General features: G+C 73.9%; 36 protein-coding genes (1 of these 36 cut by a window edge). 14 read left to right on the forward strand and 22 right to left on the reverse strand.

The annotated features are described in order from the left end of the window. The 7 genes from ABZ565_RS13255 to ABZ565_RS13285 form a co-directional block, all read left to right on the forward strand. Window positions 1-501, forward strand: the final stretch of a protein-coding gene (locus ABZ565_RS13255) for a YfjP family GTPase (RefSeq protein WP_361024642.1). Its footprint begins 1,398 nt before the window's first position; 501 of the gene's 1,899 nt are visible here — the last part of the coding sequence; its start codon lies off the left edge, out of view; it ends in the stop codon at window positions 499-501. A gap of 100 nt (window positions 502-601) precedes the next feature. Continuing rightward, on the forward strand, window positions 602-1,207 hold the full coding sequence (locus tag ABZ565_RS13260) for a single-stranded DNA-binding protein (RefSeq protein ID WP_361024645.1): 606 nt from the start codon (window positions 602-604) through the stop codon (window positions 1,205-1,207). 214 nt (window positions 1,208-1,421) lie between these two features. Continuing rightward, a complete protein-coding gene (locus ABZ565_RS13265; protein ID WP_361024648.1) occupies window positions 1,422-2,891 on the forward strand; it encodes a Cys-Gln thioester bond-forming surface protein in 1,470 nt (489 codons plus the stop codon). Window positions 2,892-3,207: 316 nt separating this feature from the next. Next, the gene (locus ABZ565_RS13270) at window positions 3,208-3,729 is read left to right on the forward strand and encodes a hypothetical protein (RefSeq protein ID WP_361024651.1); all 522 of its coding nucleotides are present in this window, start codon (window positions 3,208-3,210) and stop codon (window positions 3,727-3,729) included. Window positions 3,730-3,945: 216 nt separating this feature from the next. Beyond that, on the forward strand, window positions 3,946-5,610 hold the full coding sequence (gene ettA, locus ABZ565_RS13275; RefSeq protein ID WP_361024654.1) for an energy-dependent translational throttle protein EttA: 1,665 nt from the start codon (window positions 3,946-3,948) through the stop codon (window positions 5,608-5,610). Window positions 5,611-5,615: 5 nt separating this feature from the next. Further along, window positions 5,616-6,038 (forward strand): thioesterase family protein, encoded by a 423-nt coding sequence (locus ABZ565_RS13280; protein ID WP_361024657.1) that lies wholly within the window; start codon window positions 5,616-5,618, stop codon window positions 6,036-6,038. After that, window positions 6,035-6,721, forward strand: coding sequence for a hypothetical protein (locus tag ABZ565_RS13285; protein WP_361024660.1), 687 nt, complete (start codon window positions 6,035-6,037; stop codon window positions 6,719-6,721). Before ABZ565_RS13280 ends, ABZ565_RS13285 begins: the two co-directional genes overlap by 4 nt. Window positions 6,722-6,729: 8 nt before the next feature. Here ABZ565_RS13285 and ABZ565_RS13290 read toward each other — a convergent pair whose 3' ends face one another. The 5 genes from ABZ565_RS13290 to ABZ565_RS13310 all read right to left on the reverse strand — a co-directional run bounded on the left by ABZ565_RS13290 (window position 6,730) and on the right by ABZ565_RS13310 (window position 15,481). Further along, window positions 6,730-7,779, reverse strand: a complete 1,050-nt coding sequence (locus ABZ565_RS13290) for a DUF2804 domain-containing protein (RefSeq protein ID WP_361024662.1) — start codon at window positions 7,777-7,779, stop codon at window positions 6,730-6,732. Window positions 7,780-7,821: 42 nt separating this feature from the next. Further along, window positions 7,822-8,784, reverse strand: coding sequence for an ABC transporter ATP-binding protein (locus ABZ565_RS13295; RefSeq protein ID WP_361024665.1), 963 nt, complete (start codon window positions 8,782-8,784; stop codon window positions 7,822-7,824). Then, window positions 8,781-11,579: an FtsX-like permease family protein gene (locus tag ABZ565_RS13300; RefSeq protein WP_361024668.1), complete on the reverse strand. Its 2,799-nt coding sequence runs from the start codon at window positions 11,577-11,579 to the stop codon at window positions 8,781-8,783. Before ABZ565_RS13300 ends, ABZ565_RS13295 begins: the two co-directional genes overlap by 4 nt. A 1-nt stretch (window position 11,580) precedes the next feature. Beyond that, window positions 11,581-14,904 carry an FtsX-like permease family protein gene (locus tag ABZ565_RS13305; protein WP_361024671.1) on the reverse strand — a complete coding sequence of 1,108 codons (3,324 nt, stop codon included), beginning with the start codon at window positions 14,902-14,904 and terminating at the stop codon, window positions 11,581-11,583. A 172-nt stretch (window positions 14,905-15,076) separates the two neighbouring features. Beyond that, a complete protein-coding gene (locus ABZ565_RS13310; RefSeq protein WP_361024674.1) occupies window positions 15,077-15,481 on the reverse strand; it encodes a globin in 405 nt (134 codons plus the stop codon). A 150-nt stretch (window positions 15,482-15,631) separates the two neighbouring features. Here ABZ565_RS13310 and ABZ565_RS13315 point away from each other — a divergent pair, with 150 nt between their 5' ends. Then, window positions 15,632-16,741: an FAD-dependent oxidoreductase gene (locus ABZ565_RS13315; RefSeq protein WP_361024677.1), complete on the forward strand. Its 1,110-nt coding sequence runs from the start codon at window positions 15,632-15,634 to the stop codon at window positions 16,739-16,741. 9 nt (window positions 16,742-16,750) lie between these two features. On the opposite strand, the gene ABZ565_RS13320 is transcribed toward ABZ565_RS13315, so the two are convergent. The 15 genes from ABZ565_RS13320 to ABZ565_RS13390 all read right to left on the reverse strand — a co-directional run bounded on the left by ABZ565_RS13320 (window position 16,751) and on the right by ABZ565_RS13390 (window position 36,432). Continuing rightward, complete coding sequence (locus tag ABZ565_RS13320) at window positions 16,751-17,200, reverse strand: MarR family transcriptional regulator (RefSeq protein WP_361024775.1); 450 nt, start codon at window positions 17,198-17,200, stop codon at window positions 16,751-16,753. 156 nt (window positions 17,201-17,356) lie between these two features. Further along, window positions 17,357-18,733: an FHA domain-containing protein gene (locus ABZ565_RS13325; RefSeq protein WP_361024680.1), complete on the reverse strand. Its 1,377-nt coding sequence runs from the start codon at window positions 18,731-18,733 to the stop codon at window positions 17,357-17,359. A gap of 106 nt (window positions 18,734-18,839) precedes the next feature. Then, entirely contained in the window at window positions 18,840-20,168 is a 1,329-nt protein-coding gene (locus ABZ565_RS13330; protein WP_361024683.1) for a VWA domain-containing protein, read from the reverse strand. A gap of 84 nt (window positions 20,169-20,252) precedes the next feature. Then, entirely contained in the window at window positions 20,253-21,497 is a 1,245-nt protein-coding gene (locus tag ABZ565_RS13335) for a PP2C family serine/threonine-protein phosphatase (RefSeq protein WP_361024686.1), read from the reverse strand. 2 nt (window positions 21,498-21,499) lie between these two features. Next, on the reverse strand, window positions 21,500-24,247 hold the full coding sequence (locus ABZ565_RS13340) for a tetratricopeptide repeat protein (protein ID WP_361024689.1): 2,748 nt from the start codon (window positions 24,245-24,247) through the stop codon (window positions 21,500-21,502). 67 nt (window positions 24,248-24,314) lie between these two features. Continuing rightward, the gene (locus ABZ565_RS13345) at window positions 24,315-25,649 is read right to left on the reverse strand and encodes a hypothetical protein (RefSeq protein ID WP_361024692.1); all 1,335 of its coding nucleotides are present in this window, start codon (window positions 25,647-25,649) and stop codon (window positions 24,315-24,317) included. 74 nt (window positions 25,650-25,723) lie between these two features. Continuing rightward, the gene (locus ABZ565_RS13350) at window positions 25,724-26,758 is read right to left on the reverse strand and encodes a glutamate ABC transporter substrate-binding protein (RefSeq protein ID WP_361024695.1); all 1,035 of its coding nucleotides are present in this window, start codon (window positions 26,756-26,758) and stop codon (window positions 25,724-25,726) included. An 11-nt stretch (window positions 26,759-26,769) separates the two neighbouring features. Beyond that, on the reverse strand, window positions 26,770-28,113 hold the full coding sequence (locus ABZ565_RS13355) for a hypothetical protein (protein ID WP_361024778.1): 1,344 nt from the start codon (window positions 28,111-28,113) through the stop codon (window positions 26,770-26,772). A gap of 402 nt (window positions 28,114-28,515) precedes the next feature. Then, complete coding sequence (locus ABZ565_RS13360; protein WP_361024698.1) at window positions 28,516-29,490, reverse strand: BadF/BadG/BcrA/BcrD ATPase family protein; 975 nt, start codon at window positions 29,488-29,490, stop codon at window positions 28,516-28,518. Beyond that, complete coding sequence (locus tag ABZ565_RS13365) at window positions 29,481-30,746, reverse strand: 6-phospho-beta-glucosidase (RefSeq protein ID WP_361024701.1); 1,266 nt, start codon at window positions 30,744-30,746, stop codon at window positions 29,481-29,483. Before ABZ565_RS13365 ends, ABZ565_RS13360 begins: the two co-directional genes overlap by 10 nt. A gap of 3 nt (window positions 30,747-30,749) precedes the next feature. Next, window positions 30,750-31,652 carry a carbohydrate ABC transporter permease gene (locus tag ABZ565_RS13370; RefSeq protein WP_361024704.1) on the reverse strand — a complete coding sequence of 301 codons (903 nt, stop codon included), beginning with the start codon at window positions 31,650-31,652 and terminating at the stop codon, window positions 30,750-30,752. 1 nt (window position 31,653) lies between these two features. Further along, on the reverse strand, window positions 31,654-32,595 hold the full coding sequence (locus tag ABZ565_RS13375; protein ID WP_361024707.1) for a sugar ABC transporter permease: 942 nt from the start codon (window positions 32,593-32,595) through the stop codon (window positions 31,654-31,656). Between the two features lie 10 nt (window positions 32,596-32,605). Beyond that, entirely contained in the window at window positions 32,606-33,943 is a 1,338-nt protein-coding gene (locus ABZ565_RS13380) for an ABC transporter substrate-binding protein (RefSeq protein ID WP_361024709.1), read from the reverse strand. A gap of 51 nt (window positions 33,944-33,994) precedes the next feature. Beyond that, the gene (locus tag ABZ565_RS13385) at window positions 33,995-35,212 is read right to left on the reverse strand and encodes an ROK family transcriptional regulator (protein ID WP_361024712.1); all 1,218 of its coding nucleotides are present in this window, start codon (window positions 35,210-35,212) and stop codon (window positions 33,995-33,997) included. Between the two features lie 164 nt (window positions 35,213-35,376). Further along, window positions 35,377-36,432: a mechanosensitive ion channel family protein gene (locus ABZ565_RS13390; protein WP_361024715.1), complete on the reverse strand. Its 1,056-nt coding sequence runs from the start codon at window positions 36,430-36,432 to the stop codon at window positions 35,377-35,379. 282 nt (window positions 36,433-36,714) lie between these two features. On the opposite strand from ABZ565_RS13390, the gene ABZ565_RS13395 reads away from it, so the two are divergent. Beyond that, a complete protein-coding gene (locus tag ABZ565_RS13395; RefSeq protein ID WP_073965171.1) occupies window positions 36,715-37,251 on the forward strand; it encodes an HNH endonuclease in 537 nt (178 codons plus the stop codon). 82 nt (window positions 37,252-37,333) lie between these two features. Here the strand turns inward: ABZ565_RS13395 and ABZ565_RS13400 are convergent, their stop codons facing one another. After that, window positions 37,334-40,336 carry a beta-N-acetylglucosaminidase domain-containing protein gene (locus ABZ565_RS13400; protein ID WP_361024720.1) on the reverse strand — a complete coding sequence of 1,001 codons (3,003 nt, stop codon included), beginning with the start codon at window positions 40,334-40,336 and terminating at the stop codon, window positions 37,334-37,336. 313 nt (window positions 40,337-40,649) lie between these two features. Between ABZ565_RS13400 and ABZ565_RS13405 the strand changes: the two genes are divergently transcribed. The 5 genes from ABZ565_RS13405 (at window position 40,650) to alc (ending at window position 45,837) form a co-directional block, all read left to right on the forward strand. Next, the gene (locus ABZ565_RS13405; protein ID WP_361024723.1) at window positions 40,650-40,916 is read left to right on the forward strand and encodes a hypothetical protein; all 267 of its coding nucleotides are present in this window, start codon (window positions 40,650-40,652) and stop codon (window positions 40,914-40,916) included. Next, the gene (malQ, locus tag ABZ565_RS13410) at window positions 40,917-43,280 is read left to right on the forward strand and encodes a 4-alpha-glucanotransferase (RefSeq protein WP_361024726.1); all 2,364 of its coding nucleotides are present in this window, start codon (window positions 40,917-40,919) and stop codon (window positions 43,278-43,280) included. Between the two features lie 60 nt (window positions 43,281-43,340). Further along, complete coding sequence (locus tag ABZ565_RS13415; RefSeq protein ID WP_361024729.1) at window positions 43,341-43,571, forward strand: hypothetical protein; 231 nt, start codon at window positions 43,341-43,343, stop codon at window positions 43,569-43,571. Between the two features lie 128 nt (window positions 43,572-43,699). Beyond that, window positions 43,700-44,632 carry a LysR substrate-binding domain-containing protein gene (locus ABZ565_RS13420; RefSeq protein ID WP_361024732.1) on the forward strand — a complete coding sequence of 311 codons (933 nt, stop codon included), beginning with the start codon at window positions 43,700-43,702 and terminating at the stop codon, window positions 44,630-44,632. A gap of 65 nt (window positions 44,633-44,697) precedes the next feature. Further along, window positions 44,698-45,837 (forward strand): allantoicase, encoded by a 1,140-nt coding sequence (gene alc, locus ABZ565_RS13425; RefSeq protein ID WP_361024735.1) that lies wholly within the window; start codon window positions 44,698-44,700, stop codon window positions 45,835-45,837. Between the two features lie 60 nt (window positions 45,838-45,897). Here the strand turns inward: alc and ABZ565_RS13430 are convergent. Beyond that, on the reverse strand, window positions 45,898-46,662 hold a 765-nt coding region (locus tag ABZ565_RS13430), incomplete at its 5' end, for an ERAP1-like C-terminal domain-containing protein (protein ID WP_361024738.1).

The following is a 46,662-nucleotide window of genomic DNA, read 5'->3' on the forward strand; positions in this document are numbered from 1 at the left end:
GGGCGCGTGGCGGGCGGGGGTGCGGAGGCGGTGGCGCGGGGCGCGGGCGGCGATGCGGTGTGCGCGTCGGCTTCGAAGGCCGCGGGCGGTCCGTTGAGCGGGGGTGAGGGCCGGGGCGGGCGTGCGGCCGGGAGACCGCCGCGTCCCGCGTGGTGGCCGGCGGCGGTGCTGGCGCAGGTCGCGATGACGCTGTTGCAGATCTTCGGCGGCCTGTGGCTGGCCGGCCAGATCATCGGGGTGCTGGAGCCGGGGCTGCTGACGCCCGCCCTGGTGATGCTCGCGGGCATCGTGGGCGGCCCGCTCGTCGAGTGGTCGTGCGCGGTGGCGGCCCGGGGGCCCGCCCGGAGGTACGGGCAGGAGGCCGAACGGCGGCTGCGCGAGGCGGCGGCGGCCTGCGGGCGGGCGCGGGTGCTCGACCCGGTCGCGGCCGAGCTGATGCGCTACCGCGAAGTGCGGGAACGGTACGTGGCGGTGACGGAGTTTTCCACAACGGGCCGTTAGTCCACAGCCCTCGGCAGGATTTCCGCCTCCCCTCCAGCATGGGACCGGTGACCGCGTGCACGGCGCGGCCACGGGATCCGGGTGAAGGGGAGGCGGAGTCATGAACGAGACCCTGGTGACGCTGGTGGGCAACGCGGCGACGGCGGTGGAGTTCCGGGAGACGGCGAACGGCGGGATGGCCCGCTTCAGGTTCGCGGTGACGCCCCGGCGGTGGGACCGGGTGAAGGAGGCCTGGGCCGACGGGCACACGAGCTTCTACACCGTGTGGGCGTGGCGCACGCTGGCCGCGAATCTGACGGGTTCGGTCGCGGTGGGGGAGCCACTGGTGGTGCACGGCAGGCTGAAGGTGCGCGAGGAGGAGTTGGAGGGGCAGCGACGGACCTTCGTGGACATCGAGGCGGTGGCGGTGGGGCACGACCTGACCCGGGGCACGGCAGCGTTCCGCCGGGTGGTCAGGGGCGAGCCGGGGCTGACGTCGAGGTACGGCCCTGCGCCGGTGGCGGCGGGGCCCGATCCGTGGGCGGTGCCGGAGGCGCCGGAGGAGCGCGCCGGAGGCGGCGGGGGCGAGGAGGTGGGCGAGGGCGGCGCGGAGCCGGGCGGGGCCGGGGGGTCTGCGGTGGAGCGGCCGGCGGGGCGGCGGCGGACGGGGCGTCAGAAGAGCGGCGGCGCACCGGAGAAGACCGGATCCGATCTGGTGACCGCGTGACGACGAAACGTGCCGGTCGGCCGTCGGCCGCACGAGGGGCGGAAGTTACCCGTGATAACGATTGCGATTCGGAATGGTTGTCGGATGGTATGACGGGGGACTGTCCTTGGCTCGCTCCATAGGATCTCCCCGTACTCACAAGGCACTTGAGTAGCAGGCGGGACAATCCCCACACGCGTACCGGGCGCGAGGGTCTCGCCCGGAGGGGAAATAAGTGTTTTCTGCTTCTTCAGCGACCGCTTCGTCATCCAGGGCAACGGCCCCGACCGCACGGCGCGGGCGCATAGCCCGGCTGACCGCTTCCGCGATGGCGTCCGGCCTGGTCGTGGCCGGAGCCCTCGTCGGCGCCGGCACCGCGACGGCCGACGAGGTGCCCGCGCACCAGGGCGGGGCCACCGCTGTACTGGACGGACTGAAGACCTACGACACCGCCTACGTCCACGACGGCGGCAAGCAGGACAAGGTGTCCGCGGGCCTGTTCGAGATGAACGTCGACGGCGGCGGCAAGCTCAAGACGTACTGCATCGACATCCACAACCACACCCAGGACCGGGCGAAGTACCTGGAGACCCCCTGGGACCAGACCTCGCTCGGCGGCAACAAGGACGCCGGCAAGATCCTCTGGGTCCTGCAGCACTCGTACCCCCAGGTCGACAACCTCTCGGAGCTCGCCAAGGCGGCCGGCACCGGCACGCTCACCGAGAAGACCGCGGCGGCCGGCACCCAGGTCGCGATCTGGCGGTTCTCCGACCACGTCGACGTCACCGCCGCCGACGAGCAGGCGGAGAAGCTCGCGGACTGGCTGGAGAAGTCGGCCACCGTCACCGCCGAGCCCAAGGCGTCCCTGGCGCTCGACCCGGTCGCGGTCTCCGGCCGCTCCGGTGAGCGCGTCGGCCCGGTCACGGTCCGCACCAACGCCGGCCAGGCCACGGTGACCCCGCCGGCGGACCTCGCCAGCGGTGTGAAGGTCACCGACAAGGCGGGCAAGCCCGTCACCACGGCGTCCGACGGCGACCAGCTCTACTTCGACGTGCCCGCCGGCTCCGAGGAGGGCACCGCCTCGCTGACCGTCCAGGCCGCCACCTCCGTCCCGGTCGGCCGCGCCTTCGCCGGGGTCACCAAGAGCCAGACCCAGATCCTGGCCGGCTCCAGCGAGTCGACGGTCTCCGCGACCGCCACCGGCACCTGGGCCAAGCAGGGCCCGATCCCGACGGCCACCGCCGAGAAGAACTGCGACAAGGGCGGCGTCGACATCACCGTCGGCAACAAGGGTGACGAGGCGTTCACCTTCGAGCTCGACGGCAAGGAGAACACCGTCGAGGCCGGCAAGACCGTGACCGTCACCGTGCCCGTCGCCGAGGACCAGGCGTACGACATCACGGTCACCGGCCCCGGCGGCTTCTCCAAGACCTTCAAGGGCGTCCTGGACTGCAAGACCACCAGCAGCGGCACCGGTGGCAGCAGCACCGGTGGCACGGACACCCAGACCGGCGGTGACGAGCCCACCCCGACCACCGCCACGGCCGGCGGCAGCACCTCGGGCGGCGACGACACCAACCTCGCCGAGACCGGCAGCTCCAGCGCCACCCCGATGATCGCGGGCGTCGCCATCGCCCTGGTCGTCCTCGGCGGCGGCGCGGTCTTCTTCCTCCGCAGCCGCAGGGGACAGACCGCGGGCAAGTAACGAAGGACGGGTGCACGACCGCCTCGCCCTGATCACGGCCCCGGTACGGCTTCGGCCGGCCGGGGCCGTGACGTGTCCGGAGCGCCGCGGGCCGGGAGCCCGAAGGACGCGTCCGCACCCGAGAGGCCGTGCCATGGTCCGCGACGCCACCGGGTGATACGGCTCAGCCAGGCGGGTGACAGCCGGCATCGCGGGGGGCCGCCGGGCCGGCCGGTGCTCCAGGATCGGTGCCGCCGCCGGCTCCGGCGGAGTGTGCGTCGACCTGGTCCGTGCCGTGCGAACGGCGCGGCCGAGGCTGTTCGAGGAGTCCGATCCCATGCGTTCACGCGTCATCGCTGTCATGGCCGCCGCGGCCGCGTCCACCGCGGTACTCGCGCAACCCGCCCACGCGGCCCCGCTCGTCGACGGGGTCTACCGGTTCGCGGCCCTCCAGGACGGCACGTGTCTGACCTACCCCAAGCCGGGCGGGAACAGGGGCGCGGTGTCCCTGGGTGACTGCGCGGACAACGCGAACACCTCGGCGAAATGGCAGGTACGGCTGCGCCCCAACGGGACGATGGAGGTCTCCACGGTGGGCTCGGGCCCCCGCACCTGTCTGAGCCTGAACGACAATTACCGAGTGGTGGCCAACGAGTGTGCCGGCAGGTACGCCGAGTGGACCGTCTCCGTCGGCTCCGCCGGACCCGGCAGCGTCGTGTGGGCCGACATCGAGCACACCCCCAGCGACGGATCCGGCTCCTGGGGGAAGCTGGTCGACGATCCCGGCGTCACCGGCCGGATCGTGGTGCGGCGGGCCCCCATCGAGCCGCACTACTGGACACCGCAGCAGGTCGGCTGAGGGGCGGCCGGCGCACGGCCCGGCAGTCGTTCCCGGGCCCCGGGCCGTGCGCGCACGGCCCGGGAACGGCCGGGCATGACAGCCGGTGGCAGCTCGGCCACCCGGCACGCGCGGGCCCAGGTCAGGGCCACCGATCGATACGGGTTTCCGTCAAGAGGCGGCCGTCAGGCAAGATGGGGTGTATCTGCCCACACATCGATTGCCGGACGGTTTCTCTTGGCTGAGTACATCTACACCATGCGCAAGACGCGCAAAGCGCACGGCGACAAGGTGATTCTCGATGACGTCAACCTGAACTTCCTGCCCGGCGCGAAGATCGGTGTCGTGGGGCCCAACGGCGCCGGTAAGTCCACGGTGCTGAAGATCATGGCGGGCCTGGAGCAGCCGTCCAACGGTGACGCGTTCCTGTCGCCCGGCTTCAGCGTCGGCATCCTCATGCAGGAGCCGGAGCTGGACGAGAACAAGACGGTCCTGGAGAACGTCCAGGACGGCGCCGCCGAGATCATGGGCAAGCTCAAGCGCTTCAACGAGGTCGCCGAGCTGATGGCGACCGACTACTCCGACGCGCTCATGGACGAGATGGGCAAGCTCCAGGAGGACCTGGACCACGCCAACGCGTGGGACCTGGACGCCCAGCTGGAGCAGGCCATGGACGCCCTGGGCTGCCCGCCCGGCGACTGGCCCGTCGTGAACCTCTCCGGTGGCGAGAAGCGCCGCGTCGCGCTCTGCAAGCTCCTCATCGAGGCGCCCGACCTGCTGCTCCTCGACGAGCCCACCAACCACCTCGACGCCGAGTCGGTGAACTGGCTGGAGCAGCACCTCTCCAAGTACGCGGGCGCCGTCGTGGCCGTCACCCACGACCGCTACTTCCTCAACAACGTCGCCGAGTGGATCCTCGAACTGGACCGCGGCCGCGCGCTCCCGTACGAGGGCAACTACTCCACGTACCTCGACAAGAAGGCCGCCCGCCTCAAGGTCGAGGGCCGCAAGGACGAGAAGCGCCAGAAGCGGCTCAAGGAAGAGCTGGAGTGGGTGCGGTCCAACGCCAAGGGGCGCCAGACCAAGTCCAAGGCCCGTCTCGCCCGGTACGAGGAGATGGCCGCCGAGGCGGACAAGATGCGGAAGCTGGACTTCGAGGAGATCCAGATCCCGCCGGGGCCGCGCCTCGGTTCCATCGTGGTCGAGGTCGAGAACCTGTCGAAGGCGTTCGGCGACAAGGTCCTCATCGACGACCTGTCGTTCACGCTGCCGCGCAACGGCATCGTCGGCGTCATCGGTCCGAACGGCGCCGGCAAGACCACGCTGTTCAAGATGATCCAGGGTCTGGAGACGCCGGACAGCGGCTCCATCAAGGTCGGCGACACGGTCAAGATCAGCTACGTCGACCAGTCCCGCGCCAACATCGACCCGAAGAAGACCCTCTGGGCCGTCGTCTCGGACGAGCTGGACTACATCAACGTCGGCCAGGTCGAGATGCCCTCGCGGGCTTACGTCTCCGCGTTCGGCTTCAAGGGCCCGGACCAGCAGAAGCCGGCCGGTGTGCTCTCCGGTGGTGAGCGCAACCGCCTCAACCTGGCGCTGACGCTCAAGGAGGGCGGCAACCTGCTGCTCCTCGACGAGCCCACCAACGACCTCGACGTCGAGACCCTGTCCTCGCTGGAGAACGCCCTGCTCGAATTCCCGGGCGCGGCCGTGGTCATCTCCCACGACCGCTGGTTCCTGGACCGCGTCGCCACGCACATCCTGGCGTACGAGGGCGACTCCAAGTGGTACTGGTTCGAGGGCAACTTCGAGTCGTACGAGAAGAACAAGATCGACCGCCTCGGCGCGGACGCGGCCCGCCCGCACCGTGCCACGTACAAGAAGCTCACGCGAGGCTGATCGTCTTGGCTCGTCACATCTACAGCTGCCCGCTGCGCTGGTCGGACATGGACGCCTTCGGCCACGTCAACAACGTGGTCTTCCTCCGCTATCTGGAGGAGGCGCGGATCGACTTCATGTTCCGGCTGGCGCCGGGGGACGGCTCGCCGTCCTTCGCGGGCGGCTCCGTCGTGGCGCGGCACGAGATCGACTACGTGCGGCCCCTGGTCCACCGGCACCGGCCGGTGACCGTCGAGTCGTGGGTCACGAAGATAGGCGCCGCGTCCCTGACGATCGCCTACGAGATCAAGGACCCGGACCAGGTGTACGTACGCGCCTCGACCGTCGTCGTGCCGTACAACCTGGCCGAGGAGCGCCCCCGGCGCATCTCCCCGGAGGAGAAGCGGTTCCTCCAGGAGTACCTGGCCGAGGAGCCCGCCGCGGTATGACCGTGTCCGTACAGCCGCTGCGGTTCGCCGACGCGAGGGAGGCCGCCGATCTCGGCGCCTTCCTCGGGCGGCTGCTCCACTACGACCGCGCCGCCGCCGTACGCCTCCAGGCGGGCGGCGGCGCGCTCGCCGTGTTCGGCCGGCCCCCGTCCTTCGACGTGCTGGCGATCCGCACCGCCCGGCTCGCCGACGCGCGCGACTTCGACGTCACCGTGTCGGCCGGCGACCTCCTGGAAGCCCTGCCGGACGAAGGGCCGGACGCCGCCGCCCTGCCCGCCCCGGTCACCGGCCCGCCCTGGGCCGGTGTCCTCCCGCCGCGCGGCGGCTGGCGGGAGCGGCCCGGGCTGCCCGGGCCCGCCGCCCTGCGCACCGCGCTCACCGCCGCCGTCACCGAATTCCGGGCCCGCGACGAGGCCCTGCCCGAGGACCGGCGCACCCGCGCCGAGCGGGACCGCATCGGCCACGACATCTGGTCGCGCACCCTCGAGGACACCGGACTCCCGCTCCGCGCGGTGCACGCCGCGCAGTCCCTCGGCTTCCTGCGCGCCGACCCCGCCTTCCCGGTCGCCCTCCTGACGGCCGGCAGCTGGCTGCGCCTGCGCACCCCGTACGGTTCCGTCGCCCTGCGCCGGGCCGGCGCGACGGGCGGCCTGGGGAACCTCGCGGTGTCCGTAACCGGCTGAAAGCCCGCTCACCACCGCATCCGCACGTCCTCCGCCCACCCCAGCAGGCGCTCCACCGCGATCCGCGTTCCGTCGTCCGCGCGGACCGTGCCGTCGTAGTGTCCGAACAACTGGTCGGTGCGATTGGCCAGCACCCCCGCCTCGGTGCGGACGCGCCGGTTGTGGAACGGGGTGAACGTCAGGTCGACCTGGCCGGTCAGCGGGGTGCGGACCGTCCACGGGCGGAGCGGTTCCGTGGCGGACCAGCGCCAGTCCAGCTCCTCGCCGATCTTGCTGAGCCGGCCGTCCACGCAGAGCGCGTTCTCCGTGGAGCCGGTGCCCAGGGTCCACTGCCCGCCGAGCTGGACGCCCAGGGTGTGCCCGTCGGTGCGGCCGGACGCGGCGCCCCAGTTCCAGTGGACCGTACGCGGCCAGCGGCCCCGGCCGTGGTCCAGGACGGCCCAGGTGTCGTCCCCGTCGAAGTCCAGGAACTCGCCCCCGACCCTGACCCGGCCGGAGGCGGGCAGGGCGGTCTGCTTGGAGGTGTACTGGAAGCGCCGGCTGTCCCACGGCACGACCACGGAGAGCGATTCGTGGCCCTCCGGACGGGCCACCAGGAGGTCCACCTCCACCGGCACCCGCTCCGGGGTCAGGCAGCGCGCCCGCAGCCGGGTGCCGCCGGGCTCGTCGCGGATCTCCACGCGCACCTTGCCGCCGGTCGGGCGCGCCGGGCCCGTCACCACGTCCGGGGCGCCGGGGGAGCCCGCCACCGTGTCGGGGAGGCCGACGCCGAGACCGCCCGGGACGATCGCCGTGCGCTCCAGCTCAAGGCCGCCGGGCGCGTACTCGAGGAGGTAGACGCTGTTCAGGGCGAGGAAGTCCAGGTCGCTGACGGTCAGCGCCACCAGGTGGGTGGGCGTCGTCACACACCAGTACTCCCACCGCTTCGTCCGCCCCCAGCCGCGCAGATTGGCGCGGTGCAGCGGGGTCCGCGACCAGCCGACCGCCGCCGGGTCGAGGCGGCCGTCGGGCAGGCACAGGTCGACCGGCTCGGTGATCTCGCGTTCGAACGTCGTCATGGCCGGATCCTAACGGCCGGTCACACGGCGTTCCGGCGCCGGTCACCCGCCCTTCGGGCCGTCCGGCCACACCCCGATGTGGTCCTGCTCCAGCTCCAGCATCACCCGGTGCTCCATGCCCAGCGCTTCGGTGTAATCGGCGGGCAGCTGGAGCCGGCCGGCGCGGTCGAGCATCGCGTACTCGCGGGCGACCTGGGACTCCTGGCCGGTCGCCGCGTCGACCTCGGTGCGGCGCAGCACCTCGAAGGACGTCCGGCCGTCGCGGATCGCGACCGTACGGCGTACCTCGTCGGCGACCGCCTGGTCGTGGGTGACGATCACGATGGTCGTGCCCAGCTCCTCGTTGGCGCGGCGGAACGCGGCGAAGACCTGCTCACCGGTGGCCGAGTCGAGTTCGCCGGTCGGCTCGTCGGCGAGCAGCACCGAGGGGGAGTTGGCGAGCGAGACGGCGATGGCCACCCGCTGCTGCTGGCCGCCCGACATCTGCTGCGGGCGGCGGTCGCGGCAGTCCTCGACCTCCAGCATCTTCAGCAGCGCCTCGGCGCGCGCGGCCCGTTCGCGGTTGCGGCCCCGGCCGCGCAGCTGCATGGGCAGGGTGATGTTCTGGATCGCCGTCAGATACGGCAGCAGGTTGCGGGCGGTCTGCTGCCAGACGAAGCCGACGACGTCCCGGCGGTAGCGGAGACGCTCCTTCTGCCCCATGGACAGCAGGTCGCAGCCCGCCACCTTCGCGGCCCCGGCCGTCGGCTCGTCCAGGCCCGCCAGGATGTTCATCAGTGTGGACTTGCCGCTGCCGGACGCGCCGACCAGCGCCAGCAACTCGCCTTCCTCCACCAGCAGATCGAGCCCCTGGAGGGCCTGCACCTCCACCCCGTCCGTGGTGAAGATGCGTACCAGCCGGTCGCAGGCGATCAGCGCGTCGTGCCCGTAGGAGGGCCGGTCGCGCCGGGCGGTGGCCCGCTGTTCGAGCTCCGCCAGCGTGGAATCGGTCGACGGCGTCGTCATCGGGAGTCTCCTGCCCTGAGTTCGGTGATCGATCCGCGGCGGCCGGCCCACCACGCCTGCACACCGGCCACCGCCCCGGTCAGCACGATGACACCGAGCGCCGGGAGGACCAGCGACCACGGATCGGTGCGCAGCGGTGCGGTGTCCAGCAGGCCGGTACCGGGGCCGGACGAGAGTGCCAGGCGTACGAGGTCGACCCCCGGGGCCAGCAGGGCGATCGTCGCCCAGCCGACCAGGAGCCCGCCGCCGGCCGCCAGCAGCGCCTGCGGCAGGGCCTCGAAGCCCAGGAGCCGGCCGCCCTGGCGGGAGGTCAGGCCCATGGTGCGCAGCCGGGCCAGCAGCGTGGTGCGCTCCGGCGCGGTCTGGAGCAGCGACAGCAGGACGGCGAGCAGGGCGTATCCGGCACCGGCGATGATCGCCGCCAGATAGATCCGCTCCGCCCCCGACTGCATCGGGGTGTCGACGTACGTGGCCCGCTCCTCGGAGCGCAGCTGTACGGCGACCTTCTCGTCCGAGTGCCGCGCCGCCGCGCGCAGTTCCTTCGCGTCCAGGCCGGAGCCGGTCAGCAGCAGCGCCGTGGTCTGCCGGTGGGTGAACGCGGCGGCGTCCACGACGATGAAGGAGCTGCCGTCCACAGCGGGCGTACGCGTGACCGTGGCGGCGGCCTTCACCCTGAAGTTCCCGGCCAGCGACCGGAGGCCCAGCGGCCGGTCGCCGAGGCGTTCGGCGACGGACGGCGAGACGAGGGCCGGCACGACCCGGTCCTCGTCCGGCCGCGTCCCCTCGCGGACCGCCGCACCCTGCGCCCGCAGCCGGTCGGCGGAGAACGCGCCGAGCCCGGTGGAGCGGGCCAGCGCGGCGTACGCGGCGGGGTCGACGCCGATCAGGGTCGTGCCCTTGGCGTCCTGGGCGCCGTTGCCCGCGGCCGGCAGGGCCACCCCGTACTCGACCTGGACCCGGACCGAACCCCGTACCCCCTCGGCCTTCTCCACCGCGCGGACCAGACCGGCCGACAGCGGTACGGAGTCGGCCTCGCCGGTCACCCGGGCGTCCGCGCCGGTGGCCCGGACGGCGGCGTCGTCGCGGGCGTCCGCGACCCCCGCCAGCACCGAACCACCGAACGCGGCCGTGGTCAGCGCGACCAGCAGGGCGAGCAGCGGCAGGGTGCCGGCGGCCGAGGTGCGGCCGGCCCGGGCCAGCGACAGGAAGCCGACCGCGCCGCGCAGCCGGGACACGGACCGCAGGGCCAGGCGCAGCGGCAGCGGGTAGAGCCGGACCAGCACCACCGCGGCGATCAGCCCGACCAGCACCGGCGCGGCGCTGACCAGCAGGTCGGTGCCGCCCTCGGCGTCCGTGCCGCGCCGGCGCAGCGCGGCGACCGCGCCGACGGCCAGGACGAGCAGGGTGAGTTCGGCGACGGTGCGCCGCCGGGACGGGCGGGCGGTCGCCAGGTCGTCCCGGCCGATGTGAGTCTGCGGGGTGCGGTGCCGCAGGGCCGTGCGCAGCGGGAGCGCGACGCAGACCAGCGCGACGACCGCGCCCGCGCCGGCCGCCGCGGGCCACAGCCGGGCCTCGCCCACGGCGAGCACGGCGAGCAGCAGCCCCAGCACCCCGGCGGGCACGGCGGTGACCGCGGTCTCGGCGAGGAGCCGGCCTCCGATGCCCCGCAGGGAGCCGCCCCGGGCCCGCAGCAGGGCGATCTCGGCGTGTCTGCGGCCGGCCAGGAGCCCGCCCGTCATCAGGAGGACGACGACGGCGACCGCGCCGATGCCGACGGCGGCGACGGTGACGACCGGCTGGATCGCGGACCGCATCCCGTCGTACCCCGTCAGGATCTCGTCCAGGTCCGTCGCCATGGTCACCGTGGCACCGGCCGCATCGCGCATGGCCAGCAGCCCCGGACCGCCCTCCAGCGACGCCACCGAGGTCCGCAGCTCCGGCACGTCCAGCGCGGTGAGGCGCGAGACGTCCGGGGCGATCCGCCAGTACAGCTCGGGCTGCCCGGCGGTGGAGAGCAGCGCGGGCGCGGCGTCCGGCGGCAGCAGCAGCGCGGCGATCCAGTAGTAGCGCGGGGTCTCCTTGGTGGGCCGGGCCACCAAGGAGGGCGTCCGCAGCAGCGGCTCGGCCGACCAGTAGGAACCCTCCGGGTCCTTGGGGGCGACGATGCCGGTGATCCGTACGGTCAGGGTGTCACCGGCCCGGGTGGGGACGGCGATCGTCGCACCCGCCTCGATGCGCAGCGCCTTCGCGGTCTCCTCGGTGACGGCGGCCTCGACCTCCCTGGTGGTCAGGGACACCTGGCCGTGCGTGGCCGGCCAGCTGCCGGTGCGCAGGGTGGCGTGGCCGGACAGACCGGACTGGGTGACGTACGTCAGCGTCGGATCCAGGCCGTACGGGCGCGGGAACCACGGCTCCCGGGCCGCGATCGGCGTCGAGGTGCGCACCCCGTAGGCCGACTCGGCGGTGTCGGCGCGCAGCGGAGCGGGAAGCCGCTTCAGGATCTGGCCCTGGATGGAGGCCATCGACTCCTGGCGCACCGCGCGCTCGCGCGCCGCCGGGCGCAGTTCGAGGCCGGGCTGGGGACCGCTCAGCTGAAGCACGCTGCGCGCCGGGGTCGCCGCGCCGAGATCGTGGCGCAGCCCCTTCGTCTCGTACGAGTCGACGGAACGGGGGAAGGCGGCGGCGAGGAACGCGGTCACCAGCACCAGCAGCGCGAACGCGCAGGCGGTGCCGGGTGCGGTGCGCAGCCTGGTGCGCACCCAGGGGGCGCAGGGGGTCGCGGGGCGGGCACTCATGTCAGTTGTCCCCCTGGGTGCGCAGCGAGGTCGCGGGGTCGGCGCGGCGGAGGGCCAGAACGGCGACGATGAGCAGGGGCAGCGCGGCGACTCCGGCCAGCAGCGCGGCGACCTGTCCGGGCGGCAGCCGCACCAGGACCGGCGGCACCGGCTGGGCCGCCTGCCCGGTCAGCACGATCAACGGCACGACCGCCCGGGTCAGCAGGGCCCCGAGCAGGGCCCCGACCAGCAGCGCGATCGCGATCAGGACGCCCTGTTCGGCGGCGGTCATCCGGGCGAGCTGACGGCGCGGGGTGCCCAGCGCCCGCAGCACGGCGAACTCGGCGGACCGTTCCCGCTGCGAGCCGACCGCGGCCACCGCGAAGCCGACCGCGGCCAGCGCGGCGGCGATCACCGCGACGGCGAGCAGCGCGGACTGCGGGCCCGCGCCCAGCGGGTCGGTGACCAGCTCGTCGGCGATCTCGTCGCGCACCTGGACCTGGGCGGGGTCGGTGTCCGGCTGCGCACGCAGCGCCGCGGCCACCTCCGCCGTCCGGCCGGGCTCGGTGCTCAGCCACCACTCCGTGGCGGTCAGCCGGGCGGCCGGGCGGGCGGCGAAGACCTCGCCGAGGGAGCGCAGGTCCAGCAGGAGCGCTCCGCCGTCCCTGGCCCGCTGGGACTCGCCCGACGCCGAGGAGGAACCCGAGCCGGGTCCGGTGGTGGGCAGCCGGTGCACGGTCCGGGTGATCGTCACCTGCACCGTCTCGCCGGCCAGGGTCACGTCGGTCTTCTGGCCGGTCCTCGCGCCCGTCGCCTTGAGGTACGCGTCCGTGGCCACGACGTTCAGGGCCGGCGCAGCGGGGCGGGCCGCGGTGACTCGGACCCCGACCGCCGGAACCGCGTACGCCGCGTCCTCGGCGGTGACCGATCCGGTGGAGTAGCCGACGGAGAGGGGGGTCGCGGCCGACGCGGCGGGGGTGAGCGGCACGCCCGGCTTCGGTTCGTCGACGAGGGAGTCCTCGGTCTTCTCGCCCTGCCAGCGGAAGCCTTCGGGGACCGGGACGGTGCGCTCGGTGCCGTCGGCGGCGGTGGTCCGCAGCGCGCTCACGGCCAGCCGGTGCGACTCCGCGCGGTCCACGGGCTCCTTGCCGCTCAGCTCGATCCCGGTGAGGGCGAACCCGGCGGCGGCCGACACGGCGACGGAGACCGGGTGTGCCTTCCCGTCGACCGGGACGGACCCGGCGACGGCCTGGTAGGGGAGGCCGTAGCGGTCCTCCAGGAGGACGGAGACCCGGGGGGCCATGCCGGACGGCGAGACCTTGCCGGGGGCGCCGTCGGCGGATATCCGCACGTCGAAGAGGAGACGGGTGCTCTGCTCCGGCAGCGGCAACCCGACGCGGGCGGCCTTCGGCGGGGTCAGGGTGTCGAAGAGCCCCGACACCGGGCCGTTCCCGAGGTCGTCGCGCATCAGCATCCGCTCGTCGGCGTGCGCGGTGTCCAGGGCCAGGATCTCGGCCGTGCGCTCCCCGGAGAGGCCCACCGTCGTACGGAAGGCGGGCGCCGCCTCGCGTACGCCCGGCAGCTGCCCGTACGCCGCCGCCTTCGCCGGGTCCGCGTTGACGCCGGCGGTCATGCGCACCGAGGCACCGGACCGGAAGTCGGCCTGGTCGCTCTGCGAGCGGTTCCACGACGCGCTCTGCCCGATCGCCAGCATGCCCATCGCCACGGAGAGGACCAGCAGCAGCACGGGCCCGGCGCCCCGCAGCGGCCGGCGGCTGAACTGCCAGCCGGCCAGCGCGGTCGCCAGCCCCCGCCCGCCGGACGCGCGCCGCTCCGCGAGCCTGGCGGCGGGCGGCAGCAGACGCAGCGTCAGTACGGTGCCGGCGAGCAGGCCCAGCGCGGGCGCGGCCACGAGCAGCGGGTCGATCCCGAGCCCGCCCGAGCGGTCCCCGCTGAGGGCGCCGCTTCCCGAGCCCTTCGTCTGCCGGTCCAGCTGCCAGTACGCCACCGCCGCGACGAGCAGCAGCGCGAGGTCGGCGCCCGCGCGCACCGGACCCGGCAGCGCGGCGGAACGCGTGGTGCGCCGGCCCCCGCCGCCGGCCGCCAGGGCGGGCGCCACGACGGCGAGCGCGCAGGCCAGCGCGGTGACGGCGGCGACCAGCCAGACCTGTCCTGTGACTCCGGTGTCCAGGCGGAGCCCGATCCGGGAGAGCTCGCTGCGGTCCGCCAGGAGCCGGGTCAGCGGGCCGGAGAGCAGGGGCGCGACGACGGCCGCGGGCAGCGCGAGGAGCAGCGCCTCGACGGAGGCGAGCCAGGTGATCCGGGCCCGCGAACCCCCGCGCGCCCGCAGCAGTTCTGTCTCGCCGGCGCGCTCGCTGCTGAGCAGCCGGGCCACCAGGAGCAGGGCGTATCCGGCGAGCAGGACCAGCTGCACGGCCACGATCGTCAGCGTCGAGCGGGAGACCAGCAGGGCGCGGTCGATCTGCTCCAGGACGGTGGGCAGCGAGGTCCGCGCGGTGCCGCCGTCCTTGAACCCGGGGGCGGCCAGCAGCTTCTTCGGGCCGGTGACCGCCGCGTCGCGCAGCGCCTCCATCCGGTCCGTGGTGACCGAGCGGAAGTCGGCGGACGCCAGCCAGGACGCCTCGCCCGAGGCCGTCCGGCCCGAGCCGAGCACGGCCGGGTCGGTGAGCAGGGGGCCGTACGTGGTGAAGACGACCTTGCGGACGCCGCGTCCGCCGAGCGCGTCCAGCTGCCAGTACGGATCGGCCTGGTCGGCGGCCTTGTAGAGCCCGGTGATCACGACGTCCACCGGCTTGCCGCCCAGCCGGTCGGTGAGCTTCAGCCGGGCGCCGGGCTCCAGCGACAGCGCCTCGGCGGCGGTCGCGGGCAGGGCCACCTCGACGGGGGCGCCGCTCTTCCCCGCCCCGGCGGCGGGCATGCGTCCGGCGGTGAGGCGGACGCGGCTGCGGTCCAGCGAGGCGAAGTGCGTGAGGTCGGGGTCACCGCGCCGGGCGGCCGGGTCCTGGAGGCTGCGCGGCAGCGCGTACGGGCCGGACGCCTCCAGCTTCCGTACGGTCACCGGCAGGCCGTCGAAGGTCTCCCGGGCGGCCTTGCGCGCCGCCGCGTCGGCCGCTTCCCGCTCGTCCGGTTCGAGCTGCGCGGAGACCACCAGCGAGGCGGGGACGGCGGAGCGGTGGGTGAGCGTGTGGCGCAGCGCGGCGTCGCCGACGGAACCGGAGAACGCGGTGAGCGCGGCCAGGACCGAGGTGGTCAGGAGCACGGCCAGTACGGCCGCCGCGAGGAGGAGCCGGTGCGCCCTCACCCGCAGAAAGACGAACCCCGTCACCTGGCCCCCTAGTCACCACTCGCCGCACACCCGCCCCTGGTGTCGCTCCGGATGCTTTCAGACGGCTGTGTCCGTGGAAACCGCTTACGGGTACAACTTGATGCATTCGTGACCGGTATCCGGCCATGGAGCACCGGATTCCGCACGGATGTGGGCGATGTGTGACCGGGTGTCAGCCGTCGGTGTTCACCATCGAGGCAGCCGCGTAGGTGAGGTAGTCCCACAGCTGCCGCTCGTGCTCCGGGGTGAGACCCAGCTCGTCCAGCGCGACCCGCATATGGCTCAGCCAGGCGTCGTGCGCGGCGCGGTCCACCCGGAACGGCGCGTGCCGCATCCGCAGCCGGGGGTGCCCGCGCCGGTCGCTGTAGGTGCGCGGTCCGCCCCAGTACTGCATGAGGAACAGCGCGAACCGCTCCTCGGCCGGCCCGAGGTCCTCCTCCGGGTACATCGGCCGCAGCAGCGGGTCCTCGGCGACGCCCTCGTAGAAGCGGTGGACCAGGCGCCTGAAGGTCTCCTCGCCGCCGACCTGCTCGTAGAAGGTCAGCTCCTGCACCGTGTCGCGCGGAATCTCAGTCACCCGTCCATGGTCGCAGACGCGCCGGGCGCCGGGCCGGGCTCGGGGGATCTTCTTCGTTTCCGGCCTTTGCCGTCTTGTCAGTTCGCTGTGCGAACTACTATGGTTCGCACAACGAATGAAGTTCGTACTCATTCAAGGGTTGGGGTCGGCATGGCAAACGGAAATGCGAAGCGCACCGTCGTCGTCATCGGCGGGGGATACGGCGGCTCGGCCGTCGCGAAGGCGCTCGACGAGGAAACCGATGTGGTGCTGGTCGACCCGAAGGACGCATTCGTCCACGCGGCGGGCTCCCTGCGGGCGCTGGTGCAGCCCGACTGGGCGGAGAACATCTTCTTCCCGTACGACACGCTGCTGAAGCGCGGCACCGTCCGCCGCGAGCGGGCCGTCGCCGTGGACCCCGGCGGGGTCACCCTGGCAGGCGGCGAGCGCGTCGCCGCCGACTACCTGGTGCTCGCCTCCGGGTCCGACTACCCCTTCCCGGCCAAGACCGACACCGACCTGGCCGGTGACGCGCTGGCCCGGATCAGGGAGGCGCACCGGGAGCTGGCCGGCGCCGAGCGGGTCCTGATCACCGGCGCCGGACCGGTAGGCCTCGAACTGTCCGGCGAGATCAAGGCCGTCTGGCCCGAGAAGCACGTGATCATCACCGACCCGGCCGACGAGCTGCTGCCGGGCTTCCTGCCCGAGGTCCGCGAGGAGCTGCTGCGCCAGCTGGACGCGCTCGGCGTGGAGCTGCGGCTCTCCACCGCGCTCACCGGCGAGCCGCCGGCCGCCCCGGGGCGGCTCGGCCCGTTCACGGTCACGACCGACGGCGGCGAGCACATCGCGGCCGACCTCTGGTTCCGCTGCTACGGCGTGCGCTCCAACGGCGACTACCTCGCCGACGGCCGGGTCGCCGTCCGCGACGCGCAGGGCCGGGTGCCGGTGGACGAACGGCTCAACGTCACGGGGCACCGGCACATCTACGCCCTCGGTGACCTCACCGACCTGGCCGAGGCCAAGATGGCCGCGTACGCCATGAAGCACGCCGAGGTGGTCGCGGCCAACATCCTCGCCCAGGTGCGCGGGGAGGAGCCGGCGGCCGTCTACCTGCCGTCCCCCGTCCCGTCCGCGCTGCTCCCGCTCGGGCCCGGCGGAGGGGTGGGCCAGGTGCCCTCGCCGGGCGGGCCGGTGCTGCTGCCGGCGGAGGAGGTCAGCGCGTACAAGGGCAAGGACCTGTTCACCGGGCGCTTCGCGGACCTCTTCGGCATCGTGCGCTGAGCGGCGGTCTCAGCGGCCGGAGGCGTTCTCGCAGGACTCGCGGAAGACCACGGGCACCTTGTTCTCCTGCACCAGACGGCCCAGGAGCGCGGTCAGCAGCTCGCGGTCGGCCTCGTCGAGCCCTTCCGCCAAGGCCTCGACGCGCCGGCAGGTCTCCGCGTAGAACACCTCGGCGAGCGCGCTCCCGGCCTCGGTCGGGGCGACCCGCACCGCCCGCCCGTCCTCCGGATCGGCCTCCCGGCGCACCAGGCCGCGCTGCACGCTCCGGTCCACGAGTCCGGTGAGGCTGGACTTCGCCAGACCCAGTACGGCGCCCAGCTCGCGCATGCCGTACGGCTTCACCATCAGCACGCAGAGCAGCTGGCCCTGCTGGGCGGTGATCCCGTGTTCGCGGCCGGAATCGGCGTAGACGGCATTCACCAGGAATGCGGAGCGCACCAATGCGGTGGCGGTCCCCATCTGCCCTTCGTCGGCCTTTCGCATGGGAACAGAATATGGCAGGCGCGAGCGGTGCGGCCCCGCCCGGACCGGACATTCGTGGTACGAACTACCGCACGCCGAAGCGGCCGGTGAGGGGCGCGATCCCCTCACCGGCCGCTTCGCCGTGCGCGGTGGTCAGTCCCGGCGGACCGTGATCGTCGTCCACGCGCCGACGTGTACCTGGTCGCCGTCCTGGAGCGGGACGGGAACGTAGGGCTGGATCGGCTCCTCGGAGCCGTTCACCGTCGTGCCGTTGGTGGAGTTCTGGTCGACCACGGCCCAGCTGCCGTCCGGCTGCTGCACCAGCACGGCGTGCTGGTGGGAGACGCCCGGGTCCTCCGGCGGCACCGACAGGTCGATGTCCGGGGACTCGCCCGTGCTGTGCCGGCGGCGGCCGATCGTGATCTGCCCGCCGGTGAGCGCGAGCTGCTGCTCCGGGGAGTACGCGGGCAGGTTGAGCCCGGTCGCCTCGGGGCCGCTGCGCTGCATCATCGCCAGGAAGTACTCACGGTCGGGCGCGATGAACGCGGTCCAGTTGTTGGACAGCGGGGGCCGGCCGGGCCCGGGCCCGTGCTGCTGGCCGTGGTCGCCGTGCGGACCGGGGCCGTGCGGACCGGGGCCGCCGTGCTGCGGACCGGGGCCGTGCTGTCCGGGGCCGCCGTGCTGCGGGCCCGGGCCGTGCGGACCAGGTCCCTGCTGCCCCGGGAAGGGCGGCTGCGGGCCCGGGCCCGGCGGGGGCGCGGGCTGCGAGGGCGGGGGCAGCAGCCAGTCGTCGCCGTCGGTGCGCGGCGGGGCCGGCGCCGTCTGCTGCTGGAAGGCGGGCGGCGCGCCCTGCTGCTGGAACGGGGGCGGCGAGCTCTGCGGGCCGCCCTGCGGACCCTGCTGGTACGGGGGCGGCGGCGGCCCCTGCCGGCCCTGCGGACCGGGGCCGGGGCCCTGCGGACCCGGACCCTGAGGGCCAGGACCCTGCGGACCGGGGCCGCCCTGGCCGAACGGCGGCGGGCCGCCCTGCGGGCCCTGGCCGAACGGAGACTGCCCCGGTCCGCCCTGGTGGCCGGAGTGGCCCGGACCCGTGGACAGGGGTTCGGCGGACCGGTTCACCTGCGAGGGGCGGGAACCCTGGTAGTCGAAGGGGTCGCGCGACTGCGGCGGCCCCGGCTGCTGCGCCGGGAAGCCCGGCGGCCGGCTGCCGGCGGGGCCGGGGTCGCCCGGGACGTTGTGCCGGGGCGCCAGCGGGGTGTAGGAGGTCGCCGTGTTCGTGAGGAAGTTCCAGCGGCACTCCTCGCAGAACGGCGCCATCGCCTCACGCGGCGTGCGGCACTGCGGGCACAGCTCGGCCTGGGCGGTCGCGTCCGGGTCGTGCGGCCGGGGGTAGCCGTAACCGTGTGCGGGCGGCGGGGGAGGCGGCGGGGGGACCGCACCCGCAGGCGCGCCCGCCCCGGTCATGCGGTGGCCGCAGACCTCGCACCAGTCCTCGGAACCCGACTGGTGTCCGTTCGGGCAGGTCGGCATGTCGGCGCTTCCCCCTCTCCTTCTCCGGCCCGCAGGCCGTCATGTGGCGTGCTCCGCCGCCCGGCGGACCTGAACCGGCGGGCGGCTGATCGTTGCGGATATGTGGTTATTTCTTGACGCGAACCGTCTTCGTGGAGCGCGTTTCGAGAGTCATCTCGTCCGCTTCCGCGACCTTCGCCTTCAGTCGCACAGTACCCGTCGCCGCATCGACCACGTCTACCACCTTCGAAAGCAGTTTCGCAGTGTCCTCGTTCCCGGACGCCGACGCCAACTGCACCGCACGGCCGAGTTTGGCCGTCGCGCCGTCGAAGTCTCCCGACTTGCGGGCATCGAGCCCCTGCTGGATGACTTGCGCCAGTTCGGCCTGCCCCGTGTAGTGCGCGACCTGCGGATTGATCGAGGTCGACGCCACCATGTCGTCCGTCCACACCGCCCGTACCAGCCCCTGCGAGAGCGTCTGCGGCGCTCCGCCCGACGGGTCGGGAAGGACCAGCGAGACCCGGGCGGCGAGCATCTCCTGCCCGATGCCGGCCTCCGGCACCCGGACGCACACGTGGTAGTCGCGGGACTCGTCGCCCCAGGAGCCCGTCGGGTAGTCCCCGGCCCGGGGGCCCGCCTCGGTGCGGCGTCCGGTCAGGTCGGCGACCGTCGGCGCCACCTGCTTCACGAACTGGATCTCCACGCCGACCGGGGTCCACAGCCGCAGTGCCACGTCCGCGACCTCCTTGCCCATGGCGTTCTCCATCATCCGCGTGAAGTCCGCCGCGAGCCCGGCCGGGTCGGCGACGATGTCGGCGGTGCCGAGCAGCGCCGAGGAGATGGCTGTGACTTCTTTCACCTCCCAGTCGGTGCCCACCCCGCGGGCGTCACAGGTGAACCGCCCCGCGCAGGCGTCGAGCGCCGCGCGCAGGTCCTCGGGCGCCTCGTGCTCGTTGCGCCCGTCGGTGAGCAGGATGCCGTGCCGGATGTCCACGTCCGCCGCGCCGAGCAGCCGGTCCGCCAGCCGCAGCCAGGTCCCGATCGCCGTACCGCCGCCCGCGCTCAGCCGGCGCAGCGCCCCCTTGGCCTCGGCCCTGGTCCGCGCGTCGGCGACCGCCAGCCGGCCGTTGCCCGGGTAGACCTCCTTGGCCACGTGCGTCCCGGCGACCACGGCGAACGAGGTGCCGTCGCGCAGGGTGTCCACGGCCGCCGCCGTCGCGTCGCGGGCGTTGCGCATCTTGGTCGGCGGGTAGTCCATCGAACCCGAGCAGTCCACCATGATCACCACCGCGGCCCCGGCGGCCCGCCCCGGCAGCGGGACACCCCCGGTGGTGCCGCCCCCGGTGGAGGTGACCGTGATGATGCCGTTGACCTCGCGGCCGCCCTCGGGCAGGAACTCGTTCTGGTACACCTCGACGGAGAACTGCGGCACGTTCGACTTGGAGAAGTTGGCCATCTGATCGGCTCCTTGAGGCTCCACGTCTCGGATGAAGCCAGAGGTACGGACAAAGGCGTAGGAGGGCGGAAAACCGCCCAGGCATCAGGCGGAGCCTGCCCCTTGCGGTGACACGGCGAACGGGAGCAGCGCCACTGTTACGTTGTCGTGGCCGCCGCCGTCCAGGGCGTGGCCGACCAGGACCTGGGCGCCGTGCAGCGGGCGGGCGTACGCGTCATCGGGCACCGCGGCGGCCATCTCGGCGGCGGACTCCGCGTAGTTCCACAGGCCGTCCGTGCAGACCACCACGAGGCCCGGCCGGTCCGGCTTGAACGAGGCGGTGTGCGGCTCCAGTTCGTACGCGTCGGCGCCGAGCCAGCCCGTGATGGCGTGGGCGCGCTCGTCCGCGTACGCCTCCGCCTCGTTCATCAGGCCCGTCGCCACCATCTGCGCGGCCCACGAGTCGTCCTCGGTGAGCCGGGCGGGCGCGGTGGAGCGGTCCTCGGGCACCCAGTACACGCGGCTGTCGCCGACCCAGCCGACGACGAGCAGGCCGCTCGCCATGACCGCGCCGACCAGGGTGCACGCCGGGGCGTTCTGGTGGCGGTGCGGGTCGCGCTCCGGGCCCCCGGGCGACTGGGCCAGCCGGTTGACCGACTCCGATGCCGCCACGATCGCCTCGTGCATCGCCTGCTGCGGATGCGTGCCGCGCGGCAGCGACTCCAGCAGGGACTCGTTGGCCGCGCTCGCCGCCGCCGCCGACGCCTCGTCGGGGCGGCTCGCCGACGACACCCCGTCGCAGACGATCGCCACGACGGCCGCCGAGCCGTCCGGCAGGGCCGTCGTGGACACCGCGAACGAGTCCTCGTTGCGGTGGTGGCGCAGCCCCCGGTCGCTCACCGCGGCGACCGAACCGAGCTCCTGCTCCATGTGGTCGCGCTCGCGCGGCTGCGCGTGTCCGCAGTTCTCGCAGTAGCCGTCGCCGTCGACCCGCCCGGCCCGGCAGGCCACGCACACCTGGCCGCCGGCCGCCGGGGCCGCCACCGGGGCTGGGGCCGGGGCCTGCGGGGGTTCCGGGGCCGTACGGGGATCGGGCGCCGCGGCCGGGGCGGCCAGCTCGAAGTCGCCGGAGGCGCCGGGGCCGTCGTAACGGACCCCGGACGCGGGGTCCGCGGCAGCTGCGCCCGCCGCTCCCGGTGCGGTGATGGCGACCGTCGGACGGTCGCGGGGCGGCTCGGGCACGGCCGACAGGTCGTACCCGCAGGCGCCGCAGAACAAGTCGCCCTGCTCCAGCGGCTCCTCGCAGCCGGGGCACCTCGGCAAGGCCGTCTGCTGGTGGTTCTGCGACATGTTCACACCCACGTTCGGGGGCGGAAGCGGTTGGCCCGCTCCACCAGTTCGATCCTCTCGGCCCCGGGCTCCGCGAGCCGGGCGAGCATCCGGTACGCACGCTCCAGGCCGAACCGCAGTCCGCGCTCGTCCAGCTCGCTGCCGAGCAGCGTCCCCGGGCCGCGCGTCCCGGCCGGCTGCGGGCCCGAAGGGCTACCGGAGAGTACCCAGTCCAGCGCCGTACCGAGCACCTCGGTCGAGAGGCGTTCCCGCCGGACCGCGTCGAGCCCCAGCCCCGACAGCGCCGACACCTGGGCCGAAGCGGCCTTCAGGTCGGCCATCAGCGGCTCCTGCGGGGCCCGTTCGCGCAGCCGGGCCCGGACGGCGGCGATCCGGGCGGCCGTGTAGTGGATCGACGCCTCCGGCACCGACTCCAGCGTCCGGACCGCCGCGCCCCGGTCACCGGCCGCGATCTGCACCCGGGCCAGACCGAAGGCCGCGCTCACGAAGCTCGGGTCGGTCAGCCACACCAGCCGGTAGTACTCGGCGGCGTTGTCCAGCTGCCCGAGGACCTCCGCGCAGATGCCGAGGGCCAGCTTCGGCGCGGGCTCCCCGGGGAACGCGTCGTACACCGCGTCGAACGACAGCGCCGCGTTCTCCTTGTCGCCGGTCACCAGCGAGGTGAGGCCGCGGTACCAGACGACGCGCCAGTCGTCGGCGTGCTGCCCCTCCAGCGCGGCCAGGGTCTCCGCGGCGGCGGTGAGGTCGCCCATCTCCAGGTAGGCACGCAACTCGCGCAGCCGGGTCTCCAGCGATGCGGCCGGCACCGCCTGCAACGCGGCGATCAGCTCGGCGGGCGCCGACGCCATCACCCCGGCCAGGAACCCCGCGTTCGGGTCGCTCGCGTCGACCCGGGGCACCGGCAGCGCGAGCGAGGTCCCCCGCACGTCGAGGCCGGCCAGCCGGGGCACCCCGGTTCCGGCGGGCACCGGAGCGGCAGCGGGGGAGGGGACCGGGCTGCGCGGAGCGGGGACACTCGCGGCGGGCGCGTACGGCAGGGGGCCCGAGCCGGTGCCCGGGCCGCCCGGCGTACGGGCATGGGTGGCGGCCGAGGGCACCGGGGCGGCGCCCGTGGGCGAGGCGGGTGGCGGTCCGGCGGGCAGCGCGCCCGGTATGCCCCCGGGCGGGGTCGCGGCGGTGGGCGCCGGGGCGCCCGCCCCGCTCCGGCGGCGGCCGAAGAGGCCCCCGGTCCCGGCGGCGGCCCGTGCGCCCAGGCGCGACGCCTCGCCCGATCCGTCCGCGAACAACTCGGTGTCGGTGACCCGCAGCTCCGCGCCGAACAGCGTGGACAGCGCCGGGCGCGGGCGCCCCGTCTGGAGCGAGACCACCTCGCGCAGCACGCCCGTCAGCTGCTCGGCCATCTCCGCCGCCGAGGCGAACCGGCGGGCCGGATCGGGGTCGGTGGCGCGTACCAGGAGCCGGTAGAACGACTCGTAGCTCCGGAACACCTCGATGTTGTCCGGGTCCGGCAGCGAGTCCACGAAGACGTTCGTGTAGCCCTGGAAGTCGAAGGTGAGCACCGCGAGCGTGCGGGCCACCGTGTACAGGTCGGAGGCGACCGACGGGCCCAGCTCCGCGACCTCGGGCGCCTGGTATCCGACAGTGCCGTAGATCGCCGACTCCTCGTCGTCCATCCGGCGGACCGCGCCCATGTCGATCAGCTTCAGCTGGTCCTCGGTCTGGATCGCGTTGTCGACCTTGAAGTCGCAGTACAGCAGGTTGCGGCTGTGCAGATGGCCCAGCGCCTCCAGGGCCTCGATGCCGAACGCGCACGCCTGCTCGACCGGCAGCGGATCGCGCTTCCCGGCCGGCGTGCGGCGCTCGTTGGCGATCTCCTTGAGCGACTTGCCGCCGACGTACTCCATGACGATGTAGCCGTCGAGCGACCCGGTCCGCTGGTCCAGGTGCTCCACGAAGTTGTAGATGCGGACGATGTTGGAGTGCTCGATCTCCGCGAGGAACCGCCGCTCCGAGATCGCCGCCGCCATGGCGTCCTGGTCACCCGTGTCGAGCAGGCCCTTGAGCACCACCCAGCGGTCCGAGACGGCCTTGTCCACCGCGAGGTAGACCCAGCCGAGCCCGCCGTGCGCCAGACAGCCCGCGACCTCGTACTGCCCGTGGACGACGTCGCCCGCCTCCAGCTTCGGCACGAACGAGTACGGGTGGCCGCACTTGGTGCAGAACCCCTCGGTGCGGCCCGGCCGGTCGCCCCGGGCCCGGCCCACCGGCGCCCCGCAGTCGGAGCGCGAGCAGAACCGCTTGCGCTCGGGCACCTCCGGGTTCTCCATCACGGCCGTACGCGGATCGGGCCGCGGCACGTCCGGCACCTGCACCAGGCCCGCGCCCAGCCGGTTGCGGCCCGAGGCGTTGGTCGACTTGGCGGACGAGCGCACCGACACCGAGTGCGTGCCGGTCCGGCCGGACAGCGACAGCGACCGCGAGAGCCGCCCCGACACCGAACGCCGCGAGGTCGAGGAACGCGACGAGGACCGCGAGGACGCCCGCGAGGAGGACTGCGAACTGCTCCGCGCCGACGCGCTCCCGGACCCCCGGCTGCCCCGGCCGCCGACAGCCACCCCGGTGGGCGGCGAACTCACCATCCCGTTCGGGGAGACGACGGGCGCCAGACCGCAGGTGTCGCAGTACAGCTCACCGCCGCCCATGTCCTCGTAACTGCCCTCGCACGCGGGGCGCTGGCACTGCGTACTCATGTCCGTTCCCCCTCTTCGCCCCGCCGCCACGACGGTCCGTCACCTCTGCCCATGAGCCCGGCCCGTCTCACGCGTACCCCCGCCGGTCCTGCGGTCCGGGCGCGCCCATGCCGCCCAGCAGCTCCAGCGCCGCGTCCTGGTAGCGCTGCACCGCCTGCGCGGCCACCCGCAGATCGCACGGCGCGCTCCACAGCATCCGCCGCGCCGCGTCGTACCGCTCGATCAGGACCGGGTCCTCCGCCAGGCCGTTGCGGGCCACCTTCGCCTTGTACGCGTCGAGCCGGCCACGCAGCTCCGCCCGGACGGCCAGCGGCGCGGTGACCGCCGTCAGCTGCTCGCGGGCCCGCAGCAGCTCCTCCTCGGCCTCCCGCTCCAGGGTCTCCAGGAGCGGTGAGAGGCGGTGCCAGCGGGCGTGCCTGCGGTACTCCGACGCGGCCGCCAGGCGCTCCTGGAGGGCGGTCGGCGGCCCGTTGACCACGGGCACCTCCGACGCGGCGATCTTGGCCAGCACCTCGCCGCGCGCCACCCGGGCCTCGGCCAGCGTGCGGTCGGCCCGGGACAGCACGTCGCGCAGGTGCACCAGCCGCTGCTCGGCGTCCTGCCGTACGGCGAGCACCGCCTCGACCTCGCGCCGCACCTCTTCCAGCGCCCGGGCCGCCCGGTCGTAGCGCGTCGTGTCGGGGCGCCCGCCGCCGGGCGCCGCGCTGCCCGGACCCGGGAGCCAGAACGCCAGCGGGTCCGAGATCACCTGCTCCCGCAGCGTGGCCAGCTCCGCGGTGATCGCCTCCAGCTCGTCGCCCGCCGGGTGCTCACCGGGGCGCACGCCCACCGAGTGCGCCAGCGAGTGCGTGCGGCGCAGCTCGGCGGCGAGGAGGTCTATGCGGGCCGGCATCGCCGACCACACGGTGTCCGAGGCCACGACCATGTCCAGGGCGCTCGCGTACAGGCCGTTCATCCGGGAGACCAGCTCCTCCAGCGTGAACCGCTCGGAGAGGCGGGCCGGGCCGGTGACCGACGGGTCGTGCCCGGCGGCGGCGTGCGCCACGGTGACGCCCTGGCCGCGCAGCAGCTCGGTCAGGACCGTCAGGTCCTCGCGGTTGGGATGGCGGCGCCTGGCCCGCACCTCACGGGCCCGGTGCAGCACACCCGTGTACGCGTCGAAGTAGCTCCACAGCAGCGTGACCGACCGCTCGGTGACGGCCCACCGCTCCCTGGTGACACCGGACAGCTCGGCGCCCTCCAGGAGCCTGCGGCCCGCGTGGTCCTGGAGGGCGAGGAGCGAGGTCTCGATCGCCTCGTGCTCCGCGCCGAGCCGGGACAGCGCACGGTCGGCCTCGTCCCGGTCCATGACCGGACCGGGGGGCCGGGCCGCGTAGCTGGGGAAGGGGCCAGCGACGCCCATCGATCACCTCTCCGCTCTCCCCGCCGGGCCTGGGCCCCGCGGGATCAGTGCCGCCGCCCGCAGGGCGGGACACGCTAGTCCCGGTACTTCGGCTCCGGCGGTCCCTCGACCCCCGGCAGGCCGTCCTGCAGCCAGGCGCGGTACGACTTCATCCAGAGGCTGTCCGCGCCGCCGGCCCGGTAGTCGACCAGGACCTTGTTGACCCGGGCGACCAGGTCGTCCGCGCCCTTCTTCGTGGCCACGCCGTAGTACTCGGTGGTGAACGGGTCGCCCTTGAGCTCGACCGCCGGGTCCTGGGCGGCCTGCCCGGCGGCCAGCGCGTTGTCCGTGACGACCGCGTCGACCTCACCCAGCTGGAGCCGTACCAGGCAGTCCAGCTGGTTGGGGACGGTCAGCCGGTCCTCGTCGGCCGCCGTGCCGTCGTGCTCGTCCTTGAAGACCGAGCCGAACGACTCCTTCTCCAGGGCCTCGTACGCCGTGGAGCCCTCGGCGGTGCAGATGCGCTTGCCGCCCAGCGTGGAGTTGAAACCGGTGATCGAGTGGTCCTCCTTCGCGGCGAGGACCTGCTGGCCGGCCTGGAAGTAGGCGGTGGAGAACGAGACCTGCTTCAGCCGGGCGCAGTTGATCGTCATCGTCCGCACGACCACGTCGACCTTGTCGTTCTCCAGCGCGGCGATGCGCTGGTTGGTCGGGATGGCGCGGAAGATCACCTTGCCGCCGTCACCGAGGATGTCCTTCGCGATGGCCCGCACCAGGTCGATGTCGAAGCCCTCCAGGTCCCCGGTCGCCGGATTGCGGAACCCCCACTGGAAGCTGTTCTGGTCGACGCCCGCGATGAGCTTGCCGCGCTCCTTGATCGTGCGGACCGCGTCCCCGTCCACCTCGCCCGGCCGCAGACTGGCCTCCGGATCCGTGCAGGCGTCGGCCTTCGTCTGGAGGGCGTGCGCCGCGCCCGGCCCCGTCACCTGGGGGCCGAAGACGTCGTCGCCCGAGTGGGACAGGGGCAGCAGGGTCAGCGACGCGGTCAGCGCGCAGGCGGCGGCCATCGCGGTCACCCCGCCCCAGCCGCGCAGCCGGCCGAGGCCCGTCCTCGCGTCCTTCGCTGTCATCGCTCCCCCTGTCACCGGAACTCCGAGAGCCTGCGGTTGACCCCGACGATCGCCGCGACCGCGCCGAGCACGGCCAGGACCGCAGCGCCGGCCGGCAGGCCGCCCAGGGCGCCGCGGCCGTCCCGCGCGGCCCGGGTGAAGTCGTCCTGCTCGTGCGCCAGGGCGTCGCGCAGCGCGTCGTCCACCTTCTTGAAGGACTCGCCCGTGGAGTTCTCCTGGCCGATGATCTGCTCCAGGGCCGATTCGTAGTCCCCGGCGTCGTCGGTCTTCCGGGCCGTACGGTGGCGGCCCTGCCACTCCTCGACCGCCGCGGCCGCCGCGGCGACCGGCTTGCCGCCCTCGCCGTCCCCGGTGCCGTCGGCCAGCTTCGCCGCCGTGGCCAGCTCCTCGCCGAGCGCCTTCATGCCCGCCGTGTAGTCGGTCTCGTACTTGTCGTTCTTGCCGTCCGCGGTGAGCACCGCACCCCGGGCGACCACCGTCAGGTTCTCGTCGGCGCGCGCCTTCAGCGAGTCGATGCGCGCTCGGTTGAGCACGTCCATGGGCCGCTGCCCGTGCGAATCGGCCTCGGCCAGGCCGGACCTGGCCACCGTGTGCCCGACCGCGAGCCACAGCAGCAGCACCGCCGTCGCGGCCGTCGCGGCCAGCAGGCCGTGGTTGAACACCCGGTTCGTCCGGCGGTAGTTGCGGCGCTGCGCCCAGGCCAGTACGGCCAGTGCGACGACCCCGGCACCGAGCGAGAGGAGCGGCCAACCCTGCGCGGAAGTCTGGTCGTCGCCGAGCCGGCCGGTCTCCGCCGCGTACAGCCGCTCGGCGGCCGGCAGCAGCTCGCCGGACATCGTCTGGTTCGCGTACCGCAGATAGGCGCCGCCCAGCGGGAGCCCCTGCCGGTTGTTGGCGCGGGCGCGCTCGATCAGGCCCGTGTAGCGGGGGAGCCCCTCGTTGAGCGTGGTGATCTCCCGGCCGGACGCGGTGGCCGCGTCCGTGTTCGCCGCGGCCTTCACCAGCAGCCGGGACGCCTCCTCGATGTCCTTCACGTACTGCTCGTGCACCGCGCGCGGCTCCTGCGGCCCGGCCAGGAAGCCGCTCGCCGCCGCAGCGTCCGCGTCCGCGAGCGAGCGGTAGATGCCCGCCGCGTCCGCGCTGAGCGGCTGGCTGCGCTCCACCACGTCGTCGGCGGAGGCGGCCCGGTCGCTGATCTGGAGCGCCGTCACCGCCCCGAACGCCAGGACCAGGAGGGCCAGGACGGCCCCGATGACGCGCAGGCGGCCCGGCTCGGTGGTCGCGGCCGCACGCAGCCGCTCCGCGACGGCGGCCCGGGTGCTCGGCTGCTGCGGCACGGGCGCGGGTGCGGGCATGGGCGCGGGCACGGCCTCCGGCGCAGGCGGTTGCCCCAGGGCGCGTTGCAGCGCCTCACGCGCACTCGGCGGGTGTGTCACTCGACCTCCCCCTCGGTCACTGACGACGGCCCGCCCCCCGGCCGATCGGGGGACTGGTGTCCGGCCAGAAGTATGGCCTCAGGGACCGGCACCCCACATCCAGAACGCCTGGATCGGGCACCGGACCACGCAGCGGCCGGCCGTGACCGGCCGCGGTCCACCGCATTCGATCAAGACCGGCGCCGTTGATCAAGGCGAACGGCACGATCCCCACGGACCGTCCTCCCCCTCAACAACACGTCCGGGGCGCCCGATCGGTTCCCGTACGCGAAAGACGCCCCGCAACCACCAGGCTACGGGGCGCCTTTGACGGGCGGCCACTCAGGCGTACTGCGCCCGGAGCCTCGCGTGCACCTCCGGGGCCGCGCCCGTGCGGTCCAGGCCCAGGAGCCCCGCGCCGAGGACCGGCGACTCCCGCACCACGCGCACCACCGCCTTCGGGGCCCGCGCCGCGAGGAGTTCGCGGATGCGGTCGTCCAACCGAGGATGGCGCGCCGCCAGCACACTGCCGCCCAGCAGCACCGGCGCCTCCTCGTCCAGCAGCCCGAGGCGGGTCAGCGCGACCGAGGCCAGCGCCACGACCTCGTCGGCCAGCCGGTCCACCAGGGCCCGCGCCACCGGGTCGCCGGCCGCGCCCGTCGCGAAGAGCACCGGGGCCAGCTCGTGCCGGCGCTCCGGTGCGATGCGGCCCAGGTGCAGCGCCTCGATCAGCGCGTACATCGAGCCGAGCCCGAAGTGCGCCGGGAGCGTCCGGGCCAGCTCGGTCGGCTCGCCCCGGCCGTCCTCGGCGCGCGCGGCGAACCACAGCGCCTCCTCGGACAGACCCGAACCGCCGCCCCAGTCACCGGAGATACGCCCGATCGCCGGGAAGCGCGCGGTGCGCCCGTCCGGGACCATGCCGACGCAGTTGATGCCCGCGCCGCACACCACGGCCACGCCGCGCGGCTCGTCGATGCCGGCCCGCAGGATCGCGAAGGTGTCGTTGCGCACCTCGACGGTCCGGCCCCAGCCGCGCGCGGCCAGCGCCGCCGTCAGCTGCTCCTCCTCGACCGGCAGGTCCGCGTTGGCGAGGCAGGCCGACACATGGGCGACCTGCCCGGCGTCCGCCCCGGCCCCGGTGAACGCCCGCTCCACCGCCGCGCCGAGCACGTCGACGGCCGTCTCCACACCGGCCAGGGGCGGCTGGAACCCGCCGCCCCTGGCCGTGGACAGCACCGTGCCGTCCGCACCGATGAGGGCCACATCGGTCTTGCTGTTCCCCGCGTCGATCGCGAGGACGGAACCGTTCACGCCCACGCGAGGTGCTCCCGGTTGTGCGCGATCAGCTTGTCGGTGAGCGCCTCGGCGTACTCGAACTGGCCGATCAGGGGGTGCGCGAGCAGCGCCTTGAACACCCGGTCCCGGCCGCCGTGCAGCGCGGCCTCCAGAGCCAGGTCCTCGTACGCCGTGACGTTGGCGATGAGCCCCGCGTACAGCGGGTCCAGGGCGGGCACGGCGAGCGGCGTGGCGCCGGAGCCGTCGACCTTCGCCTGGACCTCGATCACCGCGTCGTCCGGCAGGAACGGCAGGGTGCCCTTGTTGTACGTGTTGACCACCTGGTGCGCCGAGCCGCCGCCGCCCAGGAGGGCCGCCGCCAGGTCCACGGCCGCCTCCGAGTAGAAGGCGCCGCCGCGCTTGGCGAGCAGCGCGGGCTTCTCGTCCAGCGTCGGGTCCCCGTACATCGCCAGGAGCTCCTTCTCCATGGCGGCGACCTCGGCGGCCCGGGAGGGCTTGGTGCCGAGCTCGCGGACGACCTGGTCGTGCGCGTAGAAGTACCGCAGGTAGTACGAGGGGACGACGCCGAGCCGGTCCACGATCGCGCGTGGCATGTGCAGGTCGTCCGCGATGGCGTCGCCGTGCTCGGCGATCAGCCGCGGCAGCACGTCCTCGCCCCCGGGGCCGCCGAGGCGCACCCCCAGCTCCCAGGTGAGGTGGTTCAGCCCGACGTGGTCGAGGTGCACCTCACCGGGGGCCACGTCGAGCAGCCGCGCGAACTTGCGCTGGAAGCCGATCGCCACGTTGCACAGGCCGACGGCCCTGTGCCCGGCCTGGAGCAGGGCGCGGGTGACGATGCCCACCGGGTTGGTGAAGTCGATGATCCAGGCGTCCGGGTTGGTGCGCCGGACCCGCTCGGCGATGTCCAGGACGACCGGGACGGTGCGCAGCGCCTTGGCGAGGCCGCCGGCCCCGGTGGTCTCCTGGCCGACGCAGCCGCATTCCAGGGGCCAGGTCTCGTCCTGGTTGCGGGCGGCCTGGCCGCCGACGCGCAGCTGGAGCAGCACGGCGTCCGCTCCGGCGACGCCCGCGTCGACGTCCGAGGTGGTGACGATGCGGCCCGGGTGGCCCTGCTTGGCGAAGATCCGCCGGGCGAGGCCGCCCACGAGGTCGAGCCGGTCGGCGGCCGGGTCGACGAGGACCAGCTCCTCGACCGGCAGCGTGTCACGCAGCCGGGCGAATCCGTCGATCAGTTCGGGGGTGTAGGTGGACCCGCCACCCACTACAGCGAGCTTCATGGTTCAGCCCTTTACTCCGGTCAGTGTGACGCCCTCGACAAAGGCCTTCTGTGCGAAGAAGAAGACGACGATCACAGGGGCCATGACCAGAACGGTCGCGGCCATGGTCAGGTTCCAGTCGGTGTGGTGCGCGCCCTTGAAGGACTCGAGGCCGTAACTCAGCGTCCAGGCTCCCGGGTTCTCGGAGGCGTAGATCTGCGGGCCGAAGTAGTCGTTCCAGGCGTAGAAGAACTGGAAGAGGGCGACCGCGGCGATCCCCGGCTTGGCCATCGGCACCACCACGCGCAGCAGGGCGCGCAGTTCGCCGCAGCCGTCGACCTTCGCCGCGTCGAGGTACTCGTCGGGGATGGTCAGCAGGAACTGCCGCAGCAGGAAGATGGAGAACGCGTCGCCGAACGCCATCGGGACGATCAGCGGCCAGAGCGTGCCGGACAGGTCCAGCTGCTTGGCCCAGAACAGGTACATCGGGATGACCACGACCTGCGGCGGCAGCATCATCATCGAGATGACGAGCATCAGCGACAGCTGCCGGCCGCGGAAGCGGAACTTGGCGAGCGCGTACGCCACGGGCAGCGAGGACACCACCGTGAGGACGGTGCCCAGCCCCGCGTACAGCAGGGTGTTCCGCCACCAGGTCAGGAAGCCCGGGGTGTCGAACACCCGCTTGTAGTTGGCCCACTCGAAGGGGTGCGGCCACAGGTCCCGGGTGAGGGCCTGCTGGTCGCTCATCAGCGAGGTGAGCACGAGGAAGACGAACGGCAGCACGAAGAAGAGGGCCGCCGCCACGCCGAGCGCGTGCACGGCGATCCAGTTCAGCAGCGCCTTGCGGCGCGCGACGCGCTGGGCGGGGGAGACGGGCGCGCCCGCCGCGCCCGCCGTCGCCGGGGTGTCGAGAACCTGCGCCATGTCACTCACCTGCCTGGATCAGTCCGCTGCGGCGCCGCATCAGCAGTGCCGTGAACGCCATGGCGAGGACGAAGAGTACGAGCGCGACCACACAGGCGGAGCCGTAGTCGAAGCGCTGGAAACCGAGGTTGTAGACCAGCTGCGGAAGCGTCAGTGTCGACTTGTCGGGATAACCGGGTTCGAACTGCTGGCCCGAGCCGCCCATGACCCCGGACGCGACCTTCCCGGCCACCAGCGGCTGGGTGTAGTACTGCATCGTCTGGATGATGCCGGTGACCACGGCGAACATGATGATCGGCGAGATGTTCGGCAGCGTGACGTAGCGGAACCGGTGGTAAGCGGTCGCCCCGTCCAGCTCCGCCGCCTCGTACTGCTCCTTCGGTACGTCGAGCAGCGCGGCCATGAAGATCACCATCAGGTCGCCCACCCCCCACACCGCGAGCGCGGTCAGCGCCGGTTTGGACCACGTGGCGTCGGTGAACCAGCCGGGCGTCCCCATCCCCAGGTCACCGAGGATCGAGTTGACCGGCCCGGTCCCGGGGTTGAGCAGGAAGACGAAGCCCAGCGTGGCGGCGACCGGCGGGGCCAGGTACGGCAGGTAGAACAGCGTCCGGAAGACGCCGGTACCCGTCTTGATCCTGGTGATCAGGAGCCCGACGCCGAGTCCGAAGACCACCCGGCAGCTCACCATCACGACGACCAGCCACAGCGTGTTGCGCAGCGCCGGCCAGAACAGCGGATAGTCCTCGAAGACGTACGACCAGTTCTTGAAGCCGCTGAACTCGGGGGCGGCGAAGCCGTCGTAACGGGTGAACGAGAAGTAGACCGTGGAGATCAGCGGGTAGGCGAAGAAGACGCAGAACCCGATCAGCCAGGGCGACATGAAGGCCGCCGTGCGCAGCGCCGACCTGCGGCGCTTCGAACGGAGTGTGTACGTGCTCATCGTGGCGGCTCTACTTCGCCTGGGCGATCGCCGCGTCGATTTCCTTCGCGGTCTTCTCCAGACCCGCCTCGATGTCCTTCTGCTCGCCCTTCTCGACGTCGTAGCCGAGGTTCTGCAGGGACACCAGGTACGCGCCGCCGTTCACCGAGGGCGGGGTGGTGGTGGACTTCGGGTTCGCCGCGATGTCCAGGAACGTCTTGAAGCGCGGGTCGTACTTCAGCTTCGGCGACTTCAGCGCGGCCAGCGTGGAGGGCACGTTGTGGATGGCGTTGGCGAAGTTCACGACCGCGTCGGTGTCGGTCGTCATGAACTTGACCAGCTCCCAGGCGGCGTTCTGCTTGCCCGAGGTCGAGGCGATCCCCGCGATGGTGCCGGTCAGATAGCCCTTGCCGTACGTGTCGGCCTCGTCGTCCGCGACCGGCATCGGGGCCACCCCGATCTCGAACCCGGGCTTGGCGTCCTCGGCCATGCCGAGCCGCCACTCGCCGTCCAGCTGCATGGCCACCTGGCCGGTGTGGAACGGGTGCTTGGCGCCCCACTCGTCACCGAAGCCGGTACGGAACTTCTCCAGCTTCGCGTAGCCGCCGAGCGAGTCGACCAGCTTCTTCTGGTTGGCGAGCATCGCGGCGAACGCCGGGTCCTTCGCGATGTTCGACTTGCCGTCCGCGTCGAAGTAGGCGGGGTTCCAGCCGCCGAGGTAGTGCTCGGTGGTCGCCTCGTAGCCGTGGTAGGTCGGCATGAAGCCCAGCTGCTCGTACGAGTCGCCCTTGGTCTTCGTCAGCTTCTTGGCGTCGGCCGCGAACTCGGACCAGGTCTTCGGCGGGTTCGCGATCCCGGCCTTCTCGAACGCGTCCTTGTTGTAGTAGAGCCCGTACGCGTCACCCAGCAGCGGGACCGTGCAGCGCACCCCGTCGAACTGGGTGTACTCGTTCATCGCCTTCGGGAAGGTCGCCCCGGGGTCGATGCCGTCCTTCTTCAGAAACGGGTTGAGGTCCACGAACGCCTTCGAGGAGCAGAACTTGCCCACGTTGTTCGTGGTGAACGACGAGACCACGTCCGGCGCCTTGGACCCCCCCGCCCGCAGCGCCTGGTTGATCTTGTCGTCGGTCATGTTGCCGACGACCTTCACGTGGATGTTGGGGTGGGCCTTCTCGAAGGCGGAGATCGTGGCCTCGATGCCCTTCACCTCGCCCGGCGCGCTCCAGCCGTGCCAGAACGTGATGGTCGTCTCCTTGGACGCGTCGTCGTCGGCCCCGGAGCCGCTCTGCCCGGTGCAGGCGGAGGCGAACAGGGCTATCGCGGCGGTCGCGGCGAGTGCGACGGCCGGCTTCCGGCGGTTTCCGGACATGGTGAGGTCTCCCGGTGAAGCGGTGGGCGGCAAGGGACGGAAGGCGAGAGGTCAGCGCGAGGTGTCGAACACTTCGTCGCGGGTGGTGGCGAGCGCGCTCTCCAGCGCGCCGCGCAGTACGGGCCGGTGGGTGACGTCCCCGGCGAGCAGCCGGGGCCTGGACGCGGCGAGTTCGGCCAGTTCGGCCGCGACCCGGGCGCGCAGCTGCTCCCCGCCGCGCGAGAACAGCTCGCCGGAGAGCACGACGACCTCCGGGTCGAGGACGGCGACCAGGGAGGCGAGGCCCGTCGCGAGGCCGGTGGCGAACCGGTCGAGCAGCGCGGCGTACGGCTCGCCCTCGCCCCGCTCCACGGCTTCGGCGGCCCGGCCCACCAGCTCGGCGGCGATCTCGTGATGGGTGCCGGGGCCCGGCGCGTCCTCGATGCCCAGCTCCCGGGCCAGGCGCGCGAGCACCTGGGCGCCCGCCAGCTCCTGGAAGCCGCCCGCGTTGGCCTTGGTGACCTGGCGGACCAGCGGCGCCCCCGGCACCGGCAGGAAGCCGACCTCGCCGGCGCCCCCGGTGAAGCCCCGGTGCAGCCGGCCGTTGATGACGAGGGCGGCGCCCAGGCCCTCCTCGTTCCACAGGAGCACGAAGTCGTCGTGGCCCCGGGCCGCGCCGCGCCGCTGCTCGGCCACCGCGACGAGGTTGACGTCGTTCTCGTACTCGACGGGCATCGGCAGCACGGCCGCCAGCTCGTCGAGCAGCGTGGTGGAGTGCCAGCCCGGCAGGTGCGAGGCGTACCGCAGCCGGCCCGTGTTCGGGTCGAAGGCGCCCGGCGTGCCGATCACCACCCGGTGCACGTCGGCCCGGGTCAGTCCGGCGTCCGCGACCGCGCCGTCCAGCGCCTCGGTCACCTCCCGCACCACGCCGTCGGCGCGCCGTCCGGGGGTCCGCAGCTCGAATTCCCCCACCGTCCCGCCGGTCACATCGGCGACGGCGGCGACGATCCGGTGGGCGTTCACATCGAGCCCGGCGACATGGGCGGCCGAGGCGTTGACCGCGTACAGCTGGGCGTTCGGGCCGGGGCGCCCCGCGGCGGTCCCGGTGGCGACGACCAGTCCGGCGGCTTCGAGGCGGGCCAGCAGCTGGGAGGCGGTGGGCTTGGAGAGCCCGGTGAGCTTCCCGATCCGGGTCCGGGACAGGGGGCCGTGCTCCAGCAGCAGATCGAGGGCGGCGCGGTCGTTCATGGCACGCAGCACCCTGGGGGTGCCCGGCGTGTTTCCGGCCATGAGCGTTGGCACCTGCCCTCTGTTAGGAAAGTTTCCTGTTCGGTGAGAGGAAGGTAGGGCCCGGGCCGCCGGGGCGTCAATGACCTGACCGCCGGTGGCAACCAAAGCGTTACCCGGGAACGGCAGCGGCCGGGGACCGCGCGGGTCCCCGGCCGGGAGAAGGGCTACTTCGTGGTGCTGGGCGGCGGGATCGGGGTCGTCGCCAGCGACTGCGGGGAGGTCGCCGAGGCGTACGCGGACGGGGCGGCCATTCCGGCCGTGGGATCGGGCTCCGGCGCGTCCTCCGGGACACCCGCCACCATGCTGATGCCCGCCGCGTCCAGCGCCACCTTGATGCGCCAGCGCAGTTCGCGCTCCACGCCGACCGCCTGGCCCGGCATGGTCTTCGCGCTCACCCGGACCGTCATCGAGTCCAGCAGCACCGTGTCCAGGCCCAGGATCTCCACCGGGCCCCACAGGCGCTCGGACCAGGGGTCCTCCTTGGCCATCTCCTGGGCGGCCTCGGTGATCACCGCACGGACCTTCTCCAGGTCCTCCGTGGGCCGGACCTGCACGTCCACGTTGGCCGTGGACCAGCCCTGGCTGAGGTTGCCGATCCGCTTGACCTCACCGTTGCGGACGTACCAGATCGCACCGTTCTCGCCGCGCAGCTTGGTGACGCGCAGGCCCACCTCGATGACCTCGCCCGAGGCGACGCCCGCGTCGATCTGGTCGCCGACCCCGTACTGGTCCTCCAGGATCATGAAGACCCCGGAGAGGAAGTCGGTGACCAGGTTCCGGGCGCCGAAACCGAGCGCGACCCCGGCGACCCCGGCGGAGGCGAGGAGCGGGGCCAGGTTGATCTGGAACGCGCCCAGGATCATCAGCGCCGCGGTGCCCAGGATCAGGAACGAGGCCACCGAACGGAGCACCGAGCCGATCGCCTCCGACCGCTGGCGGCGGCGCTCCGCGTTGACCAGGAGACCGCCGAGCGCGGTGCCCTCCACCGCCTGCGCGCTGCGGTTCATCCGTTCTATGAGCTTGGTCAGGGCGCGCCGGACCGCGATGCGCAGAACGACCGCGACCGCCGCGATGAGGATGATCCGCAGGCCGGTGTTCAGCCAGGTGGACCAGTTCTCCTCCACCCAGCCCGCGGCGTCTCCGGCCTGCTTCGCGGCTTCGTCCAGCGAGCCGCCGGGCTCGGGTGACGGGGCTGCGGCCAACAGGGCGGACAGGGACACGGCGAAACCTCCAGGGGGCGAGCGCTGAGCGGAAGAGCGCTGAACAACCACACTAACGGGGCATCACCCGTGCTCCGTTGCCGTGAACGGGGGAGGAGACACGGCTCACCCGGAGATACGGAACGGATAAGGGCCGGGGGCACCGCCGGACAGGATCGCGGGGAAAATTCCTTCCGGCCCGTTACCCGCACGTGGTGGCGCTACGACCAGGCGTGAGGGGAGACTGAGAGCGGAGATCGTCCCGGCGCGAGCCACGCGCCGCCGGCGTACAAGGAGGCATCCGTGCCGCATGTCCTGGTTCTCAACGCGTCGTACGAGCCGCTCGGCGTCGTACCGCTCCGCCGCGCACTCGTCCTCGTCCTCGAGAACAAGGCCATCTGTCTTGAGGAGTCCGGCGCCCTCATGCACAGTGCAACCCGGGCCGTCCCGGCCCCCAGCGTCGTCCGTCTCAAGCGGTTCGTCCGCGTCCCCTACCGCGGTCCGGTGCCGCTGACCCGGCGGGCCCTGTTCGCCAGGGACGGCGGACGCTGCATGTACTGCGGGGCCGCCGCGACCAGCGTCGACCACGTCATCCCGCGCAGCCGGGGCGGCCGGCACGCCTGGGACAACGTGGTGGCGGCCTGCCGCCGCTGCAACCACGTCAAGGCCGACCGCCATCTGCCCGAGCTCGGCTGGCGGCTGCACCAGCAGCCCGCCCCGCCGACCGGACTGGCCTGGCGGATCATCGGCACGGGGCACCGCGACCCGCGCTGGCTGCCCTATCTGCAACCGTTCGGCGCGGACGACGCGATGGCCCGGATCGACGGCATCTCAGCCTGAGAACCGGCCCGCGTGCTTCCCGGGGCGGTCCGCCGCACCGGGGCTCCGGCCTGCCGTGCCCCGGCGCGGAGGACCGTGCCCGTCAGCCGTCCCCCGCCACCGCGTACGCCTCCGCCGACCAGAGCGAGATGCCGTACTTCGTGGCCCGCTCGTCGCCCACGACGCGCACGAACCGGGTGTCCTCCGCGTCCATCCGCACGGACTCGCGGCCGCCCTCGCCCTCGCGGACGGTCGCGGCGGTGCGCCAGGCGCGGCCGTCCGACGAGACCTGGACGCGGTAGCGCGACGCGTACGCGTCCTGCCAGTGCAGCACCACGCGGCCGAGGCGGACCGGGGCGGGCAGTTCCGCCTGCCACCACGCCCTGTCCTCGGCCGGTGAGGACCAGCGGGTCTCCGGGTCGCCGTCGGACGCGGCGGACGCCGGGAAATCCGCGGTCTCGTCGCCCGACGAGGAGGCGGTGGCCCCGCGCAGCAGGTCGGGCCCGGCGGTGCGCGGGTAGGCCCTCACGGTCAGGGTGGTCCGCTCGTCCCCGAAGGCGAACGGCACCTCGTACTCACCGGCCGGGGTGTCCTCCGGGACCGCGATCTCCACCGGGACCTCGGTCCGCGTCCCGCGCGGCACGGTCGTACGCTTCGGCACGCGGACCTCGATGCCCTCGGGCGCCTTCGCGGTCAGCCGGCCGCGCACCTCGGCCGGGCGCCGGCCGGACAGGCGGGCCCGGACCTCCTGCGGCCCGCCGCCGATGACCACGTCCGTCTCGCCGCGCGCCAGGTCCAGCCGGGCGGCCGGCTCGTCACCGAACCAGGGCACCAGGGAGCGCACGTCCGGGGCGCTCCCGGCGCGGACGGACGCGCCGGCCAGCGGCGGGATGATCAGGGGCGGCGCACCGCCCGCCAGCGGCGTCGCGGCCGGCCAGCTGATCCGGACCGCGTCGGCCCGCACCCCCTCGCCCGCCGCCTGGGTCCACCCGCTCGCCGACAACGGGCCGAGCGCGCGCCACCCCTCGCCCGGCACATGGGCCTGGACCGTCGCGCCCGCCGCCGCACCGTCGTCCGGGACGGTCGTCGCGGTGACCGCCTCCAGCGGGCGGACCCGGTCCAGCCGCACCGTGTAGCTGCCCGGGGCCTCGGACACCTCGCCGCCCGGCCGGTCCGTGCCGGTCCAGGAGCGGGCCTCCTCGCGGACCCGGTCGAGGAACGCGTCGAGCACGCCCTCGCCGACCTTCGCGCCGCCCGCCGCGATCTCCTCGCGGACCGGATCCAGCGCCAGGGAGGCCCGCCAGGCGGCGGCCCCGTCGCCCCGGGCCTGGGCGCGCAGCAGGTCCACGGCGAGCTCGCCCGCGTGGCCGTAGCGGGACAGCTGCGCGGTCCACGGGCGGACCTCGGCGCCGAGCCGCCCCCCGGCCACCCCCGCGAGCCGCGCCGGGGCCGCCCGCATCTCGCCGAACGCCTCCCGCAGCCGGTCCGCCGCCGCGTCGAACGCCTTGCCGTCGCCGTCCGCGTACGCCGACCGGAACGCGGCGATCAACGGCCGCAGATACGCGGACTCGGTGGAGCCGAGCACGGAGCCCGCGCTGTTGCCCGCGAGCGCCCGCAGGGCGTCGCCGCTCCGGCCGTCGCCGCCCGCGAGGTCGTCGATCGCGGCCTCCCAGGACTTCGCGGGGTCGTAGTCCCTCGGGTTCCACGCGAAGTCGGCGGCCGTGAACAGCGGGATGCGGGAGGCGGCGGGCTGTTCCATCGCGTTGGCGAGCAGCGCCGCCGAACCGGACGCCACCGCCGGGTCCCGGCCGGTGTACGGGCCGAGGAAGATCCGGTCCTGCGCGTAGTCGTTGACCGGGTAGTTGTCCATGGTCACCAGCGGGTGCCCGAACGCGGCCCGTGCCTCGGCCAGTTCACCGCCGGTTATGGTCCTCGGCACGACCCCGACGCCCGTCCAGGCGACCTCGACCCCGTCCGCCAGCTTCCGGGCGAGCGCCCTGCGGTACGCGGTCGCGCCGTCCTGGTAGTACTCCGTCGGCATCACCGACAGCGGCAGGGCGTCCGGGTGGCGCTCCGCCAGGTGGCGGGCCACGCCGTTCACGACGCGGGCCTGCGCCCGGGCCGCCGCCTCCGGGCCGCTGCCGAAGGCGTCCGCGTCGGCCGCGCAGTGCCACTCGCTGTAACTGACGTCCTGGAACTGCACCTGGAAGGCCCGCACCCCCAGGTCCCACATCGCGTCGATCTTCCGCGTCAGCGCCGTGCGGTCGCGGTCCGACGAGAGGCACATGGACTGGCCCGGCGCGACCGCCCAGCCGAGCGTCACGTGCTCGGCCGCGGCCCGTTCGGCCAGTGCCCGGAAGCCGGCCTTCCGCGCCGCCGGGTACGGGTCGCGCCAGCGGGCCTGGCGGTACGGGTCGTCGCCCGCCGCGTACAGATAGCGGTTCTGCTTGGTGCGCCCCAGGAAGCCGAGCTGCGCGAGCCGGTCCTCCTGGCTCCACGGCTGCCCGTAGAACCCCTCGGTCAGCCCGCGTACGGCGGTGGCCGGCCAGTCCCGGACGGTGACCCCGGCGACCTTCCCGCCCCGGACCAGCTGGCGCAGCGTCTGCACCGCGTGGAACAGCCCGTCCTCGCCGACGCCCTCCAGGGCCACGGTGTCCCGCTTCGCGACCCGCCCGGCCGTCAGCCGGTATCCGCCTGCCGGCAGATCCGCGCGGTCCGGGGCGCCCAGGGCGCGCAGCGCGTCCGCCGCCCCGTCGCCGCCCAGCCGCAGGACGGGCCCGGCGCCCGGCAGTGCCTCGTGGACCGTGCGCACCCCGGCGTCCGCCAGGACCGCGCGCAGCGCCTTCACGGCGTACGGATCGGCCTCCGCGTCCGCGATCAGGGTGACCTCGCGGCCCAAGGGGACGGCCGGCCCGGCCGCCGCCATGGTCTGCGGGCGCGGCCACACGGCGGGGAGCGCCGAGTCCGCCACGCGGCTCCGGTCCGCCGCCGACCTGGCGGCCGGGTCCGGGGGAGCGGCGAGCGCGGGCGGGGGCGCGGCGGCGAGCAGCCCGCCGAGCACGGCCACGGCGACCGCCGTAGCCCGCGTCCTGCCACTGAGCCCCATCCCTGTCTCTCCCCTCGCCCCGGCCACTGCCGTCCGAGCCCACCACCCCGCGCGCGAGGGTGTCAAAGCGCGAGGGGTTCGGTACGGAAATGCCCTGATGTGACCGTGTGATGAGCGGGGCGCGTGTGACGGGGTGATACGCGAAAGACAGCGCCGAATGGCCGAAAAAGGCGAACGTCTTACGGGCAACCGGCCCTTCGGGAACGGAATGTGACCCGGGACACGTTGAACTCGTTGTCGTCACGCCTACGTCTGCGGCCGCGTCCGTTGGGTAGGCCGTCACTGTCCTGTTCTCCACGGCCAGGAGGCCACCATGCCCGCCACCGCGCAGCGCCCGCTCTCCGCCCTCTCCAAACAGGCATCCGGTCCCGCCCCGCTGATCAGCGCGTGCCCCGCCACCGTGCCCGGCCCGCTCACGAGCGAACCGCCGCTCGCCGACGCCATACCTCTGACCAGCGAGCCCCCGCTCGCCGAGGCCACCCCCCTGACCAGCGAGCCGCCGCTCGCCGTCCTCGCCCCGCTGACCAGCGAACCGGCCGCGTCCGGCTGCGCGTGGGGCACGGAGTCCCCAGGAGTCTGAATGGGCTTGTCCCGGCTCGCCGCACTGCACGGCGTCGCCACCTCCTTCTCCCCGTCCGCCGGCGTCTCCGAGCCCGTCCCCGAGACCACGGTCGTCGCCGTGCTCGGCGCGCTCGGCGTCGACGCCACCACGCCCGAAGCGGTACGCGAAGCCCTCGCCGCCGCCGAGTCGGCCGCCCGCACCCGGCTCCTTCCGGACACGCTGGTGGTGTGGTCCGGCGAACCGCTGCCGCCCGCGCTGACCGGGCTGCCGCCCGGCACGGAGCTGGCCGTCCGGCTGGAGGAGAGCGACGAGGAGGCGGAGCCGGCGTGGATGCGGGTGCCCGCCGGGGAGGCGCGGCCGGAGGCCCCCGGGGCCGCCCCGACGGGTGCGCGTCCGTCCGGTCCGGGGAGCGCTTCGGGTGCCGCCGGAGGGCCTGGTCCGTCCGGTCCGGGGAGCGCTTCGGGTGCCGCCGCAGGGCCTGGTCCGTCCGGTCCGGGGAGCGCTTCGGGTGCCGCCGCAGGGCCCGGTCCGTCCGGTCCGGGGAGCGCTCCGGGTGCCGCCGCAGGGCCTGGTCCGGCCGGTCCGGTAAGTGCCCCCCGCTGGTGGGCCGAGCCCCCGCTCGGCGTGCACCGGCTCACCGCTCACGCGCCGGACCGCGAGCCCCAGGACTGCACGCTCGTCGTCGCCCCGGCCCGCGTCCCGCAGCCGCCCGCCCGCACCCACGGCTTCCTCGTCCAGCTCTACTCCCTGCTCTCCGCCCGCTCCTGGGGCATGGGCGACCTCGGTGACCTCGCCGACCTCGCCTCCTGGTCCGGCCGCCGGCTCGGCGCCGGCTTCGTCCAGGTCAACCCGCTGCACGCGGCGCTGCCCGGCGCCCCCACCGATCCCTCGCCCTACCGCCCGTCCTCCCGGCGGTTCCCCGACCCGGTGCACCTGCGCGTCGAGTCCGTCCCGGAGTACGGGCACGTGCCCGACCCGGTGGCCCTGGACGCGCTGCGCCGCAAGGGCGCCGAGCTGCGGGAAGCCGTCCTGGACAAGGGCGCCCTCATCGACCGGGACGCCGTCTGGGCGCTCAAGCGGCAGGCACTCGACCTGATCCTCGCGGTCCCCCTCACCCCCGGCCGGCACGCCGCGTACTGCGACTTCCTCGCCGCCCAGGGGCGCGCCCTGGAGGACCACGCTCTGTGGTGCGCGCTCGCCGAGGTGCACGGCCCCGACTGGCACGGCTGGCCGGACGAGCTGCGCGACCCCCGCTCCGACGCCACCGCCCGCGCCCGCGCCGAACTGCTGGACCGGGTCGACCACCACTGCCGGCTCGCCTGGCTGACCGACACCCAGCTCGCCGACGCCCAACGGGCCGCCCGGGAGGCCGGGATGCCCGTCGGCGTCGTCCACGACCTCGCGGTCGGCGTACACCCCGGCGGCGCCGACACCTGGGCCCAGCAGGACGCCTTCGCCCACGGCATGTCCGTCGGCGCGCCCCCCGACGCGTTCAACGCCCGCGGCCAGGACTGGGGCCTGCCGCCCTGGCGCCCCGACGCCCTCGCCGCCTCCGGCTACGCCCCGTACCGCGGCCTGCTGCGCGGCGTCCTCGCCCACGCGGGCGCCCTGCGCATCGACCACGTGATGGGCCTGTTCCGGCTCTGGTGGGTGCCCGAGGGCCGCCCGCCCACCGAGGGCACCTACGTCTCGCACGACGCGGAGGCGATGCTCGCCGTCCTCGTCCTGGAGGCCCACCGGGCCGGCACCGTCGTCGTCGGCGAGGACCTGGGCACGGTGGAGCCCGGCGTCCGCGAGGCGCTGGCCCGGCGCGGCGTCCTCGGCACCTCGGTGCTCTGGTTCGAGCGGGACTGGGCGGGCGACGGGCGCCCCCTGGCCCCCGAGCGGTGGCGCCGGGACTGCGTGGCCACGGCGACCACCCACGACCTGCCCTCCACCGCGGCCCGGCTGACCGGTGACCATGTGACGCTGCGCCACCGCCTCGGCCTGCTCACCCGCCCCCTGGACGAGGAGCTGAGGCAGGACCGGGCGGACACGGCCGAGTGGCTGGCCCTGCTCACCCGGCTCGGGCTGCTCCCCGAGGGCGGTGCGCTCGCCCAGGGCGGCGGCGGCGAGGAGGCGGCCGTCCGGGCCGTCCACCGCTTCCTGCTGCGCACCCCCGCCCGGATGACCGGGATCTGGCTGCCCGACACCGTCGGCGACCGCCGTCCGCAGAACCTCCCGGGCACCTGGGACCAGTACCCCAACTGGCGGCTGCCCGTCGCCGACGCGGAGGGCGTCCCGGTCACGCTGGAGCAACTGGCCGCATCGCCCCGGCTGCACCGCCTGATGGATGTCCTGCGCACCTCCGACGAGCCTCCGGAGGTCCATGAAGCGCCGTAGGGCGCCCCGTACGGCACCCCCGGGCGCGCGGCCCGCGCGGGCGTTCGCTACGTTTGCACCGTGGACAAGAAGAACGCTATGCGCGCCGGCGCCGTCGCCGCCGGAACGACGCTGATGATGCTGCTGATGTCGTCCCCCGCGCTCGCGCTCACCCGCGACGACGGCGACGACCCGGGTACCGGCCTGAGCGTGCTCGACACGCTCGGCCTGTTCGTCCTGGCGCCCCTCGTCCTGTTCGCGGTCATCGCGGGCCTGGTCATGGTGCTCGACAAGTCCAAGAAGCAGGCCTGACCCAGCGGCCCGGCGACCGGGGCCCCGCCCCCGGTCCCGCCCCGCACGGCACGGGTGCGCCGCACGGTGACCGATACCGCGCGGCGCACACGCATGTCCGGACCCGGGCGCGGCGGTAGGTTGCGCCCATGACCGAGTGGGACGTCAAGAAGCTCCGCATCCTGCGCACCCTGCGCGACCGGGGCACGGTCACCGCGACCGCCGACGCCCTGCTGATGACCCCCTCGGCGGTCTCGCAGCAGCTCTCCAACCTGGCCAGGCAGCTCGGCGTACCGCTCCTGGAGGCGCAGGGCCGGCGCGTCCGGCTCACCGACGCCGCCCATCTCGTCCTGCGCCACGCCGAGGCGGTCTTCGCCCAACTGGAGCGCGCCGACGCCGAACTGACCGGTTATCTGCGCGGCGAGGCGGGCGAGGTCCGGGTTGCCGCGTTCGCCACCGCCGTACCCGCCCTCGTCGTCCCGGCCGTGCAGCGGCTGCGCGCCGACGCCCGCCCCGGCCCCGACGTCCGGGTGCGCGAGGCGGAGGCCGCCCAGGCGTACGAACTGCTCGCCGCCGCCGAGGTCGACCTCGCCCTGTCGCTGGCCGCCGACGCCCCGACGGCCAGCGACCCCCGGTTCGCCGTGCTGCCGCTGCTCGCCGACCCGCTCGACGTGGCGCTGCCGGCCGGCCACCGCCTCGCGGACGCGTCCGGGCTGCGCCTCGCCGACCTGTCGGCCGAGCCCTGGATCTACGGCGGCTCGGGCCCCTGGTCGGAGATCACCGTCTCCGCGTGCCGGGCGGCGGGCTTCGTACCCGAGCAGGCGCACAGCGCGTCCGGCTGGACCGCGATCCTCGCCATGGTCGCCGCGGACCTGGGGGTCGCGCTGGTCCCGCGCATGGCCTCGGCGGAACGGCACGGCCGGGAGGGCGTGGTGATGCGGGTCCTCGACGCGGACCGGCCCCGCCGCCATGTCGTGGCCGCCGTCCGGCGCGGGGGAGAGGACGCCCCGGCGGTGGCCCGGGTCCTCGCGGCGCTGCGCGAGGCGGCGGAACCGTACGGGGACGGCACGACCATTCAGTAAGGCTGAACAATTCGTGCGGAAACTTTCGATGGACCTACCGGCTTCCGTCGTACGACAGTGAACGCATGACCACCGAACAGAATGAGATCCGGCACGACGACCCCCATGCCAATGACGCGGCCCCGTACGGCGGCGGTGACCCCTACGCCGACTACCGCACCGCGGACCTCCCCTTCACCGACCTCGTGGACCTCGCCGACCGGCGGCTCGGCGCGGGCGTGATCGCCGCCAACGACGAGTTCTTCGCCCAGCGCGAGAACCTGCTCGTCCGGGAGCGCGCGGTCTTCGACCCCGAGCACTTCGGCCACAAGGGCAAGATCATGGACGGCTGGGAGACCCGCCGCCGGCGCGGCGCGGACGCCCAGCACCCGTTCCCGGCCCCCGACGAGCACGACTGGGCGCTGATCCGGCTCGGCGCCCCCGGCGTCATCCGCGGCATCGTCGTGGACACCGCCCACTTCCGGGGCAACTACCCGCAGCGCGTCTCCGTCCAGGCCACCTGCGTCGAGGGGGCGCCCGGCCCGGAGGAACTGCTCGCCGACGACGTGAAGTGGGAGGAGATCGTCCCCCCGGCCCCCGTGCGCGGCCACGCCGCCAACGGCTTCGAGATCACCGGCGGACGGCGCTGGACCCACATCCGCCTCTGCCAGCACCCCGACGGCGGCATCGCCCGCCTCCGGGTGCACGGCGAAGTGGTCCCCGACCCGGCCTGGCTCGCCACGCTCGGCACCTTCGACCTGATCTCGGTCCTGAACGGCGGCAGCTACGAGGACGCCTCGGACCGGTTCTACTCCTCGCCGACCCAGATCATCCTGCCGGGCACCTCCCGCAAGATGGACGACGGCTGGGAGAACCGCCGCCGCCGGGTCCGCGACACCAACGACTGGGTGCGCTTCCGGCTGCCCGCCCAGGGCGCCGTCCGCGCGGTCGAGATCGACACCGCCTACCTCAAGGGCAACGCGGCCGGCTGGATCGCCCTGCACGGCCGGGACGGCGAGAGCGGCGAGTGGTTCGAGATCATCCCGCGCACCCGCCTCCAGCCCGACACCCCGCACCGCTTCCCGCTGCCGACGGAGGCCGTGGTCACCCACGTACGCCTCGACGCCTTCCCCGACGGCGGCGTCGCCCGGATGCGCCTGCACGGCTCCCTGACGGAGTCCGGCGCGGCCGACCTCAAGGCCCGCTACGAGGCGTCGGCCTCGTAATCCCGGCTCCCGCCCGGCGGACGGCTGCGCTTCAGCGCCTGTCCGCCGGGCGGTTTCCAGCTACGCGGTCGCGGCCGCCGCGTCCGCCGCGCGGGCCCGCAGGGCGCGCTCCACGCCCGAGCGGGACTCCGAGATCAGCCGGCGCAGGCCGGCGCCCGGCCCGGCCGAGGCCAGCCAGGCGTCCGTGGCGTCCAGGGTCTCCTGCGAGACCTGGAGCGCCGGATACAGGCCGATCGCGACCTGCTGGGCCATCTCGTGGCTCCGCGAGTCCCAGACGCCCTTCACCGAGGCGAAGAACTTCTCCGTGTACGGGGCCAGCAGCTCGCGCTGGTCCGTCTGCACGAAACCGGCGATGACCGCCTCCTGGAGGGAGTTCGGCAGCTTGTCGGACTCCACGACCGACGCCCACGCCTCGGCCTTCGCCTCCTCGCTGGGCCGTGCCGCACGCGCCGACGCCGCGTGGCGCTCGCCCGCCGCCGTCCGGTCCCGCGCGTACTCGGCGTCGATCTCCTCCTCGTCGATGAGCCCGGTGGCGGCGAGCCGCTGGACGAACGCCCAGCGCAGCTCGGTGTCCACGGTCAGGCCCTCGATCGCCTCGGCGCCGTCGAGCAGCGAGCGCAGCAGGTCCAGCTGCTGGGGGGTGCGGGCGGTGGCCGCGAAGGCGCGCGCCCAGGCCAGCTGGTGGTCGCTGCCCGGCTCCGCCGCGCGCAGGTGCGCGAGCGTCGCGTCGGTCCACTGCGTCAGGCCCGCCTCGCGCCACTCCGGCGTCGCGTACAGGTCGATCGCGGTCTTGACCTGGCGGTGCAGCGACTGCACGACGCCGAT

This window comes from Streptomyces sp. NPDC016469 (assembly GCF_040632905.1).
In the GTDB taxonomy this organism is placed as follows: Bacteria; Actinomycetota; Actinomycetes; order Streptomycetales; family Streptomycetaceae; genus Streptomyces.

Coding starts and splice junctions, on each gene's coding strand:
- ABZ565_RS13260 (WP_361024645.1), top strand. CDS start 602: ATGAACGAGACCCTGGTGACGCTGGTGGGCAACGCGGCGACGGCGGTG.
- ABZ565_RS13270 (WP_361024651.1), top strand. CDS start 3,208: ATGCGTTCACGCGTCATCGCTGTCATGGCCGCCGCGGCCGCGTCCACC.
- ABZ565_RS13285 (WP_361024660.1), top strand. CDS start 6,035: ATGACCGTGTCCGTACAGCCGCTGCGGTTCGCCGACGCGAGGGAGGCC.
- ABZ565_RS13290 (WP_361024662.1), bottom strand. CDS start 7,779: ATGACGACGTTCGAACGCGAGATCACCGAGCCGGTCGACCTGTGCCTG.
- ABZ565_RS13295 (WP_361024665.1), bottom strand. CDS start 8,784: ATGACGACGCCGTCGACCGATTCCACGCTGGCGGAGCTCGAACAGCGG.
- ABZ565_RS13300 (WP_361024668.1), bottom strand. CDS start 11,579: ATGAGTGCCCGCCCCGCGACCCCCTGCGCCCCCTGGGTGCGCACCAGG.
- ABZ565_RS13315 (WP_361024677.1), top strand. CDS start 15,632: ATGGCAAACGGAAATGCGAAGCGCACCGTCGTCGTCATCGGCGGGGGA.
- ABZ565_RS13320 (WP_361024775.1), bottom strand. CDS start 17,200: ATGGGGACCGCCACCGCATTGGTGCGCTCCGCATTCCTGGTGAATGCC.
- ABZ565_RS13325 (WP_361024680.1), bottom strand. CDS start 18,733: ATGCCGACCTGCCCGAACGGACACCAGTCGGGTTCCGAGGACTGGTGC.
- ABZ565_RS13330 (WP_361024683.1), bottom strand. CDS start 20,168: ATGGCCAACTTCTCCAAGTCGAACGTGCCGCAGTTCTCCGTCGAGGTG.
- ABZ565_RS13335 (WP_361024686.1), bottom strand. CDS start 21,497: ATGTCGCAGAACCACCAGCAGACGGCCTTGCCGAGGTGCCCCGGCTGC.
- ABZ565_RS13340 (WP_361024689.1), bottom strand. CDS start 24,247: ATGAGTACGCAGTGCCAGCGCCCCGCGTGCGAGGGCAGTTACGAGGAC.
- ABZ565_RS13345 (WP_361024692.1), bottom strand. CDS start 25,649: ATGGGCGTCGCTGGCCCCTTCCCCAGCTACGCGGCCCGGCCCCCCGGT.
- ABZ565_RS13350 (WP_361024695.1), bottom strand. CDS start 26,758: ATGACAGCGAAGGACGCGAGGACGGGCCTCGGCCGGCTGCGCGGCTGG.
- ABZ565_RS13355 (WP_361024778.1), bottom strand. CDS start 28,113: ATGCCCGCACCCGCGCCCGTGCCGCAGCAGCCGAGCACCCGGGCCGCC.
- ABZ565_RS13365 (WP_361024701.1), bottom strand. CDS start 30,746: ATGAAGCTCGCTGTAGTGGGTGGCGGGTCCACCTACACCCCCGAACTG.
- ABZ565_RS13370 (WP_361024704.1), bottom strand. CDS start 31,652: ATGGCGCAGGTTCTCGACACCCCGGCGACGGCGGGCGCGGCGGGCGCG.
- ABZ565_RS13375 (WP_361024707.1), bottom strand. CDS start 32,595: ATGAGCACGTACACACTCCGTTCGAAGCGCCGCAGGTCGGCGCTGCGC.
- ABZ565_RS13380 (WP_361024709.1), bottom strand. CDS start 33,943: ATGTCCGGAAACCGCCGGAAGCCGGCCGTCGCACTCGCCGCGACCGCC.
- ABZ565_RS13385 (WP_361024712.1), bottom strand. CDS start 35,212: ATGGCCGGAAACACGCCGGGCACCCCCAGGGTGCTGCGTGCCATGAAC.
- ABZ565_RS13400 (WP_361024720.1), bottom strand. CDS start 40,336: ATGGGGCTCAGTGGCAGGACGCGGGCTACGGCGGTCGCCGTGGCCGTG.
- ABZ565_RS13405 (WP_361024723.1), top strand. CDS start 40,650: ATGCCCGCCACCGCGCAGCGCCCGCTCTCCGCCCTCTCCAAACAGGCA.
- malQ (WP_361024726.1), top strand. CDS start 40,917: ATGGGCTTGTCCCGGCTCGCCGCACTGCACGGCGTCGCCACCTCCTTC.
- ABZ565_RS13420 (WP_361024732.1), top strand. CDS start 43,700: ATGACCGAGTGGGACGTCAAGAAGCTCCGCATCCTGCGCACCCTGCGC.
- alc (WP_361024735.1), top strand. CDS start 44,698: ATGACCACCGAACAGAATGAGATCCGGCACGACGACCCCCATGCCAAT.